We start from the raw sequence: 57,671 nt of genomic DNA, 5'->3' as shown, positions 1-57,671 counted from the left end.
GTTGGAGATGGTGACAAGGGTGTCAACATGTTCCCGCATTTGGGCAATCCCTTCGGCCGCAAAGCGCCCACGTTTTGGTCCTTCAAAAGTGAACGGCCGGGTAATAACGCCTACAGTTAAAGCCCCTTGTTCTTTGGCAATGCGGGCAATAATGCCTGCCCCACCAGTACCAGTACCGCCACCCATACCAGCAGTAACGAAGACCATGTCAGCTCCTTCAAGAGCTTCGGCAATGGTTTCTTCACTCTCTTCAGCCGACTTACGGCCAACTTCTGGATTAGCTCCGGCACCGAGTCCCCTGGTTAACTTCTCTCCGAGTTGAATTTTAGTCTCAGCTCGGTTGGCATCAAGGGCTTGGACATCTGTATTGGCTACAATAAATTCAACGCCTTCGACTCCATCTTCAATCATCCGGTTAACGGCATTGCCACCAGCACCGCCAACACCAATAACCTTAATCTTTGCGCCACCTGAAACTGTATTATCTAAGTTGAAATCCATTATGAGTATTCCTCCTGAAATCCTTATTTAATCGAAAAATGTAGTAAAGAAATGCTTGATTCTGTCTGTAAAATTGCCTTCTTCTGGACTATCCGACTGACTAGCTTGGTCTCCTGCTAGCTCATCTTGCGTTTTTTGGTCCAGACTTTGGACTGAATCATCCTGGTCAACTATCCGGTTGGCGGGCTGGCTATCTGGATTAATACCGATATTTTGCAAGATGGACTGGTTAATGGCCCGCTCTATATCAGAAGTCTGGGCTTGGTAGAGAGTCAAGCCCACTGCCACAGTGAAGGCGGGAGTTCGGATACCCATGTAGTCGGGAATGTAGAGCTCTGACCGAACCTTGAAGATGTCTTCAGCCAAGCTGTCAATACCTGGTATGGCAGCTGAACCGCCGGAAATAACGGCACCACCTGGCAATTGGAAGGCGTTAATTGGGTCAAGGTCAGCCTTCACTTTTTCAAAGATTTGGCTAATCCGGGCTTCAATAATTTCACCGACATAGGATTCTTTAATCTTCACAGGTTCATTTTGACCTACAACGTCTACTTGAACAGTTGAATCAGACTGACTTTTAATGGCCCCAACTTCTCTTTTGAGCTTTTCTGCATTTTGCTGTGAGGTGTTGATGACAATGGAAATGTCTTTTGTAATATATTCTCCGGCTTCTTGGACCACATTGGCATACTTCACTTGCTCATCGTGAATGGCTGATAGGGTCGTTTGACCTCCGCCTATATCCACCATAACTGTACCAAAATTCCGCTCATCCTCAGACAAGGCTACCTTGGCCATGGCTTGGGGCTGGAGAATTAAGGCAGCAATTTGATAGCCCGCTTTTTCAACACAACGTCGAATGTTATGTAAAATTGTTTTAGGCACTGAAATTGCTGTCCCGTAAAGTTCTAACCGCTGGCCCACCATGCCTCTCGGATCATGAATTTCATCAAAACCATCTACAATAAATTCTTCTAAACTGACGGATAATAAGTCTCTATCTGGCGGAACGATATTAGCAATGGACTGGTTGACTACCCGGTTGACTTCCTGGCTGTCTATTTCCTTGGACCGGTCATCTACAGTAATGACCCCGTGACAGGGTTCAATACTAACACCATTAGCAGGAACTCCAACAATGAGCTGGTTGATCATAACACCAGTCTTATCAGCAGCCTGCTTCACTGCGGTATGAATGGCCTGGACGGTAGCATCTATATCGACAACCATGCCCCTTTTTAAACCTTTTGATTGAGCTTTTCCTACTCCAATAACTTTGAGCTGATTATTATCAACTTCACTGACAACTACTTTTATTGAAGTGGTTCCAATATCAAGGCTTGTATAAACCCCACTTTTCATATTCATTGAAACCTCCATATCTAAAACATTCTATTATCTGTTTAATTTTACCATAAACACTAGCATTTGTTTAATAATCTTCCTGGATCTTTACAGGATTGTCACAAAAACAAAAGAGGCTTAATGATTGACCAATAAGGGAGTCTAACTCCCTTCAAAAGCTATTAGCTTATAAGTCCTATTCTGTTTGTGAGTCAGCTTGGGGCGGGTCAACTAAATTAGCCGGGGCTCTTTCTTGGTCCTCAGGATTTGCTGGATTCACTTCTTGGTCCTGAGCGTCCTCTTGCTTTTCTTGGCCTCCACTATCTTGCTCATGGTCACTCTCCCCTGCTTCTTCCTGGCCAAAGGGTCTAAAGAAGCTACCGGCTTCTAAGTCAAAGATTCCTGGCACATTGTCTACGGCTGCAGTGAGTTGTGGATAGTAGTTAATCCGACGGGCAAAGTAAGGAACATTGATTAAGACCTGGTTGCCGTCTGTCATATTTAATTTTAGTAACTTAGGATTGCGGTCCAAGTCCAGCCATTCAATTTCGGAAATCTGGCTTAAGACCGAATCGTTGGTCTCCTTTAACTCTCCTAAAAGCTGGTCGAACAAGTCACTTTCAGGCTCAAAGTTTAAAAGCAAGGGGACAGAATTTCTTGGATCTTGGGCTGGTGTTAAATCCTTGTTTTCTAAGATATCATAGAGGTCTTCTGACCCCTCTTCAGCATCCACATGAATTTGGCCTAAGAGGTCATATTCTTCAACCTTCACGCCAAGGGTCTGGTAGTCTTCCATCCTTATTGTAACGGCTTGGATATAGTCTTCTCGGTCTAGCAAGGCCTTGCCAAAATAGCTTCGGTCTAGCCAAGTTTCCACCATGGGGCTGGCTGGCTGCAAGCCACTGGATTGGATAACTTCTTCATCAGATACTTTTTCATTGCCTTCAACTTGGATGGTTTCAATCTTGTTCAAGGGCGAAAGGAGGTAGAAGCTTGCAAGAAAAACGAGGGAAAAGGCCAGGATCAAAGAAGTCGCCTTTATCCGACTTATTTTTTTACTTTGAGGACCGAACTTGCCCTTAGTTTTCACCATTCATCCGCCTCCCTTCCATTAATTGAGATCTGACTTAATGTCTTCCTTAACTATGGACAAGATGAGAGCGATCAACTTGTCTGAAGCCTGGGGCTGGCCCATTTCCTTAGCTTGTTGGGCCATCTTGTTTCTTTTAACGTCATCATGCATGAGGCCATCTAAGTGGTCCAAGAGGCTTTGGCCATTTAAATCATTTTCTTTAATCATGAAGGCAGCTTGCTGGTTAACCAAACTCATGGCATTTTTGGTTTGGTGGTCAGCCGTCACATTAGGACTTGGAATTAAAATGCTGGCCAAGCCCAAGGACATGATTTCAGCTAGGGTGGTAGCCCCACTGCGGCAAACCACCAAGTCAATCGCCTTAAACACTTGGGGCATGTTATCAATATAAGATTCAATAAAAATGTTTGGCGCCTTAAGATAGCCATAGCGGGTATCAATTTCCTGTTTTATCCGACTATAATTGGCTGACCCTGGCACAAACAAGACCTGGTAGTCCCGCTCAGCCAGTTGACTGTATGCCTCAACAAAGGCCTTGTTAATAGCATAAGCCCCCCTGGATCCACCAAAAATAATGACAGCAGGCCGGGACATGTCCATGCCATACTTGTGGAGGCTAAGACCACCCTTGACTTGGCTGACTTCCTGACCTCTTGGGTTGCCAGTTAAAACCAGCTTATCCTTATACTTGACAAAGGATTTTTCCGCTTCCTGGAAACTGAGGGCAATCTTGTCTACATACCGGGCCAAAAACTTATTGGTCACCCCGGCGACACTATTTTGTTCGTGAATCAGGCTTGGAATGCCTAATTTAGCTGCCTGGTATAAGACTGGGGCACACACATAACCACCTGTCCCAACCACCACATCAGGCTTAAATTCCTTGATAATTTGCTTGGACTTGCTCAAGGCTTTTAAAAAATAAACCAGGCTCTTCGCATTATATTTCAGGCTTTTGAAGTTAAACTTCCGACTAAAGCCTTCTACCTTGATTGGGATAAAGTCAAGGCCTGCTTGAGGAACCAATTTACTTTCCAGTCCCCTTTGAGTTCCTACATACAAAAACTCGACATCTGAGTGTAAACTGGCTAAGTGCTTAGCAAGGGCCAGGGCTGGATAGATATGGCCCCCTGTCCCCCCGCCTGACAATAAAACTTTTAATGCTTGTTTTTTAGTTTCCATACTTGCTCCTTTGCTCTAGTCTTTCAACCAGTTGCTGGATAGCTTCGACATAATCTTGTCCTCTCTCTTCAAAGTTAGCATATTGGTCCCAACTTGCACAAGCAGGAGAGAACAAAATGACTTGTCCTGGCTTACTCAAGTCATAAGCCACTTCAACTGCTTCTTGAACGGTCTGGACAAGCTCAACATCTTCAATGTGACGGTCTTTGAAATACTGGGCTAGCTTGCCTTGGGTCTGGCCAAAGCAAACGACCCCCTTAACCTTGTCTAAGGCATGGTCAAGCTTGGTGAAATCATCTTGACGGTCTAAGCCCCCCACTAATAAGATGGTATCTTGGTCATAAGCTTCTAAAGCCTTTTGGGTAGCCAAGCTATTGGTTGCCTTAGAGTCATTGACAAAAAGTCGGTCCTCATACCGCCCAACCACCTGGCTACGGTGGGCAACCCCCTTGAAGTGGTTGACAGCTTGGGCAATGGTTTGGTTAGAGAGGCCTTTTATTTTAGCCACACAAACAGCCGCTAAAATATTTTGGAAGTTGTGGCTACCGGATACTTTGACTTGGTCTAAGGCCATGATAGGCTCTTGCTGATAGATAAGGTAACCATCCTTGATATAGGCTCCCTTATCCACTTGACCCTTGTCCGTGTAGGGGACCAGTTGGGCTTTAGAGTATTTTTTGACCAGGCTAGCCAATTCTTCCTGACCCTGGTAGTAGACTAGGTAATCATCCGGACCTTGAGCCTGGGTAATCCTTAGCTTAGCCCTAACATATTCCTCCCGACTCTTATGATAGTCCAGGTGGGCGGAGTAAATATTGGTAATAACTGCTATATGAGGGGTGAAATAGGTCAGTGACTGTAGTTGGAAACTAGAGAGTTCGACAACCAGGTTAGATTCAGCTTTAATTTCTAAGGCCAAGTCACTAACCGGTTGGCCAATATTGCCTAGCTTGTAGACTGGTTTAGGTTCAGGGCTTTCCGCTTGATCTTGGGCTAAAATATCATAAATTAAAGATACGGTAGTTGTCTTGCCATTGGTACCGGTAACAGCGATGGGCTTGGCTTTTAAGATGCTTCCTGCCACGTCCACTTCAGTTAAAATGGGAATAGCCAGTTTTTCAGCCTGGCCTACCACTGGATTGGTGTAAGGAATGCCCGGATTCTTGACGACAAAGTCAAAGCTTGCATCAAGTAAGTCCTCTGGGTGGTAGCCGGTGATAACTTGGAAGCCCTCTTCAATTAAGGCCTGGGCTTCCGTATTATTTTCTAGGGCCAACTTGTCATTGACGATAACCTTGGCCCCTAGTTTTTTTAACAAATGGGCCGCACTGAGCCCACTTTTTGCCAAGCCTAAAACTAAAACCTTCTTATTGCAAAATACCGAATCAACCATCTTGCCAAACCTTTCTAAGTAACGTTAAAGATGCAAAAAAACTGGAGCCCTCACCCCAGTTTACTTAATTAATTATACCACCATCCAAATCGTGACTAAAGAAGTAATGATGGTAACAACTGAAAAAATAATGACTATTTTCCATTCACTATAGCCATTCATTTCAAAGTGGTGGTGGATGGGGGTCATCTTAAAGATCCGCTTGCCCCTTGTTTTATATGAAGCCACTTGTAAGATCACGCTGGCTGTTTCTACAACAAAGACTAGGCCAATGAATAACAAGGTCCATTCTTGGTTTAAGATAATGGATAAGCTAGCAAAGACGCCACCGATGGCCAAAGATCCCACATCTCCCATAAAAATCTTGGCTGGTTTAATGTTAAAGGCCAAAAAACCTAGCAAGCCACCCACTAAACTTAAGATGAACAAGAGGACATCATACTGTTCCTGCCAGACAGCTATGAAACTATAAGCTAGCAAGGCCAGGATACTAGTAGTCCCTAACAGGCCATCGATACCATCTGTTAAATTGGTCGCATTGGAAAAACCAACCAACCAAAAAACGACAAATAAGGGGTAGAGGAAGCCCAAGTCAATGGAAAGGGAGAAGGGCAGGTTGACGATAGTCGAAACATCGGCGATAAAATAAAATACCAAGGCAGCTAGGATTTGACCCAGTAATTTTTGTAGGGAGGTGAGCCCCAAGTTCCGTTTCATCACTAGCTTGATATAATCATCTAAAAAGCCAATCAAGCCGTAAACCAAAAAGACCATTAAGAGCAAAGCGATATCTTTGGTTCCCGTCCCGATTAAAAAGGCCAAAGCGATGGTCACCGTAACCGATAAGATAAAGGCTAGGCCACCCATGGTTGGGGTTCCACTCTTACTTTGGTGCCAACTTGGGCCAATTTCCCGGGTGATTTGGCCTAATTGTTTACGCCTAAAGTATTTAATCACTAGGGGCATAAGGATAAGGGACAAAACCAGGCCACTTAAGAAGGGCCAGACGAGTTGTAAATTAATCATAAATATCTCCTATTGCGATAATAATGGGTCTATGGCTAATAGCCATGGACCCATATATTTTGATGTCGTTATCGTGTTTAAAAGCACATCCAAGATTATTTTAGCGATAATCCCCCTAGCAAGCAATCACTTTAATAAAGATTTTAAAATTGCTATTCAGCAAAAGTTGACTCATCCCAAGCCTGGTCTGGATGGTCAGGAGTGTTGGACTCTTGACTAGTTTGACTGGATTCACCTGATGGATCAGACATGGTCACTTTAACTGGGTCGCCAGATTCAATGGTGGTTTGGGCCGGACTATCTTGACTGGTCACATAACCTTCCCCTTCAATTTCCAAGTTTATCCCAGTCAAGTCACTTAAACGTACCAAATCACTCTTAGACCAGCCTCTTAAGTCTGGTAGGGTCATGGCCCCATTAGTCACTAAGATGACCTTCTGGCCACTGGCAACTTGACCAGCTTGGCCGGGGGATTGCTGGACAATTTTATCACCTTGACCAACTAGACTGTATTCCAAATCAGCTTCTTCAACTAGGTCAAGGGCTTCTTCCTTATCTTTTTCGATCAAGTTAGGTACTTCTTGTAAGTCATCTTGGAAATCTTCCCCACCATGGTCAACCCCTTCTTCGAGTAGAAACCGTTGACTCAAGGGGTCAAAAATTTGCTTGACCACCTGGCCACCATAATTTACTTCTTCAGTCAATTGAGGCTGTTGAACCGTAATATAAAGGATATATTCCGGTTCATCAGCTGGCAACATGGTGACAACTGAGTAAATATAGTCCCCGTTAGAAGAATAATATTGACCAGTTTCTGGGTTAACGATTTGGGCAGTCCCTGTCTTAGCAGCAACTGGAATTCCCTCAATTTGATAGCCATTAGTGGTACCTATATCACTTTCCACCCCCATTCGTAGGTAGTCTAAGGTTTTTTGGGCAGTTTCTTGAGAAATGGGCTGGCCCACCACCTGACCGTCCTGGTTTTCAGTTTCAACTTCGGATTGGTCTTCTTCACCTTCCTGGTCAATGTCTTTGATAATATTTGGCCGAACCATTTCCCCTTGGTTGCTAATGGCGGTAAAGGCTTGGAGCATCTGGATAGGAGTAACGGTAATTCCCTGACCAAAAGCTGTGTTGACTTTTTGCAGGTTCCAAAGGTAGGGATTTTGGCCAGGTCTTTCATTTGGTAATTCAATACCAGTCACTTGACCAAAACCAAAGGCATCCAAGTAAGACTTCCAGGTTTCAAGTCCCATAGCCTCGACCAATTTGACAAAGGCCACATTACTAGATCGGAAAAGTCCTTCCAGGTAGCTAATGGTTCCCCAGCCTCCTGGTTTGACGTCCCTAACCCGGCCTCCTGCCACTTCATAAGTACCTGACTCGAAATAGGCATTTGGGTCAAAGACCCCCTCTTCAATGGCTGCTGCCAGAGTAATAACCTTTAGTGTTGAGCCCGGTTCTATTTCATAATCGACTAGGAGGTTCTGCCAGGATTGGTCAATTCCCTCCAGGGTGGTGGCATTAAAGCTAGGCCGCTGACTGGAAGCTAAGATAGCACCATTTTTTGCATCCATTACTGTTGCAGTCATTGTTTTGGGCTTATGGTCAGCCTGGACTTGGTCTAGAATATTTTCTAGATAAGTTTGCAAGCGACGGTCCAAGGTTAAATGGAGGTCGTCCCCGTCAACAGACTCTTGGGCCTGGACTTTCTGGTTGGGCAAAATATAACCATACCGGTCCTGTTGGTAATTAATGACCCCGTTTTCCCCCGTTAATTGGTCATTAAACTCCTCTTCCAGGCCCATGACCCCTTGAATTTGGTCATTTTCATCACGGTCTTGGTCATCTACCTGGTCCGACTCGCTAGTATCCTGGGCTAGTCCAATAATATTTGAAGCAAAAGTCCCATTCGGGTACAGACGAGACTGGTTTTCTTCAAAAGTAATGCCTGTTAAGCCTTGGTCTTCCAAATCGCTCTGTATTTGGCCAACCGTATCATAGGATAACTTGTTGCCAACTGTTCCAAACTCCACCTGGCTGGCATCAGACTCTAATTTTTCCAGAGCTTGGTCATAGCTAATGGCCAGGTGGTTAGACAAGACCCTGGCAACTTGGTCAGGGTCTTGGACATGGATGGGCCGAGAATCTGGGGCCCATTGGTCAGTTAAAATGGCCGTCATTTTATAAGTCTTGGCGTCCACGGCTATGGGGTTATTGTTCTGGTCATAGATGGTCCCTCTCTCGGCTAAGAGAAGGTCACCCCCCTTGTACAACTGGCTAACCCGGTCTTCTAGGTCTTGCCCCCCAGCCCGACCCAGCAACATGATTCCGGCCAGTCTGACCACCACAAAAGCCATAAGGAAGAAGCTAACCGCAATCATGACATAACCAAACCGTCTCTTATTTCTTTGTCCACGACTTTTGGGCTGGCTATTCGGTTTCATTATTCAACCTTCCTTACTCGGTCATTTTGGTTTTCTAAGCCCTGGTCACGGGCTTGGCCATAAACGCGGTCGTAGCGTGACAATTCTTGGATATTTTGCTCTAAATTTGTATTCATTTCAGAAGTTTCTTCGATTTCTTGTTGCAAGTCTTGAACTTCTTGACTGACAGCAGTCAAGCTTGAGGTCATGGAAATGCTGAAGAGGCTCAAGCCCATAAAGGCCACTGCGAAAAGGGTCATGACTAGCTTTTCCAATTTGGTTAAGCCAGGTCTAACTAGGCTATGTTTCATGTCTGAAGCTTCATGACCCTGTTTGACATCAATCTTAGGCCGGTCAGGGAGTTTTGAATAGTTCTCTTGATATTGTCTGGCTAAGTTATCGTTTGTAGGCATCAGACTCACTCCTCAATTCGTTGTTTCTCTGCAACCCTCAGCTTGGCCGACCGCGACCGATTGTTGGTCTCTATTTCTCCTTGGCTAGGACTGATAGGCTTCTTGTTGACTAACTTCAAAATTGGTTCTGCAAAATCAGGTAGGATAGGAAGGCCCCTAGGTATATCGGGCGGGCTTGAATATTGCCGTAATTTTTGCTTGACGATCCGGTCTTCTAAAGAATGGAAAGAAATCACACTGAGCCGTCCCTTTAAGTTTAGTAGGTCAATGGCCTGGTCTAGTGAATCTTCCAAGGCCCCTAATTCATCGTTGACGGCAATCCGGATGGCTTGGAAGGTCCGCTTGGCAGGGTGGCCTCCCTTTCTGCGAGCAGGTGCTGGTATGGCATCCTTGATAATCTCCACCAGTTCTTTTGTCCTTTCAATGGGTTGGTCTTTGCGTCTAGCTTCAATTTTACGGGCAATTTGCTTGGAAAATTTTTCTTCCCCGTATTTAAACAAGATAGCAACCAAGTCCTTATAAGGCCATTCATTGACAATGGTATAAGCTGACAGGGGCTGACTCTTGTCCATCCGCATGTCTAAGTGGGCATCCTGGTGGTAGCTAAAGCCTCTTGCTGCTTGGTCCAATTGAGGGGAGGAGACTCCTAGGTCATACAAGATCCCGTCCACCCCTTTGACAGCAATGTTTGACAATTCCTGTTTGACATTGCGAAAGTTAGCATGTACCAAGCTTAACTTGCCTGATGCAATGGCCTCTTGGAAACTGTCTTGAGCATGACTAATGGCTTCTTGGTCCTGGTCGAAAGCAAAAAGACTCCCTTGGTCACCTAACTGGTCCAAGATTAAACTGGTGTGACCACCTCCACCAAGGGTCATATCCACATAAAGACCGTCTTCTTTAATCTTTAAGGATTCAACCGATTCTTCTAAAAGTACTGTTTCATGGTCAAAGGTCGCCACTTGCTTCCCTCCTTAAAAGCCAAAATCAATCATATCTTCAGCAAGTTCTTCAAAAGATGCTCCGGCTGAGGCACTAACTTCTTTCCAGCGGTCTTCACTCCAAATCTCGATCCGTTCAGAGACGCCAATTAAGTAGCAGGATTTTTCAAGCTTGGCATAATCAATCAAGGTCTTGGGTAGGTTGATCCGCCCCTGTTTATCCAAGCTACATTCTACGGCTCCTGAATAAAAAAACCGGGTAAATTGCCGGGATTCCTTCTTAGCTAAAGGGAGTTGTTTTAGTTTTTCTTCTAATTCTGACCAAGCTTCTTGAGGATAGCCAAATAAACAGCCATCCAAACCGCGGGTGACAATGAAGCTTTCGCCCAAGCTTTCACGAAATTTAGACGGCACAATCAGCCGACCTTTTGCATCAATATTATGCTGGAATTCTCCCATTAGCACTTTGTCACCACTTCCTCCCCTTAATCATTCACATTTTACCACAAGTCCCCACTTTCCTCCACATTAATGTCAAATATTAAATAAATCGTCAAAGCTTGATCATATGCTCTAGTCTAAGGTAGGTCAGGTCTTTTTAAGGAAACCTTGTCCAAAAGAATTGGACACAAAAAGAGCTGTGCCTAAGATAAAGTCTTTGACACAGCTCTTTTAACTTCAGTATTCAAATGCACTTGCAGGATGCAAGTATCCTTTTATCCTGCCAAAACTTGGTACAAGGCGGCTAAACCACTGATAAGGTAAAGGACAAATGTGACCAAAAAAGTTAGCCGCCACCAAATTCGGAAGAAACGACCATAATAGATAGCAATATCCTTAGACAAGTAATAGACCACCATGCCTAAACCAGCAATGGCTAAAAGGAGGGCCAAAAAAACTAGCCAAGTCCGACCAAAGGCGATCTGGCTAAACCAGTGAATGGCAAAAATTTGGTAAATAGTCAAAATATCCGGTGTTTTAATGGGAAGGTTAACTTGTTTAAACTGCCGGTTGATATATTGGTTAAAGCAAATAACCACAAAGGGAATAATAAAGAGTAACAATAAGGCTATAAAATAGGCTACAGTATTCATAAACTCTTCCTCTCACAATACAAACTTAGCCTAAGTTTACCATAAAAGCAATCAGACCAATATCCCAAATTCGACTTTCATATCGCCTAGCCACCAAGCTAAGGTTAAGCCAACCCCAATAAAAGGCAAGATTTGACTATCTTTTAATTTTGCTATGGATTAGCACTGCTTGTAATGCTAGAGTCTTGGTCATGACTTGGCGAGATTTTAAATTATAGTATAATGCTTGTTATTTTAGAAAACACTGGAAAAATTTCACATAATATCTGTTGTTCGAGAATAACACCAGACTGAATCCCCTTCAACCGGTAAACTAATCCTTTGCAATTCAAAACATGAAAGATCTAAAAATGATGAAACACAAAAAAGCGTTAGAAGCAAGTTCTGTGCTTACCCCTAACGCTCAATTACTTTTATTCGCCCATCACTTTTTCGCCGCCGTAGTAACCACATTCTGGGCAAATGTGGTGGTTACGTTTCATTTCACCGCAATTTGGACATTCAGTCATATTTGGTGCGATCAGTTTTTTGTGAGTTCGACGTTTGTTCTTTTTAGAACTAGATGTTTTTCGCTTTGGTACTGCCATTGGGACACACCTCCTTAAGTGTTATCAGTAAGGGCTTCATTCGTCTTCATCGGGAAACAGGTCTTTTAAAGCAGCAAAGGGAGAATCTTCTTGGGCTTGGTCTTTTCTTTGTTGTTTTAAGCCTTCTTCAGTCATAACCTCCCAGTCATCACCTTTAGGGAAAATCCCTTTCTCTTCTTCTTCCTCAGTTAATACCTTGGTCGGGATGGCTAAGATAATGCTATCCTCGATTGGCTTCTGCAAGTCAAGCTCTTGGCTTGCCAATTGGATAACCAATTCATCTTGGTCCAAGTCTTCCTGGCTAGCCTCTCGCCCAGGAGCCAGGTAGGTCTCCTGTAATTTAGCCTTGCAGTCAATATCAACCGGGGTCAAAGACCGGGTCGATGGAACGGTTAGGGCAACCGTTAAAGTGCAATCAACAATAAAGGCATCCTCGCCTTCTGTAATAATCCAACCATCTATGGTGACGGGTCCTGCTGCAAGAATGGACTTGCTCCGCTTGGTCAAACTTGACTCCAGGTCAACTTGACCCTGGATCCGAGTTGGTTCATTGTCTTGCTTCCGCAATTCATTCAATGCCCATTTAATTTTCATTTTATCACCTCTATGTCTTTGACTGATAAGGTTTTAATAGACATAGGCAACAGCATTAAGTATACTTTCTGTCACCATATTTGTCAATACTCATATAGGGTTTTCGTGTGAAGTCTTGCTTGGGTAAGTCCCCCACCCTGGCTAGCCGGTATAATTCCCCAGCCTTGATGTCCAAGGCTAATTCATCGGCCGAATCCTGGTTCAGCCGAGTTACCAGGGGCAGGGCCAGAGACGACTTGATTTGACCTAGATAGGCCTGGCCTAGTGAGTTAAAGGCAAGGGGGCGGATATATCTTGGCCCAATACGGTTTAATTCCGCCACTTGGTCTTGGTATAGGTCCAAGAGGCAATACAGAGCTAGGCGGTTGATTCGGTTGTGACTCAGCTGGCGGCTGGCGGTCAAGCTGATAAAATCTTTCAGGCTTTTAGCTTGTAAGACTGCTTTTTTAAAGCGTTGGCTTAGGCCTGGCTTCATGTCATAGATTTTATCCATCTCCGCTTCAGCCATATTCCAGACTTTATACTGAATAAAGGGCCAGAAATCTTCCGGCTTAACCGGACTAAGGTCAGTGATAGCTTGGTGGACAGGCTTGGGAAGGTAGTTCTGGACAGCTTGACCCTGGTAAATTTTTTTGCGGATTGCTGTTGCCGAAGCGATCTGACCACCTGGTTGGACCTTGTCGTCGTGGTAGTTGGCCCCAATACGTTTAATGGGGAAAAAACGAAAATCAAGCCCTGCTTGGTAGGCCGCCTTTATATATGTAAAGGCCAAGATATTATTGGGCTGGCTTAAATCGGGTAGCCGGGTTGTGTCACTGGAAGCCAACCAGTCCATGACAAGTTCATGATAGGACTTTTCCCTTGGAGACTGGCTCAAGAAAAATTCAAAGTCTTCAGCATGGTCCACCAAGAACCTAGCCCCCACTTGAAAGTCTTCCAGCTGGCCAGACTCTACCCCAAAAGCGAGCTGGTCGACACCAAACTGGTCTAAAAGCCTTACACCAGCCTGGGCAAAGTAGTCAGCTGATTGGATGGAAAAGGGAAGGGGTAGTTCTAGGACAAGGTCAGCCCCAGACTGGACAGCCCATTTTGCCCTATGCCACTTGTCGTAAATGGCCGGCTCCCCCCTTTGCAAGAAGTTGCCAGACTGACAAACCACAACAAGGTCGGCCTGGCTAACTTCCCTAGCCCGGTTTAGTTGGTAAAGGTGGCCATTGTGGAAAGGATTGTATTCAGCTATAATACCCAAGGCTTTCACCTAGGTCACCTTCCTTTCGTGTCATACTATTTTCTTAGCTTGGAAAAACCACCGCTTGCCTTCCGGGTTAAATTTCTCTTCAAAGTCACTGGTCACCTGGACCGAGCGAAAACCGGCTTGATGCAATAATTGCTCATAAAAGCTTGCTTCATAGGTTCTCTCAAAGTGCCTTTCATCATAACGGTGGTAACTGCCGTCAGCTTGGGCTAAAAAAATAGACAAATCATGTTCCACTGAATAGGGCTGGTCACCTGGATAAGAATCCCATACCAGCAAGCCTTGGTCGCTTTCCCCATGGTAGGAAAACCCATTAAAGTCATTCATTTGCTTAATGGAGTGAACATCAAAAAGAAAATGACCACCAGGAGCCAAGTGCTTGTAAACCGATTGAAAACAAGTCAAGAGAACTTGGGGATTTTCCAAATAGCAAAGAGTATCATTAAAAGCAATAATATGGTCATAGACGGGTAAATCCGCTAGTTCGGTCATGTCAGCTTGGATCAAGGAGTAAGGCTTAGTCTGGCGGTCTCGAGCTAAAGTCAGCATGTCAGCAGACCGGTCAAGGCCGGTCACTTCATAATTTTGAAGCAATTTATTAGCTAAACGGCCGGTCCCACAACCCAACTCCAGGATAGACTGACCCTTGGGGAGGCGGTTTTGGACCCAGTCTGCCCACTGGTCATACAGGGTCTGGTCCATTAAGTCATCATAAAGCTGGGCAAAAGCTTGATAGTCAACCATTAGCTAACCCACTCTGCAATATCCACACTTGGGGCTTCCGTCCATAAGCTTTCCAATTGGTAAAAATCTCTTTCCTCTTCACTAAAGACATGGACCACAACTTGGCCTAAGTCAATTAAGACCCAACTGGTTGACCCCTTGCCTTCTATCCGGTTGACCTCAAAACCCGCCTGACTGGCCGCATCCAAGACAGCCTGGGCCAGAGCGTTAATCTGACGGGAACTAGACCCATGTGTTATAACATTGTAGTCTGTTATAATTGATAGACCAGCCATATCCAAGGCTACAATATCCTTGGCCCGCTTATCATCTAAAGCCTTGATTACTACTGCTAGTAAATTTTCCTTATCTTGATTCAACCTATCCACTCCTTATGCAATTAAGCTATTATACGTATCTAAAGCTCCAGGGTAAACTAACTTGTCATCTTTGATTAACTTGAGCAGGGTTTCTTTGACAATATAAGTCACGGCTTTGTCTAAGTCATCCTGGGCCAAGTCTCTCGCCTCATCAGCTTGAGAGAAGTCACGATGGGGTTCAGTATAATCAGCTACAAAAATGACTTTTTCAACCAAGGACATGTTTTTACGACCAATGGTATGATAGTAAATGGCATTTAAAATTTCCTTGTCGGTCACACCAAATTCATCATAGGCACAAACCGAACCAACTGGGCCATGTAAAATGCTGTTGCCGTAATCGAGTAATTCCAAGTCCAAGTTTTCATTGATAACAATATTCCTCAGTTCATCCATATTAACTTCCTTGGCATAGTCGTGAAGCAAGGCCGCAATGCTAACTTTTTCCGAGTCAGCCTGGAAGCGGTCGGCTAATTCCAAAGCCGTTGCCTCAACCCGCAGAATATGGTTGAACCGGTCCTGGCTCAGCTTATCTTCTACGCGCTTGATTAAGTCTCCTCTACTAATCTCAATATAATTTTCTGTGTATTTCATTTCCTTATTCTTCACCCTTATACAAGCCTTTGTCTTCAATATAGTCTCTTACCCTATCGGGGGTCAAATATTTAATGGATTGACCTTCTGACACCCTTTGTCTGATGTCACTGGAACTAATATCTAATTCTGGTGTGTCCACCCAGATAATAGGAAAGTTTACTTCTGCCTGGTAGCCTGGTCGCTTCACACCAACAAATTGAACTAAATCCAGTAATTGTTCAATGTTCTTCCACTCGGCCAAGTCCATAACTGAATCTTCACCAATAATAAAGTAATAATCCGTCTCAGGGCTAGCCTCTTTCAATTCTTTAATGGTATCGATGGTGTAAGTCGTCCCTCCCCGGTTCACTTCAGTCAAGTTAAGAGAAAAGTGGGGGTTATCTTCGATGGCATAATCGACCATGTCAACGCGGTAAGAGGCGTCAATGGTTTCCTTACCAGCGGCATGGCCCGGCTTTGCAGTGGGCATAAAGTGGATATTATCCAAGCCCAAGGCCTCATAAACTTGTTCAGCTACCAGTAAATGACCCAAATGGGGCGGATTAAAGGTCCCCCCCATGAGGCCAATTTTCCGACGGGTTCCTTGTCTTTCTTCTGCTTCTGTTTGGGTCTGGTTGACCGCTGTCGCTTGAGTTTTTTGCTTCATACTAGTCTACTCCACGAACCTTGTCTGAAATCAAGCGGTTGTTCTCATAGGAAGAGGACTTGTACAAGACTAAAACCCTCCCGATAGAATCAATGACTTTAATATCAGAATTGTCTTCAATAAAGGTTGCAATTTCTTTGTTGGTCATAGCAGAATTTTGCAAGACTGAGACCTTGATCAGTTCTCTTTTTTCAATCGCATCATGCAGTTCAGCCAAAATTTGATCGGTTATCCCCTGCTTGCCAATTTGAAAAATGGGGTCAACCGTGTGGGATTTTTTCTTTAAAAATTTAACTTGTTTTTTACTTAAAGACAATTATTGTCCTCCTTTTCTTGTCAAACTATTTTAGATCATGGGTTTACGGATAAAAATATCGGCTCCTTGAATAATATGGCCTTCTACTTCAACGCCAGAAGCATTGATCTTAACCCAGCCCAGACCAGAGTAGACCAAATCAGATGCTTGGTCGACCTTGAAAGTTCGCTTGGTTAGAGTTTTTTTATCCTTGCTGTCAAATGGTGGGGTCAAGTCTTTTCCTAACTGGCTTTGGTATAAGTCGTCAGCTTTTTCCCTTTTTGTCCGGTGGATGGACAGAGAAGGAGCTGCATAGACCACAATAGAAGCCTTACCTGGACCCTGGACATAATCAAACCGGCCTAAGCCACCAATAAAGAGGGACTGTCCTGGGTTCAGCTGGTAGGTCCGGGGTTTCAACTCCTTGCGGGGAATGACCGTCTTAACTTCTTGAGGATTGAGTTGGTGGACCACCTGGCCTGGCCGGAAGATTCCTGGTGTATCCACCAGTTTATGCCCATCATCAAGAGGGATTTCAATTTTTCCTAAAGTGGTTCCTGGGAAGTAGGAAGTCGTGACAACATCTTCTTCTTGGCTGGCCAAGTTGATAATCTGGTTGATTAAGGTGGACTTGCCAACATTGGTGGTCCCTACTATATAGACATCCCGGTCCCCACGGTATTCATTAATCAAGTCGAGCAAGTGTGCTACTGATCCTTGGCGGACTGCAGAAATCAGGTCAACTGCTAGAGGCTTAACCCCCATGTCATAGCTAACTTCTTCTAACCATTGTCTTAGCTTTCCCCGTTTAAGTGACTTAGGTAAGAGGTCAAATTTGTTCCCAACAATGATCAAGGGGTTGTTACCGGTCAAGCGACCAATGCCAGGCACAAAGCTTCCGTTAACATCTAAAATGTCAACCACATTAACAACTAGGGCCTCTTCTTGGGAAATCTCCCCAAGCATGTTCAAAAAATCGTCAGAGGTCACTTGAACATCCGCTAGTTCATTATAATGCCTCAGTCTAAAACACCGCTTACAATAGAGGTCATCCTCAGACCGCCCTTCTAGGGCTGATTGAGGGAGGTAACCAGGTTGGTTTGGATCTTGGCTTTGGAGTTGGGCCCCACAACCAATGCAGTAAATTACTTCATCTGGGTTTTCATGGTTCACTGTATCTTGGCCTTTCTTCATCATACTAAACTTCGCATCTTATTTCTTCAAATGGTCATCTAAAGAATCTTTCCATTCCATATCAGGGTTATACTTGACTACTAGCTTGAGGATATTGTATTCAATTAACCGGTTGAACTTGGTATTCCAAGCGTCTGAAGCCAGGATGGGTTTGACTAAGACACTGTCTATCTTAAATCGATTAGCTCCAACAATATCAGTAATGACCTGGTCGCCAACCATAATAATATTTTCTTTTGGCTGGTTGACCAAGGAAAAGGCCTTCTCAAAACCCTTTTTACAAGGTTTAAAGGCTGATGGAATGTGGGTTACGCCAGTGTGGGCCACTGCTTTTTCCACCCGGTCTTTATTATTATTTGATAAGACTATAACCTGGATGCCAAAATCATTGAGCTGGTCCAGCCAGTTAATTAACTCCTGAGTTGCCTTGGGGTGGTTCCAAGCAATCAAGGTATTATCCAAGTCAGCGAAGACCACCTTCTTACCCCGTTTAATAAACTCAGAGGGTTCAATATTATAAACTGATTCTACCATATAAGTAGGCTTAAATAGACTTAACATAGCTGGTCCTTTTTCACTCGTTCTTTTTAAAATGCCTAGGCTGCAAACGTTCAAAAATTTCAACAGCTAGGTGGTCAATATCGTCAAATTCATATACATTATTTTTTTCAGACAGGGGGTCGATCAGTTTAAAATTCCCTGTAAAGCCATCAAACAAAACCACACACCGCTCTTGACCGTCAACATCAAAGTGTCTAACTTGTCTGACGCTTGTTTTATCTTCACGCATGGCATTCAACCGTTTAACTATTGACACCAAGTCTGAAGAATAAACCATGCAAATAAAACTCCCTTCTACAGTATACACACTAAGTTAATTTTATCAAAAACAAGTTCAGTCTTCACCTGCTTTGGCTGGCCTTATCTTTGGGGCAACGAAATCAGTTTAAAGAAGTTAAAAACACACCCACTCCCTCAGCCTGGCTGACTAGGCTAAGTTAGGGTGTGTTTATTTAAGCCCTGTTGAACTTCCTTATTTTGTATATTCTTCGACTAGTTTAACAACTTCATCTTGGGTTGTGCACTCAGTCAAAGCCTTGTTAGCTAATTCTGCCATTTCTTTTGAGTCAAGGCGAGAGATCAAGGACCGAGTCTTCAAGACACTGGTAGCAGACATGGAAAATTCATCCAAGCCCATTCCTAAGAGGAGGGGAACTGCCAACTGGTCTCCAGCCATTTCCCCACACATGCCAGCCCATTTGCCTTCTTTGTGAGCCGCTTGGATTACATTATGAATCAAGCGTAGGATAGAAGGGTTATAAGGTTGGTAGAGGTAGGAAACCCGCTCATTCAAACGGTCAGCTGCCATGGTATATTGGATCAAGTCATTGGTCCCAACTGAGAAGAAGTCGACTTCCTTAGCAAACTGGTCGGCCAACATAGCAGCTGCTGGGATTTCAATCATAATCCCAATTTGCAAGGAATCAGAGATCGTTTGACCTTGGTCTTCTAGCTTGTCTTTTTCTTCTTGGACGATAGCCTTAGCTGCCCGCAATTCATCCAAGTTGGACACCATTGGGAACATGATCCGCAACTGGCCATAAGTTGAAGCTCGAAGCAAGGCTCGAATTTGGGTTCTAAAGATTTCATCCCGGTCTAAACTAATTCGCAAGGCCCGGTAGCCCAAGAAGGGGTTCATTTCGTCTGGCAGGTCAAGGTAAGGTAATTCCTTATCGCCACCAATATCCATGGTCCGGACCACAACTGGTTTGCCGTCGACCCCTTCTAAGACTTCCTTGTAGGCTTGAAACTGATCTTCCTCACTTGGCAATTCAGAGGAATCCATGTAGAGAAATTCAGTACGGTAGAGACCTATGCCTTCTGCCCCATTATTACTGACCCCTTCAAGGTCTTTGGGCGTCCCTATATTAGCTGCTAGCTCGACTTGAACCCCATCCTTACTAATGCTGGGTTCATCTTTGAGCTTGTTCCATTCAGCCTTCATGCTTTCGTATTCACTAGCTTTTTCCTCATTTGCTTCAATCTCTTGGTCAGACGGGTCGATGATGACTTCACCGGCCACCCCATCGACCACAAGCTCTTGGCCTTTTTTGACCGTGCTAGTGATTTGACCTGCCCCCACCACAGCAGGGATTTCCAGTGACCGAGCCATGATGGCTGAGTGAGAAGTCCGCCCCCCTACATCAGTGACAAAAGCCTTGACGTATTTTTTGTTTAACTGAGCCGTGTCACTCGGGGTTAAATCCTCGGCAATCACCACTACTTCTTCATCAATAGCTGACGGGTCGGGTAAGTCAACACCTAGCAAGTGGGCAATCACACGTTTTTTGATATCCTTAATATCAGAAGCCCGCTCTTGCATGTAGGGGTTGTCTTCCATGCCTTCAAAAATAGTGATAAAATTGTCTGCCACTGCTTCAAAGGCATAAGCCGCATTGACCTGGTCTTCTTTAATTTTAGTGGTGGTCTGGTCACTTAAGTCCGGATCAGCCAGAACCATGATGTGGGCATCAAAGACTTGGGCCTCTTCTTCGCCCACACTTTCAGCCGCCTTTTGCCGAATTGTCTGCAATTCTTCCGTCGCTTGGTCGATTGCTGCTTTAAATCTTTCAACTTCAGCTTCTGTATCTTCTACTGATTGTTTTGAAACAGTTAAATCAGGTTGAACTAATGGGTAAGCCTTAGCGTGGGCAAAACCATCACTAGCAGCAATTCCTGTTAATTTGTTTCCCATTTTATTCAGCCATTCCCTCATTTTTGATAGTTTCTTCGATTGCTTCAATTGCTTCTTTTTCATCTGACCCGTCGGCACTGATGGTCACATCTGAGCCTTGGCCAGCACCTAGGGACATAACCCCCATGATGGATTTAAGATTGACTGACTTGCCTTGGTATTCCAAGTTAATGTCAGAAGAAAATTTACTTGCAGTTTGAACCAGTAAGGTAGCAGGTCGAGCGTGGATACCAGTTTCAGCAGTAATGTGGTAGTCTCGTTTTTCCATATTTCATTTCTCCTTTATATCGATCCAATTTTATAAAAGACAATTAAGCAAGGCACTAATCGACTTTCAACAATAAGATTACCATTTTTTTGGGGCTTGGACAACTATTATTATATAGATCACAAGCATATTGCTTGTCATACCAGACTTTTTAAGGGGTTGAAATAATTTAATAAACTTGATAAAAAAGGTTGAAAGTCAAACAAGGTCAGAGTATAATAGACTCATGAAAGGTCAAAGATAGTCAAACACCTTTCAAACACTCCACTATCACGAAATTTAGTATAAAGAAAGGAAGGCCGTTTATGCTATGCCAAAGATGTAACCAAAGACAAGCTAGCATTCATTTGACAACTGCTATTAATGGTCAAAAAAGAGAAATCGACTTATGTAAAGAATGCTACCGCGAAATTAAAGAACAAGAACAACGGGGTCGGATGAACCAGAGACGTAATGACCCATTTGGAGACTTCAACAACCTAGATGACCTCTTTGGATCCATGTTGGGTGGCTACGGCGCAAACCGACAAGGCATTAATCCAGAGTCTGCTATGGGTGGCGGAAACGCTGGCCCAGGCCAAGGTCAAGCTGGTGGCGGTGGACTCTTAGATGAATATGGTATTAACCTAACCCAGATGGCTAGAGAGGGCAAAATCGACCCGATTATTGGCCGAGACAAAGAAACTGAACGGGTTATTGAAATCCTAAACCGACGAACCAAAAACAACCCAGTCCTTATTGGGGAAGCGGGTGTTGGTAAAACTGCTGTCGTTGAAGGCTTAGCCAACAAGATTGCCCAATCCGATGTCCCTCAAAAATTGCAAGACCGGGAAGTTATCCGCTTAGACGTTGCTTCTTTGGTTCAAGGAACTGGAATCCGGGGACAATTTGAAGAACGAATGCAACAATTAATCAATGAATTGAAGGAAAGACAAAACATTATCCTCTTTATTGATGAAGTCCACGAAATTGTCGGTGCCGGAACTGCAGATGGCAGTAACATGGATGCTGGTAACATCTTAAAACCAGCCTTAGCTAGAGGCGAACTCCAAATGGTTGGGGCGACAACCTTAAATGAATACCGTAAAATCGAAAAAGACTCTGCCCTAGAGCGACGTTTGCAACCCGTTAAAGTAGAAGAGCCAAGTCCCGAACAAACCTTAACCATCCTCAAAGGTATCCAAGGTAAATACGAAGAATTCCACAAGGTTAAATACGACCCTAAAGCCTTAAAAGCTGCAACCGACTTGTCCAACCGCTATATTATGGACCGGTTCTTACCCGACAAGGCCATCGACCTAATTGACGAAGCCGGTTCTAAGAAAAACTTGACCATCAAGGTCTCTAACCCTGATGAGCTCAAAGAAAAAATTGCCCAAGCTGAAAAAGCTAAACAAGAGGCCTTGGATGTCGAAGACTACGAGAAAGCAGCCCACTACCGGGATCAAATTTCCAAATTCGAAGGGATGCTAGACCAGCAAAACCCTGAATCAACCACCCCTACTGTTACCGAACAAGATATTATCAATATCATTGAGATTAAAACCGGTATTCCTGTCGGTGAGTTGAAAGAAAAAGAACAAACCCAGCTTAAAAACTTGGAGCAAGCCTTGGAAGAACAAGTTATTGGCCAAGACAAGGCTGTCGAAAAAGTTTCCAAAGCTATACGTCGTAACCGAATTGGTCTCCGTAAGAAAAACCGCCCAATTGGCTCCTTCCTCTTCCTAGGCCCAACTGGTGTCGGTAAAACCGAACTAGCGAAAAGTCTGGCTAAGGAACTATTCGGTAGCAAGGAAGCCATGATCCGACTCGATATGAGTGAATACATGGAAAAACACTCCACCAGTCGTTTGATCGGTTCCCCTCCTGGATATGTTGGTTACGATGAAGCTGGCCAGCTTACTGAGCAAGTCAGACGGAAACCTTACAGCCTTATCCTGGTAGACGAGGTTGAAAAAGCCCATCCTGACGTCTTGAACATGTTCCTTCAAATATTGGATGACGGCCACTTAACCGACTCCCAAGGACGACGAGTCAACTTTAAAGAAACCATTATTATCATGACCAGTAATGCTGGCTCAACCGATGAGATTGGAACTAATATTGGTTTTGGCAAAGATGAAGATACAAATGATGAACTACTCAACCGCTTGACCAATTACTTCAGACCAGAGTTCTTAAACCGTCTCGATGGCATTGTAGAGTTTGATTCTCTCTCTAAAGAAAGTCTCATTTCCATTGTGGACATCATGCTCAATGAAATCCAAGAAGCGATTGCTGAAAGAGACTTAACCATTGAAGTCAGCCGTCCAGCTAAAGAAAAATTAGTGGACCTAGGCTACAACCCTAAAATGGGAGCCCGCCCTCTCCGCCGTGTCGTCGAAGAAGAAGTGGAAGACCAAATTGCCCAATTCTACTTGGACAACCCAGGTGTCCACAACTTACTCGTTGACCTAAACGACGATGGTGTGATCAAAGTCAGCGAAAACAAGGCTGAAGCTAGTCAAGCTAAGAGCTCAGAAAGCGACCAAAACTAAGGAATAAGCAACAAACCAGCCTCAATCAATCAGAAAAGCGACCCAAATTTGGGTCGCTTTTTTTGTCTTGGTCAATGTCCCACTATAAGAGGGATCTCAACTCAACATCCGGATACTTATCGCTAAACCAACGCATGGCAAATTCATTTTCGAATAAGAAGAGGGGGTGGTCGAACCGGTCTTTCACCAACATATTTCGCGAGGAACTCATCTTCTCATCCAATTGGTCGGGATCAATCCAGCGGGCAATTCGGCTTCCAATGGGCTGCATTTCAATGTCAGAATTATATTCATGTTTCATCCGGTGCTCTAATACTTCAAATTGAAGTTGGCCCACTGCCCCTACAATATAATCATTGCCCAGGTAGGTCTTATAGAGTTGGATGGCTCCTTCTTGAACCAATTGTTCTAATCCCTTGTGGAAGGACTTTTGCTTCATCACATTCTTGGGGTCAACCTTCATGAATATTTCCGGTGTAAACTGGGGCAGGTCCTTAAATTCTACCCCTTCCTTGCCAGAGTAAATGGTGTCCCCAATTTGAAAGGTCCCAGTATCATAAAGACCTATAATATCGCCAGCAACCGCCTTGGTCACGGTCTCCCGGTCTTCAGCCATAAAGGAGGTGGAATTGGTCAGTTTCATGGCCTTGTCCTCCCGGGCTAGGGTGACATCCATCCCCCGTTCAAATTGGCCTGAACAGATCCGCAAGAAGGCGATCCGGTCCCGGTGTCGGGGATCCATATTGGCTTGGATTTTAAAAACAAAACCAGAAAAGTTAGGATCACTGGGTTGGATGACCCGGCGGTTTTTATCTGCTTGGGCTGAAGGCTTTGGGGCAAATTCCAAAAAGGCGTCTAGGAAGTTTTGGACCCCAAAGTTGGTTAAGGCAGACCCAAAAAAGACTGGGGTCAAGTCACCCGCCATGATCTTTTCCCGGTCAAAGTCATTGCCTGCCTCTTTCAAAAGAAGGGCTTCTTCCAGGGTTTGTCCGTACTGGGCGTCAGTTTTGATGGGGTGGTCGCCCAAAATTTCACCCTCTTCATCTAGATCAAGCGAATCCCTACCATCCTCATACTGGTCGGGGTCATGAACTTGAACCCGGTTGTTGTAAATATCATAAAGACCTAACAAGTTTCGACCAGACCCCATTGGCCAGTTCATGGCATAGGCATCAATACCCAGTACTTCTTCTAATTCTTCCACTAGATCCAAGGGGTCCCTACCGTCTCGGTCTAATTTGTTAAAAAAGGTAAAGATGGGAATCCCCCGCATGCGGCAGACCTTAAAGAGTTTTTCCGTTTGGGATTCAATTCCCTTGCTGGAATCCACCACCATAACAGCTGCATCAACGGCCATCAAGGTTCGGTAGGTATCTTCCGAAAAATCCTCGTGACCAGGGGTGTCCAAGATATTAATCCGCTTGCCCTGGTAGTCAAATTGCATGACCGAACTAGTAACAGAAATCCCTCTCTGCTTTTCGATTTCCATCCAGTCAGAGGTGGCAAATTTCCCCGTTTTTTTGGCCTTAACCGTCCCCGCCTGGCGGATAGCTCCTCCAAATAGAAGCATTTGTTCAGTGATGGTTGTCTTCCCAGCATCCGGGTGGGAAATAATAGCAAAAGTTCGCCTTTTATCTACTTCTTGACTGATACTTGTTTGTGACATAAGGACTCCTTCTATCAATTCATTAGCCTAACTATGATACCAATTTCTCCCTGAGACGACAAGGCTTGTAAGCAAAAAAGCCTGCGCCCCTGTCTGTTTTAGGGTCACAGCTATATCCTTGTATTTTAAACTCCACCGAGCTTCAATCGTTGGGACAAAACTAGCAAATCCTCTGGCAAGGGGGCCTGCAAGTGAACTCTTTGACCAGTCAAGGGGTGGGCAAAGTCCACCTGTTGGCAGTGGAGGGCCTGGCGGTCAATTATACCTGCTTGACCTCCATAAAGACTATCCCCAAGTAAGGGGTGGCCCAGGTGAGAAAAATGGACCCTGATCTGATGGGTCCGGCCCGTTAAAAGGTCAATAGTTAGCAAGGAAGCCTGGTTGGACTGGTCAAGGACCCGGTAGCTTGTTTGGGCAGGTTTACCCCCTTGCTTAACTTGGCGTTTGATAATTGAATCCTCCGTCCGGCCGATTGCTAGGTCAATGACCCCTTCTGTTGGAGTGACTTGACCTTGGACCAAGGCCAAGTATTTTTTGGTCAAGTGTGACCGAGTCGTCATTAAATGGTGGATATACTGGTGCTTGGCAAAGAGGATGATGCCACTAGTGTCCTTATCGAGCCGGGTAACTGGATGGATCTTAAGGTTTTCGGCTCCTTCTTTTATGTAATAAGCTAGGACCTTATTGGCTAAACTGGAGCTTCGGTTTTGGGGTGAAGGCAGGCAAGTTTGACCTGCAGACTTGTTTAAGGCCAGTAAGTAGTCATCTTCGTAAAGAATGTCCAAGCCCCCTTCATTAGGAGCTAGGTGGGGGTTGGCCTCCTCCTTGGGCAGGTCAAGTTCAACCTGGTCCCCTTTGACCAGTTCCCAGGTCACCCGGACGGGCTGATGATTAACCCGGATAGCTCCCTTGACTTGCTTCAGTTTGGTTAAAAAACGTCTGGACAGACCCTTTTCCTTGAGGAAGTCACTTAAGATCAGTTGGTCTTCTTGGTTAGTCCAAGTCACTTGCATTCTGTTTTTTCACTCCCAAAAAAGCATTCTCCACCCGGTCCCAAAAGTGAGTGTGGTCATAACGGGCAAAACTGACCCGCTCCTTAGCTATCTTCAGTTTCACTTCAGCCACATTCTCTTCTTCTGAGACTAATTGGTCCACCATTAAAGTGATCGAAGAGGTATTGATCGGCTTTAGGGTAATCCACTCATTGGGGGAAATAACAATGGGGGACGACAAGGTCCGAAAAACCCGGTTGTTTAAACTGGCTATTTCCGTAATTTGCAAGGCTTCTAAACTAGGGTGGAGGACGGCCCCGCCCACTGATTTATTGTAGCCAGTAGACCCAGTCGGCGTCGACACACACAAGCCATCTCCCCTAAAGCGTTCAAAGAATTCATCTCGGATAAAAAGGTCACAAACCAAGGTTTTGTCCATTAATTTTAAAATGGATTCGTTCAAGGCTAGGTAGTGTTTGGCTTCTTGACCATTTTGGTAGGAAATTCGGACATCTAAGAGGGGATATTCTTCAGCTTCTTGCTTGTCATTTTTGATCTGATCAACCAAGTCAGCGAGGTTAAATTCTCGCCAATCTGTATAAAAACCCAAGTGCCCTGTGTGGACTCCAATAAAGCGGACCTGGTCTAAAATATGGGCATAGCGGTGAAAGGCAGACAAGAGGGTCCCGTCTCCTCCCACAGAAATCACAATATCAGGGGCCAGGCCATCGATGACGACCCCTTCTTCCTGGAGCAAGTCTTCCAGGCTTTTGGATACTTGCTTTGACTTTTCACTTTGGTTGCTGATAATTGTCACTCGCATAGACACTGCTCCTTAAGTGCTTGCATCGTCTGGGTTTTCTGTTTTTTCTTCCTGGCTGATCTTCTTGCGGATGGCCGACATCTCCTCATCCAACTGAAAGACCCGGTCTGCCGTTTCCTGCAAGCCTTTCTTGATTTCAGCCGGGTAGTCACCTTGATGCTTGTAGTTCAAGGAGTGTTCAATCGAAGCCCAGAAATTCATGGCCAGGGTCCGGACTTGGATCTCAACTAAAAGGGGGTAGACTTGGTCAATAATGTAGACTGGATAGCGACAGATCAAATGATATGACCGGTAGCCACTTTCCTTGGTATTGGAGATATAGTCCTTTTCTCTGATAACTTCCATATCCTGTCGCTTCCTCACCATGGCAACAACTTGGTAAACGTCCTCAATAAAGGGGCACATGATCCGCAAACCTGCTATATCTTCCATCTCTTCTAGCTGGTCAAGGGGAAGCTGGACTTGCTCTGCCTTGGACAAGATGCTATCCACGGGCTTTAAGCGACCAGTCACAAATTCAATGGGACTTGCTTGGTTTTTATGCCGAAACATGGCTCGCTGCCCTTTTAATTTGACTTTAAGCTCTTCAAGGGCCAGTTCATATGGGTATAAAAATTGGTCCCAGTCTTTCGTCATAATCATAACCTCTTTATTTCTTTTTCTTTTCCTCCATCCATTGTATCATAGATGGGAGTAAAAAATAGAAAGGCTGGTTAAGTTGAGCCAAGAATTAGAAATTGAATTCAAGAACCTTTTAAGCAAAGACGAATACCAGGATTTATTTGACAGCTATCACTTTAGTGAAGTAAAGCCCATCATCCAGGAAAATTATTACTTTGACACTGAGGACCTAGTCTTAAAAGAACAATCTTGTTCTGTCCGCATTAGAATTGTAAAGGAGCAAGACCAGGCTGAAATCACCCTGAAATCCCCCTCTCACAACCATGACCAACTGGTTGAAACCACTGAAAACATTCCTTTAGCCCAAGCCCAACAAATAATGAAAGCAGGCCAAGTCATCCTGCCCCAATCCATTGCGGACCAGTTAAGCCAAGAAGGCCTAAAAGTAAGCCAGTTAAGCCTCATAACCTGGTTAAAAACTAAACGTTTTGAAAAAAACTACCAAGACTGCCTCTTAGTCCTGGACCATAGTTGGTATGGCCAGACCAGTGACTATGAGTTGGAATTAGAAGCCCCCAGTCATGACAAAGGACTGGATTTATTCTATACTATACTTCTTGAACATAATATTCCCCAACGTGATAAAGTCAACAAAGTCGCCCGGGCCTTCTCTCAACTTTAAACAGTTTAAGGCAAATTGTTAGCCGGCCTAAGCATTATTTGATACCATACAAGTATAGATAAGTCACACGATAATAGAAGGTGGATTGCTTTGAATTCTAAAGATATGATCGAGATTTTCCTATTTGTAAATCCGCTAGATAAGAATAGCTTGGAAATTGCTCGGTCTGTATTTCATTTCCCGGATACCCGTCATGAAAAGGTCAGTGTTCGTTTCGTCACCATTAAAGCCAATGACGACTCCTACCCAAATGCCCCACACAAGGGCAAATCTTTAGACTTCAACCCTAGTTTTATCCCTTGCCTTGCCTTCCAGGCTGCTTCCATGCAAGGGAAAAAACGGGGCATCCAATTTTTTATAAAATTACAAAGCCTCCTCTTTGAAGAAGGCTATGAACTTAACGAAGAAACCATTTTAGAAGCAGCTCAAGCAGGACAGATTGACTTGCAGATGTTTAAAGAAGACCTCTATTCAGACTTGGCTAAAAAATCCTACCAAAGGGACAAGCACTTAGCCAAGGAAATGGAGGTCAACAAGGTGCCCACTTGTATCATCTACTATCACACGGACCATATGAACAAGGCAAGGATGGAGCTCATGATCAATGAATACACCCTCCACTACGCCTGTAATACTTGCTCTAGAGCATCCAAACTGACCAATGCCCTCCTCCCCCTTAATCCCATCTGGCCTAACCATATTTAAACGATCGCAAGCAGTTGCCCTCTTGGAGGTAACTGTTTTTTTCAGTTAAAAAATATATACAGGATTTTTGAACTTAATGGCTTCCTGATACTCTTACATTATTCATTAAGGGTCTGTATAGAGAGTTGGATCACTTGATCAAAGCTTGCTTCTGAAGACTATAATTTGTGGGTAACCATGATAAGGGTGACTTCAGTTAGTGATAGCAGTAAATTTTTAATTAAGATGGAGCTTTCATTATCCAGAGAAGAGGTTGCCTCGTCACAGATCAATAAGACTGGTTCCTTTATCAAGGCCCTAGCCAAGGTAACTTTTGCCCGCCCGATAGACTATATTAGCAGCTACATTTACTAATAATGCTGGATTAATCCTACCTTGTTTAGACATCCGACAATTGACCCATGGTAAAAGAATCTCCAAGCTCCTATTTTCTTTTACCATTCCTTGGAAAAGATAGGTTTCCTGGGCTAAGTAAACAACTTCTTGGGTGGGTGTAGGTCCATACGACTAATAAAAACTTGTCTTAAACAAATTTATTTAGTAAAGTTAGACTAAATATATGTTGGAGGTTCTTTTGCATGAGTGGTTTTTTAAATGGTAAAACCGACCAGGAAATTATTGACCGGATCACTGATGGCATCGTTGCAACATATGACCAAGTTCTTATTAAGATAGACGGTACAAACGCCGTTAAGAAATCCATAATCCCAAACAACAAGGTAGTCCTCATTTCTGGAGGAGGCAGTGGCCACGAACCTGGCCACTATGGTTATATAGGGGAAAATATGTTGGATGCAGCTATAATGGGCCCCATTTTTGAGCCACCAAGTCCTAGCCAAATATTCAAAGTTATTCAAGAGACCTACAATAACCAGGGTAGCTTGCTTATTATTAAAAATTTCGAAAAAGATGTTAACAACTTCCTTGAAGCCGAAAAACGAGCGGTTGCTACTGGTATGAAGGTAGATCATGTCATTGTCAACGACGACTGCTCGATCGAGTCCTCTAGTTATAAACAAAGAAAACGGGGGGTAGCAGGAAGTGTCCTTGTTCATAAAATCCTTGGTGGAGCTGCTAGCAAGGGCTTATCCCTAGCTCAACTAGTTAAGCTGGGTAAGCAAGTTGTTGACCAAACTCGGACACTTGGCGTATCATTTTCAAATGCTAGTACCATTAGCAATAAATCAGCCCAATATAAGCTGGCCGAAGATGAAATGTTTTTTGGTATTGGTATACATGGTGAGCCTGGTTATCGCAAGGAAACAATGCAGTCATCAGAGAGAATAGCCCTTGAACTCACCAATAAACTCATCCAGCAATATAAGAAGAATAATATCAAAAAGCTAGCCATTATGGTCAATGGCCTAGGCAGTACCCCCCTACTAGAACTTTCTATTTTTATGTCTGAAGTCATGGACTTTCTAGATATTAATCATTTAGGAGTAGATTTTAAACTGATGGGGAATTTTTTGACCGCTTATGACACTGCTGGTTTATCCTTAACCTTTGTAAACCTTAAAGATGAAAAGTGGCTAGCTTACTTAAATGAACCAACAGATGCTTTCGGTTGGAACCATTAATCACATTGCCTTACCAGTAACATTAGGGTCAAAGATGGGGAATGCAATATGAGTGGATCCATTATTACCCAAAAGAAAATAGCTGATGCCTTCAAGCAAGTCTTATACCAGTCTGACTTAGAAAGTATTACAGTATCTCAACTGATGAAACAAGCTAAAATGAGACGGCAAACTTTCTATGATTATTTTTTGGATAAGTATGACTTAGTTAACTGGATTTTCCAACAAGAGCTAACAGAGATCATTAACGATAACATCGGTTACCGAAATTGGAAAGATATCTTAGGCCTCCTAGTTGAATATTTTGAAAGCAATTGTCACTTCTACCTCAAAGTTTTAAGCTATGATGGCCAAAATGCTTTTAAATTCTTTTTAAAAGAAGAGATTGACCAACTCCTTCAATCCCTATTAATATCGGCCTATAAGTCAAAGGATAAAAATATTGTCTTTAAAAGTCATGAGAATGGTTTATATTGTAGAATTTTAACCAATGGATTAGTCGAAACAGTAACTGAATGGATATTAAGTGAGTGCCCAATAGATAGTCGTGACTTATCCAGATACTTCATTGATTACTTGAATCATTTTATAAGTTCATAAGACTACAAAACATGTACAAGAGCCCGCTGCTTCCCTCCCCCACTGAAAGCAGACCGGACAATACTTTTATTTTGTCCGTTGTAAACGTTGCCATTATCTCTTATTATAAAAGTAAATAAAGGAGAAAGGGTGTAGACTTGTGAAAAAGATTATTAACGACCCGAGTCAAATTATTGACGAGATGGCCAATGGTATCGTTAGGGAAAATGCCGACCGACTGGACCGTGTCGCAGGAACGAGTGTTGTGGTGCAAAAAGAAATAGGTGACCAAGTAGCCTTAGTCAGTGGGGGTGGAAGTGGCCATGAACCAGCCCATGCCGGCTTCGTGGGCCAAGGCATGCTCCAAGCAGCTGTTTGTGGCCAGGTCTTTACTTCACCTACATCAGACCAGGTACTGGAAGCAATCAAGGCTGCTGACCAAGGAAAGGGGGTCCTCTTAATTATCAAGAACTATTCGGGTGACGTCATGAATTTTGAAATGGCTATGGAATTGGCAGAAATGGAAGACATCCAAGTTGAAAAAATTATAGTCGATGACGATATAGCTGTTGAAGACTCCTCCGATACTCAAGGAAAACGTGGAGTTGCTGGTACCGTGCTCCTTCATAAATTGCTGGGTGCGGCTGCAATAAATGGGGCCAGCCTAACAGAACTCAAAGAGCTTGGTGACAAGGCTGTTGCCAATATCAATACTTTAGGCGTAGCCCTAACTGGTGCAACTGTCCCAGAAGTTGGCAAACCAGGTTTTGTTTTAGACGAAAATGAAATCGAGTTCGGGGTGGGCATCCACGGTGAACCAGGCTTGCAAAAGACGGAACTGAAACCATCAGCTGAGATTGCCCAAGAGATTGTGGGCCACTTGAAGGAAGCCTTCTCCTGGTCTGCTGAAGATAAATATGGCGTTCTAGTCAATGGGCTAGGTGGGACACCTTTAATGGAACAATATATTTTCCTAAATGATATCTTAGGCTTACTAGACCAAAACGATCTCCAACTTCCTTTCATTAAAGTCGGTAATCTGATGACATCACTAGAAATGCAAGGTGTTTCCCTGACCTTAATCAAACTAGAAGATAATTGGTTAGACTTATTGCAAGAAGACACACAAGCTGCAGCCTGGTGAGGAGAGAAAATGTTTAGCAAAGATAATGTAGTTGAAAGTTTAGAAATTTTCACCAACAAAATTCATGATCAAAGAGGTTATCTCAGTGAATTAGATACCCCAATTGGTGATGGTGACCATGGTAATAATATGAACCGTGGGGCAACCGCACTAAAACAAGAATTATCCAATAAAGAAGCAGATAATTTGGCCGATGTATTTAAAGTGGCTGCCCTGACTTTTATGTCAAAAATTGGAGGTGCCTCAGGTCCACTTTACGGCTCAGCCTTTTTAGAGATGAGTAAGGCAGCCCAAGATGCATCTGATCCTGAATCTATTTTATCCGCCGGTTTATCTGGTATTCAAAAACGAGGCAAGGCTGAAGTTGGGGACAAGACAATGGTTGACTTATGGTCAGGAGCTTTAGACCTCATTAAGGAGGGACAGCTAACTTATCAAAAACTAGATCAGATTGTCGAAAAAACCAAAGAAATGAAAGCCCACAAGGGGCGTGCTTCTTACTTGGGTGACCGATCGATTGGCCATATCGACCCTGGAGCTATGTCAAGCAAGTACCTATTTGAGGCATTTATTAAAGGGGGTGTTTTTGATTAGCAGAGGAATTGTCATGGTATCCCATGTTGAAGCAATTGCTCAAGGTCTAAAGCAATTAATTGAACAAGTAGCAGGGGATGTCCCCGTAACGTTTGCTGGGGGAAGTGAAGATGATGGAGTAGGTACGTCGTTTGAGGCTGTCAATCAAGCCATTATAGACAATGAGGCAGATGAAATTTTAGCCTTCTATGACTTAGGTAGTGCTAAGATGAACTTAGAGTTGGCCATTGAAAGCAGCGACAAATCGATTGACCTGTTTGATGTTGCTTTTATCGAAGGAGTCTACACCGCTGCATCCCTCCTTCAAGCAGATGCGCCCACAAGTGCCATCAAAGAAGAACTGGACCAACTCATTGTGAAGTAAGCGAAAATTGAAAATCATTAAACTGTTAATGTCGTTTAAAATAAAGACAAAACAGAGAAAACAAAAGATTTATAAGGCCTTCAAAATAAGAAAGGAGCGGCTAACATGAGAAAAGCCTTCATCAGTCCAACAAAATATGTCCAGGGTGAAGAAGAACTCAACAATTTAGGATATTATATTGCCCAGTTTGGTAAAAAGTCTCTAATTGTCGGTAAAGACGAAGACATTCAACGGGTAAGTGACCAACTCGCTTATACTGAAGACAAATTTGAGCTAGAATTTGTCAATGCAAACTTTCAAGGTGAAGCTAGCCGTGGTGAAATTGACCGCTTGCAACAATTATTTAAGGAAAATAATTGTGATTCCGTTGTCGGTCTGGGTGGCGGTAAGGCCATTGATACTGCTAAGTGCGTAGCTGAAGGTAAAAATGTGGTGATTGTGCCAACCATTGTAGCTCAAGATGCGCCAACTAGTCACTCAGCCGTTCTTTACCACGAAGATGGAACTTTTGATGACTATGCTTACTTTGAGACTAGCCCATCGGTCATCCTCATTGATAGCTCTGTCATAGCCAAGGCACCTACCCGTTTCCTACTAGCAGGAATGGGAGACGCTTTAGCAACGTATTTTGAAGCACGAGCTACCCGTCGGTCATACTCAAACGTTAATGCCGGCCTGCCCAACGGTGTCCGTGAAGGAGTTGCCCAAGATGCCAAGGGAACTAATGCAGCATTTGCTTTAGCCAAGCTAGCCTATGAAATGCTTTTAGAACATGGCCAAGCAGCTAAACTTGCCTCAGACTTGAACCAGGTCACCCCAGCTTTAGAAGACATTATTGAAACGAATGTCTTACTATCTGGCTTAGGCTTCGAAAGCGGGGGTTTAGCAGCTATTCACGCTATTTACAACGGCTTTTCTATCCTGCACGAAAAATTTGATGCCCTGCATGGTGAAATTGTCAGTTTTGGTACCATCTGCCAATTAGTCCTTGAAAATGCACCTAAAGCAGAAGTTGAAGAAGTCCTTGCCTTCCAAAAAGCTATCGGTCTTCCAATGACCTTAGCTGACATTGGACTCGATAACATCACTTATGAGGAACTGCAAGCAGTAGCAGAAAAAGCCTTGATCCCTGAAGAGTCGATCCACTCCATGCCTTTCGATGTTACGGTCCAAGCTGTTAAATCAGCTATCATAACAGCTGATAAATTAGGCCAGGCTTACAAAGAAAGATAAAAATCTTCAAATAAAGCTTCCCATCAACCAGTCCATGTCTAAGGCATGGGCTGGTTGATCTTTAGTATTAAAGCCTATCTCAAGTCTTCCTCAACCCCCCTTTAACCACCACTAAAGAAGTCTCCTTGTTTATTTTGTTTTAGCCGGCCGTAACCTAGTCTTTTAAGTCATCCAAGACTTCTTCTAACTGTCCAGTCTTTCTTCGGAACAGATCTAGCTTATCATTGACGACTTCAATTTGGGTCTCAGATACTAGTTCTGGAAATTATTATTCGATAAGACCTTGTGTCTAGCAAGAAGATAAGTTATAAAGAACCGACTCATCATGAATTCTAGTCCCATTAAACCTGCCTCTTAACCACCAACCATGTTGGGAAGCGCCCATTATTCCTTTAGTTTCTTTTAACAATAATTGCTTGACTGTATTAGCTTCGATCCCTTTCATGAAAGCTATTCCCCCGGTCAGAGAGGCTTGGCTTTCGACCTTGCACGATAACCTGGATTCAGTGTTTTACCACTATGCAAATTTAGGCCAGAGCCTAAACTGAAGACCGTCCGTCCTCCCTAGTGAACAATTTACATACTATTTTTGGACTAGACACTTAAGAAAGGAAGACTTGTGTTAGGTCCTTGGAAAAAATCATCAGCCAGCACAAATGATAAAGTAACCCCCGTAAAGTTAGCCTTTAACTCTAACTTTCGAGGGTTATTTGGCCTTTTGACTTTTTTAATTAGTTCAGCCTCTTTCAGCATTATTCTTGACCAGAGACAAGAGTAATTTATTCCAAAACACTTATCTTACTTCTTTTCTTCTAAAAATTTCCATTCTAAGGCCAATCCTGTCAGTTACTGAAATCTTCTTCATGAGCAAAAATAGAGTGAAGGATGTCCTCTACCCCTATGCGGTAAAGGGCATTTTTATGGGGTGAGTGGGTCAGGCAATTCCACACAGCTTGCCGGTCAAAAACAACTCCTTCTAACTCTTTTTCCATGCCTTCGATTGTCCCTTCATTGGAATTGTGGAAGAAGTCACCTGAAAAATGGCAAGACTGGATGATATCGTGGTTCACATCAATCCTAGCCTGGATCAACCCACCATCCGACAAGTAAGTGTTTGAAAGGGTGTAGGCTGGGTTCTTGCCCCTCACCCAAGAAAAGCTTTCAAATTTTTCTTGGGCCAGGTTATGGACAGCCTGGTAGTCTTCCTCAGTTAATTGCCCCAGTTTTACCTGCTCGCCTAGGAAAACTTCAAGGAAGGCACTTTTGAATTCTTCCTCCGACCAGTCCATCTGGGTCATATTCCTTATATTAGCCGTCCGGTCTTTGACTGACTGTGTTCCCTTTGACTTAATCTTATATTTTGGTGCGTTGAGATAGAGAGGAAGTTTAGATAAATCGGTATTATAAAGGAGCGAGCCGTGGTGGACGGTATACCCCTCTATCCCACACTGGGCATTACCCGAAATCTTTTTCCCATACAAGGAAAGGTCATTACGGCTATTGTACTCGGCAGGAATCCCAAGTGCTCGCAGACTGGCTAATACCTGGTCCATATAAGGTTTAAAGTCAATCTCTTGACTCTTGCCTGGAATAATGAAGGAATATTGAAAACCACCCATATCGGTGTATATCGTTCCGCCCCCCGTATTTCGCCGGGTAATCTTTACCCTGTCTTTGGCTAAATTAGCCTGATTCAGTTCTACCATCAAGTTTTGGAACTTGCCTAACATGACTGTGGGCTGGGTCCGCCAAAATAGAAAAACTGTATCATCAAAGTAATGCTCTTTCATCAAATATTCTTCTAAAGCAAAGTGAAAATTTGCATCCCTAGACTGGGTATCGATGTAAATCATAAGCCACAAGCTCCCTATGAATGAAGGGCTTCGTGAGCCTTGTAAGAACTACGGACTTGGGGACCAGAAGCGACAAATTTGAAGCCTTTTTGTCTCCCTATTCGGTTGTATTCACCAAATTTTTGACGGCTAACATACTCTGAAAGTGGATAGTGTTTAGGAGAAGGTTGGAGGTATTGACCAATTGTAAAGAAGTCAACCCCAACAGCCAGACAATCGTCCATGGTTTGGTAAATTTCTTCCTCAGTCTCACCGAGTCCCAGCATAATCCCAGTCTTAGTGAAAATTTCAGGGTCTTGTTCTTTAACGTATTCTAAGACCCCAAGAGACCGTTCATATGTTGCCCGGTGACGAATCATTGGGGAAATACGTTCGACTGTTTCAACATTGTGGTTGATAATATCGGGCTTAGCCTGAATAACTTTATCAATACTATCGTGGTCACCTTGAAGGTCGGAAATCAAGACCTCAACCGTTACGTCTGGGCATTCTTGGTGGATGAGTTCAATACATTTAGCAAATTGTCCAGCCCCACCATCTGGCAAGTCGTCTCGGGCCACACAAGTTATCACAACGTGGTTAAGTTTTAATTGCTTAACGCCATCCGCCAAGTGCTCTGGTTCCATAGGGTCAACAGGCTCCATACCACCAGTCGCTACATCGCAAAAGCGGCAGTTCCGAGAACAATGTTTACCCAAAATCATAAAGGAAGCCGTACCGCTTGCGAAACACTCCCCTATATTCGGGCAAGTCGCCTCTGTACAGACGGTGTTTAATTTTAAGTCTTTAAACATGGTGTCAACTTGACCAACATCATTTGGATTAAAGCGGACACGTGGTTTGACACTAGTTGGTGTTGCTGCAGAATTGTTTTTGTTAGTTTTTGCATCCATTTTTATCCACCCCATCTTCATCAATAGTTCCAATGACATCGCCAACAGTGACTGTGTCCCCTTCTTCTACCTTAAACTCAAGGACAGTTCCACAGTCAGTTGACTCTATTTCATGAACAGCCTTGTCCGTTTCCACCTCATAGAGGACTTCACCCTTGTGAATTTCCTCTCCTATTTCTTTTCTCAGACTAATGACGACACCGTTTTCAATCTTCTCACTCAATTTAGGAAATAAAACTTCTTTTTGCATATAGGTGTTCCTTTCCAATTTTTTTGCCCAAAGGCTTTCTTTCTTTTGACTGATTCCATTCTAAAATAGCCCCCTCTTATATACAAGCTTTATGGAAAAATCAAATGAATTTTTGAACATAATAAGGGTAAAAAAATAAAGACCCTATAATGACAGTGTTTATAGCCCGTACTATTTGATAAAAGTATAATATAAATACAATTTTGTGTCTAAAAGATCACTTTTCAAGCATTTTTTGACCAGCTTTATTTTTTAATAATATATTTTTTATTTATAATTTTCTAGTTTATTTTGCCTGTTAAGTAAGCAATTTATAACAATTATAAATTACTCCATAAATAAAAATCGGGTTTTTATAGTCCAATCAAGCATAAAAATAATGATTGCTACAAGTGAAGACTATATCAATGTCATCAGTCCCTGGCTAAATTTCAAAATCCTAGTCTAGCTGACCATGACAATTGCGAGTCAGGACAAGCAAAAGGGATTTGCGGTATGATAAGCCAAGTAATCCATAAAAGATGGATTTTGTAAGAAAACACGGTAAGAAGTGGCTTCGACCGGGTAGATAGCCACCCTGGGAAAAGGAATGTAATGGTTTTATTTAACTATTTGTCAAATATGTACTAAAATAGATATAAGGAAATTTTTCTATATCGAAAGGAGTTTTAACAATGGGAAAAGTGATTGATAAGGACCAGTCCATTAAGATCTTACAAGATATTATTCAAATTAAGTCAGAAAACGGCCATGAAGAAGAAGTTGCGAAATACTTCCAATCCTTGTTAGCAGACCACGATATTGAATCTAAATTGGTTCAATATGATGACGACCGGGCTAGCTTGGTTGCCGAAATTTCGAACGGTGAAGGGCCAGTCCTAGGTATTACCGGACACTTGGATGTTGTGGGTGCTGGTGATGAAGACGATTGGGAATATCCTCCTTTTTCAGCCCATATTGATGACGATAATGTCCTCTGGGGACGTGGGGCATCTGACATGAAGCCAGGTATTGCAGCTATGGTGATTAACTTTATTGAATTTAAAGAAAGCCAAAACTTTAAAGGTACCCTAAGACTCCTAGCGACAGTTGGTGAAGAGGTTGGCCAGTATGGGTCTAATCAGTTAACCCGTGAAGGCTATGTGGATGATTTGGATGCCATTTTAATTGGAGAACCATGTAATGTAGGGATTGTCTACACCCACATGGGATCACTAAACTATACCTTGACCTCTAAAGGGGAGGCTGCCCACTCATCTGCCCCTCAATTAGGTGTGAATGCAGTAGAAAACTTGACTGAAGCTGTCTCTCAAATTTCAAAAGCTGTTGAAGATAAGGCTGAAGAATTTAATAATGAAGAACTGGGCAAGACTTTCCACAATGTAACCATTATCAAAGGAGGAAGTCAGGTAAACTCTCTCCCGGAATACGCTGAATATGAAGCCAATGCCCGGACTATTCCGGAATTTGATAACAATGGTGTCATGGATATCGTAAGAAGTGTTATTGATGACCTCAACAAAAAAGATGGCTTTGACCTAGCTGTTGAAGTAACAGCCGACCAACCACCAGTGAATTCCCCTAAAGATTCTAAATTAATCCAAACTATTCGGGAAGTCACTAAAGACCATGAAAGATTAGGCTTCCAATACCTATTAAAACAAATGGGTCAAGTTCTTGGCACCGACCTGGTTAAAGACCAACCTGAACTAGGGAAAGTGGATGAAATCCTCCCCATAGCTATTGCAGGGACAACAGATGCCGCCCAGTTTACCCAAGGAAATTCAACCATGGATATTGCTGTATACGGCCCTGGTGTGCCACAGCTTAACCACAAGCTGAATGAAAGAATACCTGTCCAACAATACTTGGACTTTATCGATGTCTACAACGATATCATCAAGTCTTACTTGTCATAAGTCCTGGTGGTTGAATGAAAATAACATACTTCTTACAACAAAAGTGTTGGTAGCCACCAACACTTTTTGTTTTTTCCCAGCTTAAAGCTTGCAGAGGATTTCTGACTGTTGCCCCTAACTCCCCTAACCTATCCATCAAGGGGCTGGTTAGAGAGTTGGATCACTTGGTCAAAGCTTACTTCAGATGAGTACAGTTCATAGGGTATCATAATAAGGGTGATTTCCGTTAAGGGCTGAGCCTCACTCTTGCAAACTAATTGGCTGGCCTTAATTTTTTGCTAACAATTGTGTCTTGTTCGTTGTAAACGTTACCGTATTCTACTATTATAAAAGTAAGTCAAAGAAGAAAGGGTGTAGACTTGTGAAGAAGATTATCAATGACCCAGGCCAAGTAATTGACCAAATGGTAAAAGGGATTGTGAGAGAAAATGCTGACCGACTAGACCGTCTAGACGGAACAGACTAATACAGGAGGAATAAAATGAGAAAAGCCTTTATCAGTCCATCAAAATATGTCCAGGGTGAAAAAGAGCTCAATAATTTAGGCTACTACATTGCCCAATTGGGTAAAAAAGCTCTAATAGTTGGTAAAGAAGAAGATATTGACCGGGTAAGTGACCAACTGGCTTATACTGAAGACAAATTTGAAGTAGAATTTGTCAATGCAGACTTCCAAGGTGAAGTGACCCGTGGTGAGATTACTCGCTTACAAAAAATCTTCAAAGAAAACCATTGCGATTGCCTGGTCGGTTTAGGTGGTGGTAAGGCTATTGATACTGCCAAATGTGTAGCTGAAGGTAAAAATGTAATAATTGTCCCAACCATTGTGGCTCAAGATGCCCCAACGAGTCACTTAGCCGACATCTACCATGAAGATGGTTCATTTGATGCCAGTGCCCACTTTCAAGATAGCCCCTCTGTCGTCCTGGTTGATACAGCTGTTATCGCCAAGGCCCCTAGCCGCTACCTCCTAGCTGGGATGGGGGACGCTTTGGCTACTTACTTTGAAGCACGGGCTACCCGCCGGTCCAACTCAAACGTGAATGCTGGCCAGCCCAATGGAATCCAAGATGGCATTGCCCAAGAAGCCAAGGGAACTAATGCGGCCTATGCCTTAGCTAGGCTAGCCTATGACATGCTCTTAGAACATGGCCAGGCAGCTAAACTTGCCTCTGATTTGAACCAAGTCACCCCTGCTTTAGAAGACATAATCGAAACCAATGTCCTACTATCTGGCCTAGGCTTTGAGAGCGGAGGATTAGCAGCAGTTCACGCCATTTATAGCGGCTTTTCCCTCTTACACGAAAAAAGTGATGCCCTGCATGGTGAAATTGTCAGTTTTGGGACCATTTGCCAGTTGCTAATGGAAAATGCTCCAAAAGCAGAAGTTGAACAAGTCCTGGCCTTCCAAGAGGCTGTCGGCCTGCCCATGACCCTATCTGACATCGGTTTTGATGATATGACTGATGAGGAACTAGAAGCTGTAGCAGAAAAGGCAATGAATCCCAAGGGGTCGATCCAGTCCATGCCTTTCGATGTGACGGTCCAAGCTGTTAAATCAGCTATCCTAACCGCCGATAGATTGGGTCAAGCTTACAAGAAAGGATAAAATTTTCAAATCAGCTCTGCCTTCAACCAAGCCATGGCTTGCTTTTCCTTTTTAAAATTATCTCATTTTACTCAAAAAGCCCTCCCTTAGTTACCACTAAAGGAGGGCTTAGCTGTCTATTTGGTTGTACTGGGCCTAGTCTTTTAATTCAGCCAAGGCATCTTCTAACTGGCCTAGTCTTTCTTCAAAGACCTTCATGGCCCGCTCGATATAAGCCTTGTTGGTCATGTCTACCCCAGCTTTTTTCATAATTTCAATTGGGTAGTCACTGTCACCGGATTTCAAGTAACCTAGGTAGGCTCCTAAAGCACCATCTTCTTCCTTAACTAGCTTGTCAGCCAAGGCGGTAGCAGCACAGAAGCCGGTGGAGTATTGGTAAACATAATAGTTCATATAGAAGTGGGGAATACGAGACCATTCAAAGAAAATTTGGTCATCATTGACGACACTATCACCATAATAGCGGTCATTTAATTCCCCGTAGGTTTGGTTGAGGTAGTGGCCGGTTAAGGGTTGTCCCTCTGCAGCTGCCTGGTGAATATGGTGTTCAAATTCAGCAAATTGAGTTTGTCTAAAAACAGTCCCCTTAAAGCCATCAAGATAGTGGTTCAAGACATGAACCCGAGTGAGGGGGTCTTGAGCATTTTCTAAAAGATAGTGGGTCAACAAGTTTTCATTGGTCGTAGAGGCAATCTCAGCCAAGAAAATTGGGTAATCCCCATAAATATAGGGTTGACTATTGCGGGTAAAGTAACTGTGGACACTGTGGCCGAGTTCATGGACTAGGGTATAGAGGTTGTCCAAGGAGTCGTGCCAGTTGAGCAAGACATAAGGGTTGGTATCGTAACCACCTGAAGAATAAGCTCCACTTCTTTTTCCTTTGTTTTCAACCACATCAATCCACCGGTCCTGGAAGGCTCGGTCTAAAACAGCCTTATAGTCTGGACCCAGTTTGGCTAAACTCTTGTAGGTTTCTTCCCTAGCTTCTTCAAAGGTATATTTCAAGGAAGACTCCCCAGCAATCGGAGTGTAGAGGTCATACATGTGGAGTTCATCCAAGCCCAAGACTTTTTTGCGTAAGGCCAAGTAGCGGTGGAAAAGAGGCAAATTGTCATTAACAACTTCAATCAAGGTCTCATGGACTGATTCTGGGATATTGTTATTAGAGAGGGCCTGGTGTCGGGCAGAGTTATAGTTATGGACCCGGGCTAGGTAGTTGTTTTTCTTCACTTCGGTCTGGAGGGTGGAAGCTAGGGTGTTGTTGAAGGATTGGTAAACTTCATACAACTTTTCAAAAGCTTGTCGGCGGACATTGCGGTCAGTACTCTCCAATAATTGACCGTATAAACCGTGGGAGAGCCGGACCTGGTCGCCCTCTTCATTTTGAACCAAGGGGAAGGTTAAGTCTGCATTGTTTAAAATATTAAAGGTTTGGCTACCGCTTGAAAAGATTTCAGAGGCCCCTGCTAAAAGACCTTCCTTGTCCGCATCTAGGACATGGTCTTTTTTGGCTAGTTGCTGGTTGAGTTCATGACGGTATACTTCCAAGTCAGGGTTTTGGTCTAAGTAAGAAGCCACCTTGCCTTCTTCCAAGGCCAGTAATTCAGGTTGGAACCAAGCTGTAGCAGTAGCAGCTTGGGCTAGCAAGCCCCGAGCTCGGTCTTCTAAGGCTTGGTAGTCCCCATTACTGGTGTCTTGGTCATGTTTTAAGTGGGAGTAAACATAGACACTTTCAAGCTTGCGGCTAAGGTCTAAGTTAGCTTCCAAGGCTTGTTGGAAGGCCTTGGGTCCCTGGTCTAAAGTGCCTTGGTACTGGGCCACTTCTTTAATTTGGTCTTTCACTTCTTCAAAGGCTTCTTCCCAAGCCTGGTCACTAGCAAAAATTGGGGTCAAGTCCCAGGTCAGCTTAGGGTCGACTTCCTGGCGGCTAGGTAATTCATTTTGACTCATAAGTGTATTCGCTCCATTCTAATCATAAGCTCATGACTTAATAGGCCTATTGTAACATAAATCATTTTAGCTTGCCTTAAAAGTGTTTGTTTTCCATATGGGCTAATCAATGATGTCAGCTGCTTCGTCTTCTGCTAGGAATTCTTCATAGGTCAAGTCGTTTTCAAAGAGATAGCTAGCAAGTTCCGGGCCAAAATACCGGTAATGCCAAGGCTCAAACTGGTAGCCGGTAATGTCTTCCTTGCCTTGTGGATACCGCATAATGAAGCCAAAGCGGTGGGCATTATTAGCCAGCCATTGGCCCGGTTCTGTATCAATGTAAGATTCGGTTAAGGCATAGTCAACTTCTGGCGAGGTAATATCCATGGCTAAACCCGTTTGGTGTTCACTGGTTCCGGCTTGGGCTGAAAAGGTCTGGGCTGCTTCCAAGCCATTTGCTTGGACATAGTTGGCAAATAGGTCTGCCTGGGTCGCGTAAGACCGGTAGCCTGACCGGGCAAAAAGTTTAAAACCCTGTTCAGAGGCTTCCTGGAAAAGTTCCACTAGTTGGTCAGCTGCCTCTTGTCGCAATTGGTTGGCCTCCGAATTATCAAAGACAGTGGGTACTTGAACCTGGACAAGGTCACTAGGAGCATAGTCTTCTGGCAAGGAATGGTCTTTGTTAACCAAGGCTGTGACATGGCTGGGGTTATGAGGATGGACTTGGATGGAAGGAGTTTGGTCTTCTTCAAGCTCTTTGTCGTCCCCAGCTTGATCTGCTCCTGGCCCTTCTTCCACTTGGGCTTGGTCTAATTGGTTAACCGGCCCTTCTTTTGGGCCACAGGCTACTAATAGGCTTAGACTGGCTAGGATAGTCATAAGATTCATTATTTTTTTCATTGCTATCACCTCTTCTATTATGCCAGAGCCTAAGCCTAAACACAAAATTACTTATCCCTACCAGGTCAAACTTTCTGCCAACTGACTAGCTTGTTTTGGACTAAGATTTTTTGGTCAGTTAAAATTCCCAGATAAAAAGTCAAATTTTGAAATACCAACTTTTCTGCCAGACCGTCTGTCTCATAAATCTGCAAATGCCCATCCTGAACCAGAGTCCTCAGTAAGTCTGCCAAGTCTTTTAGCCTGATGGACTTGGCCTGGGGTAGAGATTCGACCCATTTGAAGACCCGGTACTTCCATTCATAAGCCGGCGTCACGATCAACCAGTCATAAGGGCAAGGGTAGAAGATCCAATCTGGCAAGGCTAGTAAGTGGTCATGGTGGCTGTAAAGCAGTTGGAAAAATGGTCGGGCAGACTTGGCCTTGTGGTAGTGGAGCCGTTTAACTTGTCTTCTTTGTTGACTTAAGTACAGCTGGCTGGGCGCTTTTCTGCTAGCCTGGGCTAATGGATCTGCCAGCTGCTTTTGCTTGGGAAAGTCTTTTAAGACCTGGTTTTGCCAGGTTAAACTCTCCCCAGTCAAAAAATTATAGTGGACATGCAAACTCTTTTGCTTTAAGTCTAAACTTAAAAGGCTGGGGCTAGTAAAGAGGTGGGAGTTCATCATGGCCCGGTGGAGGGTTAGTAACTTAGTTCGTAAATGAAGGGGCGGCCCCAGGATCCAGAGGACTGGATAGCCAATTCTTGTATAGCCTGCCGTCCGGTCTAGGATTTGTTGGACAGAAATGGGGCTACACTGGAATTCGATGGCCAATTTTATCCTCCCTCCCTCTTGGGAGAGGAGGAGGTCTGGCCTTTGGTTAATTTCCTGAATGGGGGCTTCTAGGTCAACCTGGGCAAAAAAGCCCTTGAAATAATTGGCTAAAAACCGCTTCCCTGCTAGGTGGTCCCTCGTTTCTCCTTCCGAAAAACCCTGGCAGGTGGTCTCTTGAAAGTGGCAAAAGTGGGCCATCCGCTTGGTCCCCTTCTTTAAAAAGACCCGGCCTCGGCAAGCTGGACAGTAATAGTCAGACCCTTGCCCTGGATCTAATTGACCAGCATCGATTAACTTCCCCTGACGGTTGATGGCTAGTAACATAAGAAAAACCTCCTCCCTATACAATACGCATTTTTCTGGAAATTTCATTTTATAAGAGAGGAAAATATGCTAAAAACCCCGGTTAAAACCAGGCTTGCTGCTTAGTTGTTATTATACTTGGATAGGCTTGCAAGCTTTTACATGGAATAACACTATCCCAATCCATTTATTAGTTGAAGATTTTAGTTTATACTTTTTTTATTGAATATAAGAATCGACATGACAAGCATTAGGACACTGGCTAAGATAGTAATCCAAAGACTAGGATAAAAATAACTTAGTTCTAGCACACCCTTAATGATATCCATATTTTTGCTAGCTAGGGTTATTGGGTTATATTTTTGAACTTTATCAAATACATTTACAATAAGACCAAAAATGATAACTAGAGCCGTCAATAGCAAATGCCCGTAACTTGATTTTGTCAGTAAAGAAGCTAAAATCAAGAGGATTAGTAAAAATAGACCAAATAACCAAATACAAAAGACCGAAAATAAAACATAGTTATGGTCTTGGTCAGGGAAAATGTTAATCGTGTAGACCCAGGTTATAGTAAAGGAGACTAAGATAGCTATTGTCCAAACCAAGCTTATGATACTAATTTTGGACAATATAACGGCCCTTCTTTTGAGGCCTTTCGTTAGCATATTAATTAGACTTCCGCTAGTTAGCTCATTTTTGATTATCCCGTTAAAAGTTATGATAAAAACAAGTAAACCCATCTGTTGGGTATTCTTAAAAAATTGCTCTAGAGAGTCATAGGAGCTGGGTTCAGCTAGGTTTATTTCAATGTTGGTTTGGCTAAGATTTTCGATCAGGTCTGGCATTATTTTGGCAGTAAAGGGACTCGAGATACCAATTATTGCAAAAACGAATAGGATGACCAAGAGCTTTTTGGTTCGAACACTTTCAACAAATTCCTTTTTGGAAAATACCCAATACTGTTTCATCCAACCACCTCTTCAAACAAGTCTTCTAAAGAAATTTCTAGTTTTTCAAATTTCAAGGGGACTAGACCTGTCTGATTAAATGAATCAAGGAGGTAGGTCCCCCCAACTTGCTTGTTAGCAAAATTTATCATAAGTGAGGTTTTGTCTCTTTCAATCGATACTTTTTCTTTGCCAGATCTTAGGAAGTCATCCAAACGATTGCAGTCTTTTGGGCTTGAAAATTGAACCAAATACTTGTTCTGGCTTGTCCTAGACAAAAGGTCTCCTATACCCCCTTGGACCTGGATACATCCCTTATCTAAAAAGGCAACTCGGTCACATACTCTTTCAATATCACTTAGAATATGGCTTGAAAACAAAACTGTTGTTTTTCCCTTTATGGATAGTAAGATATCCAGTATTTTTTTACGTCCAATTGGATCAAGGGCTGAACTAGGCTCGTCACAGATCAAAAGTTTTGGTTCATTGATTAAAGCCTGAGCCAAACCCAATCTTTGCTTCATCCCCCTCGAAAAAGTCATTATTTTTCCATGTTCATCGTTTAAACCGACTAGATCCAATAGTTCTTCTGACTTTTCAACCCTTTTTGTCTTATGAAGGCCAGAGATTTCACCACAAAGTCGTAAATACTCCTTAGCCGTCATATAACCATAAAAGGCTGGAACGTCTGGTAAATAACCGATATGACGATTGGTCTTGGTTTCACCATACTTCACTTTTTCGCCACAAACAAAGACCTCCCCTCCACTAGCTTCTAATAAGCCAAGAATGATATTCATGGTCGTTGTTTTACCTGACCCGTTTTTCCCCACAAAACCAAATATGGACTTTTCTGGCACTCGTAAATTAACTTGGTCTAAAACTTTCTTTTCTCCAAAAATCTTGGATATTTCTTTCATTTCTAAGATAGCAGTCAACTCTGTTTCCCCCCTCCAAAAGCAAAATAGACGATCGGACCTATCATTTGAAATAGCAAAATAACTAATGTCCACACCAACTTGCTAGCAGGAGTGTAGTGACTATGTTTAAACAAGTGTATTAATGCAGTTATTTGAAGAATAACTTGAATGATGATAAGAGGCAGTATAAACATCCAATATTCTGACAAAATTGTTTGTAATTCATCCATTAGAAAGTCTCCTTGTATACTATTTATTCTTGTAATTATCTTTCAATTTATTTAGTATGGATTGATAGTCATCCCGATCTTTCAAACCCGAAAACAAAGGATTATCTGCAAGAGCTTCATAATTACTTTTTCGAATCACACGGCTATCCCTGGGGGCTGCTCTTCCAATTGGAAAGTCTTGCAACCATTCTTCTATCTTGGTAAAAAATTCATCACCTTTGAGTTCAAGTGGGTATATGTTGCCCGTAACGATATGGGTGTAGTCTTTTAAATAAGCTAAACTTTCTCTTGTCATCCCTATTTTCATGTATTCTTGACCTAGTAACAGATAAAAATTGGCAAGCATGTCAGGTCTTAATTCTTTTATTTTGAAAGCCCTTGCGATATCTAGGTATTTTTCGGTCATATCTTTCAAATCCGATCTATCCCCTTCCAATAAGGGGATATAAGATAATAATAGCTGTAAAAAGTTAATTAAAAATTGGTAGATTTCAATTTGCAGACTTTGCATGGCTTTTTCATTCGCCCCAACCATCTCATATGCCCGAGAAAGGAGGGGAGCTGGAGAGACAAGTTCCCTAGTGATCTCTTTTAATAAGGCAATAGCTTGCTGTGGTTCATTGAGTGTGAGCTGGCACAGGGCTTCCGATAAAGTTGCTTGGTTAATTAAATTGAGTTCATCACATTCAAGTCTTACCCGTTGAAACAAGTCTTTTGCTCGTGAAAGAACTTGCAACTGTTTTTCTTTACTACCTGCTAAATTACTATTATTCAAATATAAGTTGGCCATTTGAAATAAGAGAGGGTAACAAGAATAGTATTTTTTGATGACCGTCTCACAATAGCTGAATACATCCTGGAAAGGAAGTTCAGTAAAGTCCTTAGCACATTTTAGGTATAATGTCCTAATATTTTCCTTGGACATTTGCGGCTCATAGCCCATTAATTCATCAATCGTAATATCAAAATAGCTTGCCAAAAGGGGAAGAAAAGTAATTTCAGGAAAACTGTGTCCTCTTTCCCACTTAGAGACAGATGCTTTGGATACGCCAATAAAATTAGCCAACTCTTCTTGGTTAATTCCTTTCTTCTGCCGACACTCCACGATTTTTCTTGATATATTAAAGTTATCCATATTCTTCCTCCTTTTCTTAATTTTATAAGGAGCTTATAGGACTCTCAAGCGATTTATAGTTAACTACCCCATAATAAAAAACCCCGGCCAAAACCGGGGTTTGCTTGCTAAGTGGTTACTTAGTCTTCAAAATACTTGGAAAGGGTCCCAAGAGCATCTTGTTCGATAATGCATTTGCAATGCTCTTGGATAACATCTTTAGTTACTTGACTTTCCTCACCATATTCCAAGGCTTTGGCAAAGAGAAGTTCACGGTAGCTTTCATTGGTATCCTCTTCTTCTCCTTCAAAGGCCAAGTAGAGGTAATAGGTCTGGTCTTGGTAGTAAAGGGAGGAAGAAATCCAGAAACTATCAATATCATGAGCTAGTAGGATAACTTTTTCGATGTCATCAAAAGAAATAATTCGCTGTAGGTCTGGGGCCACTTGCTTACTGCCTTCTTCATGATGGTCAAGGTCATAGTGGTAGTCGCCTTCCCCCGTCAGATAGTCGTCAAAGGAAAGATTAGCCTGGTCATTAAAATGGTTGATAATGTCGTCATCAACATTGGCCCCCTTGCTAATAAAGAGTTCAAGGCCATTGTTTTTGGGCATGACCTGGAAGGTAACCGCATTAGAGTCTTTAAACTCGTCATCTAAGTCGACCTCTTCTAAAATTGAGTAGAAGAACCGCTCAATTTGCTTTTGGTTGCTGAGTAAATCAAGGAAGGTCACACCACGTTCAATGAGATCTGAGTTTTCTATTTTAACACGGATGGTATCCTCATTTATATGTTCGATTTCCATATCTCAAGCACCTCATTTATTCTTTTACACCAAATATGTGGTCCTAAGTAGATTACATTATACTAAAAATATTGCCATTAAACAAGCAAGTCAGCCCAGTTAATATTGCTTTAAAGTTTGTTTTTTGCCATAAAAAAGAGTGATAGGTTATTCCTACCACCCTCTCAAAAAAGGTCACTTGAACCCAGCTGCTTGTAACAAGTTTAAATCATGTCACCAAGCAAGCCATTAATATTCAACTGTTAATTTGGCTGGGGAAGTCAGGAAACTATTTAAGAAATTTTCGTCGTAGCCAACCAATAGGCGTTTTTCATCAAATAACATGGGCAACTTAATAAGTTTGGGTTCTTGTCTGATATAATCGTACAATTCTTTTATCGAAATATCATCGGCTAAGACCACATGTTTGACGACTGAAAAATATTCATCCGCGATAATATCCTGAGCCCCTAATTCAGTTAGGGAGGTAATCTGCTTTAATTCTTCAATGGTCATCAATTGGTCAAATAAATTTTTCTCAGTGTAGGCCAGTTGGTGGTCCTCCAACCAAGATTTCAGCTTGTTGCTTTCAATTGATCCTGGATAGGTAAAAAGTTTAAGCATGGCAATTCCCCCAGCAAATATTTTTAAAGAAATAATTAGTAGATCAAATCAACCAGTTCAGAAAGCTCAACATCTCCAAAGTATTTATCAATATCCACCTGGTTCAAAGCCTCTTCAATGGCTTTAGCCTGGTATTGGACCCCTCTTAACTTGTCTTCCACATCAGAAATTTCACCCATGCCGAAAAAGTCCCCGTAAATTTTGATGTCTTGGATTTTACCAGCATCAACATTTAATTTAACTTCGACAGAGCCAATAGACAAGCGTTCACTTCTTTCAAGGTCAAAGTCTGGTGATTCCCCGTAGTTCCAGTCCCAATTACCAGTATACTCGTCTCTAAATTCTTCAATTTGTTCCCAGTCTTCATCAGTCAACTTGTATTCTTTCACATCTTCGGTTGAGTCAACACCAAAGATATTCAGTAGGATTTTTTCGCGGAAGCTTTTAGTATTCAAGTTTTGGTATTCATCACTCAAGTAAGGTTTGATGTTGGTGACCCGACTTTTAATGGATTTAACGCCCTTAGATTCCAACTTGTGCTTTTTGGGCTTCAAGGCACCGACAACTGCATCAATTTGGGAGTTAAATAACATGGTACCGTGTGCTGTCATCCGGCCATCTTTTGAGTACATGGCATTGCCTGAGAATTTTTTATCCCCAATGACTAAGTCGTTGCGGCCGCGGAGTTCAGCTCCGGAAACACCCATTTTTTGTAGGGCATCAATCACAGGATCGGTAAATTTTTTAAAGTTACGGAAGGAGTCCCCGTCATCATCCGTCAAAAAGCAAAAGTTCAAGACACCCAAGTCGTGGTAAACTGCCCCGCCACCACTTAACCGGCGAACCACATTGACCCCGTGTTCTTCTACATAGGAAGTATTCACTTCTTCATAAGTGTTTTGGTTTTTCCCGACAATAATAGCATTATCATTGATGTAAAAAAGCAAGATCGGTTCGTCCAAGTGAACATGGTTTAACAAGTGGTATTCGATTGCTAGGTTGGTAGAAGCATCATGAATTTCTTTTCCATCGCGTTCATTTTTAACGTAATACATTTCACTTTTCCTTTCCTTTTTAGTTAACTCTAGTGTAAGACACTTTGGTCAAAAAATATAGGTTTAAAAAAGAAAAGCGAAAATTTTTACTTCCTTAAGCCAAGCCAAGTCTAAAAAGTGGTTGAAAAAACACAAAATTGTTCATCCTTTTTTTGTGACACAATTTATTTAACACAGAGGACAGTGGTTTTATTTGATACAAAAAAAGAGACTGAACAAACAGTTCAATCTCTCTCCACCAAAGCTTAGTTATTTGCAATAGCTTCTTTGGCTTGGTCGGTTAAAGAAGCAAAAGCTTCTTCATCGTTAACAGCCAAGTCTGCTAAGACTTTTCGGTTTAAGTCAATGTGGGCTAATTTCAAGCCGTGCATAAATTTAGAGTAGCTCAAGCCGTTCAAGCGAGCCGCTGCATTGATACGGGAAATCCAAAGCTTACGGAAGTTCCGCTTGTTCACTTTGCGGTCACGGTAAGCATACATGTGGGATTTCATGACCTGTTGCTTAGCAACACGGTATAATTTATGTTTTGAGCCGTAGTAGCCTTTAGCCAGTTTTAAAGTACGTTTACGGCGACGACGGGTGACAGTACCACCTTTAACTCTTGCCATCTTTTTCTTCCTCCTTTACTAGCTTACTTCATGTAAGGTACTTGTTGTTTAATACGTTTGTAGTCAGAATTGGCAACCATTGAAGCCTTACGTAGTTTACGTTTTTGTTTTTGGGTTTTATTGGCAAACAAGTGGCTAGTTTTAGCCCGGCTTCGTTTTAATTTACCTGAGCCAGTTCGTTTAAAACGTTTTTGACTTCCCTTGTGGGTTCTCATTTTAGGCATACAGTATCCTCCTCTTGTGACGCAGTCTTATTTTTCGCTTTTAGGGGCAATCATCATAAACATGGAACGACCATCCATTTTAGCTTTGGATTCGATATCGCCAACGTCCTTGGTCTCTTCAGCGAAACGCTCAAGAACCTCACGCCCGATATCTTTATGAGTGATTGCTCGGCCACGGAAACGAATAGAAACTTTAACTTTGTCTCCATCCTTGTCTAAAAACTTACGTCCTTGCTTCAACTTGGTATTGAAATCATGGTCATCAATCGTTGGACTTAAGCGGATTTCTTTAACATCCACTGTCTTTTGATTTTTACGTTGCTCACGTTCTTTTTTCTGCTGTTCATAGCGGTATTTGCCGTAGTCCATGATACGGGCAACAGAAGGTTTCGCATTTGGTGAGACAAGGACCAAGTCCATGCCTGCACGTTCTGCAGCATCTAAGGCTTGCTGGCGTGAGACAACACCGATTTGTTCTCCATCATGTCCGATTAATCGTAGCTCATTGTCGCGAATGCGATCGTTAATAATTAGCTCCTTTATGATGATCCACCTCCGAAAGTATTTGTGAAAAAACAAAGAACGGAACTCTGTAAATCCATACAGAAGTCCCGTTCAGATTAATTTCATTGTCAAAACTTGGCACAAGATATGGCCAAGTGTCGTCAATCTGATATTAGCCCATGGACAAGATCCATTAGGCGAGAAGAGGGACTTCTACTTTGTTTTCTCAACGTTTACTACTATAGCAATATCTGCTTAAACTGTCAAGGATAATTTTAGCCCTTTATGGCAAGAGTTTTTGGACTATTGGGTCAATAAAACTGGCCAGCATTTATTTGCCTAGGAACTTGCGGACCGCTTCTAAGTGGTCTGGGTGCTTGGAAGCATGGTGCATGTTTTGGGCTTCAGCTGCGTTAAAGTCATCCAGTTCTGGGTAAAAGATGCGGGCAAAGAGGTCTTTTTGTAGCATTAAGCCATTAGTCGATAGTTTAGACAGGTCGTGGGCCAAGTCCAAGGCAGCTTGGGCCAGGTCTTCCTTGTCTACAATCTTATAGGTTAAATTGTATTCCTGAGCCAGCTTAGCATCAATGGGTTTCCCCAACATAACATGTTCTTTAGCCTTAAAGGTGCCCAAGGCTTTTTGTAGGGTGTAAATTAAGCTAGTATCACCTGGTAGGGCCAGGTGGATAAAGGCACTGTGGAGGCTAGCTTCTTTGTCCATAATAATAAAGTCACTAGCCAAGGCCAAGCCAAAGCCAGCTCCAGCCGCTGCCCCGTTAACAGCTGCAATAACAGGTTTTTTGGCTGTCAAGAGACTTTTAGCCAGGCGACCGGTTTCCAAGATATCCTCTTCTTCCATGACTTGGTTATTCTCTAGCATCTTGTTAAACTCTTGAATATCGCCACCAGCACAGAAGTGTTTGCCCTTACCAGATATAATGACCACATCAACCTGGTCGTCCTGGTCTGCCAAGGCCATGGCTTCCCTAATTTCACCGTAAGTGGTGCTGGCAAAAGCATTCCCAACCTCTGGCCGGTTCAAAGTAATGTAGGCTATCTTGTCTTCAACATGGTAGTCAATAGTCGGAAATTCTTTAGTCATTGTTGGACCTCCGTTTTGTATGTAAGCGTTTTACTATTTATCTACATTATACACAGGAATGGCTTACATGGCAAGGATGATGTTAAAAAGGTTGTCAATGAGATTTTAAATTCAAGCTATTATTAGGCCATGGGGTTATAAAAACGACTTCCATTTAGAATTAACATCATGATACCTAGCAGAACAAGTAAAAAAACTATAATTATGCAGACTATATCTAATCGACTAAAGGGTTTGTATCTATACCAAGTTCGTTGTTTTCCTTTACCAAAACGACGTAATTCCATTGCATTACTAACCACTTCTATCCGATCTAGACTATTAAAAATAATGGGTAAGACTATTCCCGCTGTATGTTTTAAACGATCTAATATAGGAGCTTTGTTAGACATTTCTATTCCTCGAGCTTGCTGAGATTGTTTAATGTCATAAAACTCTTGCTGTATATCAGGAATATATCGTAGTGTTAAAGAAACGGCGTAAGAAATCCGATATGATAGACCAATTCTATTTAGACTTGAGGCAAACTCACTCGGATTGGTCGTTAAAATAAAAATAAAAGCTAATGGTATTGTGGTGAAATACTTCAAGAGAATATTAGCTTCATAAATTAATTGTTCCCAAGTCAATGTATATCTTCCTATGCCTTCCCATATAACATTTCTACTTCCAAAAATCTCAACACCTTGCTCAGGAGCAAAAAGATAAATAGTTAAAAGATTAAGACTCGCAAATACGATTACCAAGTAAACAGGAACTTTGATGGACCTCCATGATACATCAGCTTTTATAAAGAGGCACAAACTTATAATGCCAACTAAGGTCAAAAATCGTATATCATAAGAAATCATAGTAATTAAAGATAATGATAGAAATGCAATTAATTTGGTCGTGCCATTTAACTTGTGGATAAAGGTAGTACCTGGTTGAAAGCCCAAATAACTAGCTTGACTCACGATAGATCACCTTACTTTCGTAATCCATGAACTTCTGAATAAAATCTTCAGTAGTAAGACTCGTTAAGTCTTGACCTAAATAATACAAACTGGTCGGTACTAAATCTGATTTGGTCATTAGCCTATGATTACTTAAAATTACTGCGGGAGTAGTGTCAGCTAATAAATGTCCTTGGTTAAAGACTAAACTCCGTCCAGTATACTCCTGCATTAAATGCATATCATGGGTGATCATTAAAATAGTTAAATTTTGATCACGGTTTAACGAGTCAACAAAAGTCATGAATTGAGTATAATTGTAATAATCTTGCCCAGCAGTCGGTTCATCCAAAATCAATATTTGTGGTTCTAAAACAAGAATGCTTGCTATCGTTACCCTCCTCTTTTGTCCATAGGAAAGGGCTGAGATAGGCCAATTTCTCATCGGATATAGTCCACAAATACGCAAAGTTTCATGAACCCTTTTTATAATCTCATCACTAGCAATTCCTCTATTTTTGAGACCTAGAGCAACTTCATCAAAAATTAAATTCTGTGAAATCATTGAGTTAGGATTTTGCATTACGTAGCCTACTCGGTCTGCAATTTCTTTTATGGAATAGTTACTAATATCCTGTCCCATTATTGCTATTGTTCCTTTTTTAGGTCTTAGGAATCCACATATTACTTTTGCTAGGGTAGACTTCCCGGCACCATTCGAACCTACTAAGCTAACTTTATCTCCTCTACGAATTTCAAAACTGATGTTCTGGAGAACTGGTGTCGCTTGATTTGGATACTGATAGGTCAAATTTTCTGTTTTTAATATTATTTCACCACAATTATTTTCGTCATTTCTATGTATTGATTGTGCCCACTTCTCTACTTTGTTTAAATAATTTGGGTCAATTGTGGTTTTTCGGTAGTGTCCGATCGATTCAATTTCGTTGATGTCTACTCCAGCATATTTAAGTGCTTGTATATACAATGGTTGCCTTAAACCTACTTGACTTAAAAGGTCTGTCTTTAATAAGTCACTAACTGATGTGTTAGATACTAATTTACCTTCGTTAAGTAAAATTACTTGGTCAATGCCAGCTAATAAGCACTCTTCTAAACGGTGCTCGATTATAACAACCGTCACACCTAATTCTTTGTTTAAACGGTTAATTAACTCAATCGTTCCTTCCCCTGAAGCTGGATCTAAGTTGGCCAAAGGTTCATCAAATAACAATATAGGAATATCATTTACTAAAACACCACCGATTGAAACACGTTGTTTCTGTCCACCAGATAGATTATGAGGATTTTTTTCCAATAAATTTTCATATCTAAAGCTTGACTCCAGCCTTGTACTATATCCTTCATTTTAGCTTGGTCAACTCTATCATTTTCTAAAGCAAAGGCTAGGTCTTCTGCTACAGTCAAGCCAACAAATTGTCCATCTGTGTCTTGTAAAACTGTCCCTACTACTAATGACAATTCAAATAATGAAGTTGACCGAGGATCAACTCCATTTACCTGAATATTCCCTTGTAAATCCCCAGGAAAAGCGTGAGGAATTTGTCCATTAATACATTTAGCCATAGTCGATTTGCCTGATCCTGAAGGTCCAAGTATCAGAACAATTTCACCTTGTTGAATTTGAAAACTTATATCTATTAGGCTAGGTTCAGCTTGGCTATCATACTGAAAGCTAACCTGGTCAAAGGAAATGATCGGTTGAGTCATTTTAATCTTCCTTTTTCAAACTACCGGATTGACTACGTGTAGAAGCGTAGGCCTTAATAAGGATAGTCCCTAGAACAGCTACAGCTATAGAATTCATTAAAGCAGATACGGCACCTTGGATAAATACTTTATTAGCAGGCTCTGCGTAGATCAGAATGTCTAATAATGGTGCTACAAGAAGCCAAGATAAAATATTTACAATCACTTGACCAATATTAAATTTAACCATATCTTTTTTAGTAAATGTACCTTTCTCTACTTTTAATGTTTTCCCAACGATTCCATAGCCAATCCCTGTTACACCTGAGGCTAAAATCCAAGACCACCAAGCTCCATAAGTTAATAAATCTTTTATAGTGTGTCCAAGGAAACCGATTAGTGCACCAGCTAAAGGGCCAAATATGACCGACATTAAGGATAAAAATGGATAAGTAGTTTCAAAACTGGTATTAGGAATACCAACTGGAATAGATAAAAACCTACCCAATATAAAAAACACTGCTGCCCCAATACCAATGGCTACTAGGGTGGTTAAGGATGATTTATTGCTCGCTTGCATTTACTTTCCTACTTTCTCTATTAAAATGAGCCAGTCATTGCCCCGACCTATATTATAGGTTTCCGAAAAACTCTTTTGGTTGATGGCAATGCCCAAGTGAAGTAAAGAATTGATATAGGCAATTGGTTCACCGACTTGGACATCTGCAAAGCTATGACCAAACCGCATATAATTCTGATACCTTTGAACCCCATCATGTTCTATGGTCACCTTTACTTGATCACCTGATTGAATGCTAAGTTCCTTTAAAAGTCTAGCCGGAATATTAGTCCATAATGAGCCGAACCGTATGTCAAATATATCAATAACCCCCTCAATCCTAGTTTGGCCATCAGAGTTCGGGTCTAGAAGTTCAAGACTTTCAAGCGAATTTAAGGGAATGGCTTTTAACTGGTCATAATAAGTCTCGTCCTCAGCCAGTAAAGCACCATTATATACATAGATATCTCGGCCATGGAAGGTGTGACTCCCTTCCGAATGGGCCAGGCGGTTCACTGTTTCATCAATTTCTTTCAGTGATTCAAGGCCAATATATTTATGGACATGGGATAAGGTACCATTATTGGGTGTTACGATGTAGTGACCCGATTTTAATTTAGCCACCACACTTTGCCGGTCAGTGCCGACCCCTGGGTCAACTACGGAAACAAAGACTGTTCCCTCGGGCCAATAATTGACGGTTTGAATTAAACGATAGGAGCCATCAAATACATTGTAAGGATTAATCCCATGAGTTAGATTAGAGATAGTAATGTTAGGGGCTACTGAATAAGCCACACCATACATGGCGGCAACTGCCCCATCATCCAAACCAAAATCGGATTGCAAGACCAAATGTTTTCGACTCATTAACCTGCCCACTTTCATCATTATTATTCATATAATACACCTTTTTCATGAGATAAGCAAAGCAATTATTTACTAAAATCTCATTAAATAGAAGACTTGGTCTGGTAAAAGTCAATCTGCTAGTTGGTCAAATCCGTCCTTCTTGTAAACTAAAGAATTGGTCAACACAGAAGCCATCTATTTTTTAGCTTGGCAGTTTTATAAATGATAAAGTACTTTTGAAGTTGAAACCTACAAGTTGAAACTGGACAATAATTCAGAATAAGGAAGTTTTGTAGTTAAAACTGGACAATAATTCAAAATAAGGAAGTTTTGTAGTTGAAACTGGACAATAATTCAAAATAAGGAAGTTTTGGTGTCAAGTTCAAAACTCTGGCCAAGTCAGGCTAGGTCTTGGATCTGTCTAGTGATAAACGTTTTTCTCAAAGTTCTACAATTGCTCGGCGATTGTAGAATCTCCAAACCAAAATTCTACAATTACTTGGCGATTATAGAATCCCCAGTTAAGTCCATGTCAGGTCTGAAAGCTGACAATGGGCCTGTGATATAGAGCCAACATCGAGTAGGAGACTAGCCATTAATTGGCTAGTCGACCTCTCACACCACCGTGCGTACGGTTCCGTACACGGCGGTTCAATATCTTGCGTAAGCAGACTCAGCGATAGTGCTTAGTGGAACTAAGCCCCACTTGCTGAGTCTTTCTGTTGTTATTGCACGATGAAATTCATGTGTGCATGACAGTCGCCAGTACTTTTTGCGTGAATACGCAATCCGTTTGGCTGAATC

Annotated in this window: 59 protein-coding genes and 1 pseudogene (1 of these 60 only partly in view); 11 read left to right on the top strand and 49 right to left on the bottom strand. The window is 42.5% G+C overall.

Annotation, left to right across the window (positions count from 1 at the left end; genetic code table 11):
- From ftsZ to HMPREF9698_RS00545, 24 genes are all read right to left on the bottom strand, one after another.
- Positions 1–501, bottom strand: the beginning of a protein-coding gene (ftsZ, locus tag HMPREF9698_RS00660) for a cell division protein FtsZ (RefSeq protein ID WP_003776265.1). It extends 732 nt beyond the left edge of the window; 501 of the gene's 1,233 nt are visible here — the first part of the coding sequence; it begins with the start codon at positions 499–501; its stop codon lies beyond the left edge, outside the window.
- A 27-nt stretch (positions 502–528) separates the two neighbouring features.
- Positions 529–1,869: a cell division protein FtsA gene (gene ftsA, locus HMPREF9698_RS00655; protein ID WP_003776263.1), complete on the bottom strand. Its 1,341-nt coding sequence runs from the start codon at positions 1,867–1,869 to the stop codon at positions 529–531.
- Between the two features lie 172 nt (positions 1,870–2,041).
- On the bottom strand, positions 2,042–2,938 hold the full coding sequence (locus HMPREF9698_RS00650) for a cell division protein FtsQ/DivIB (protein ID WP_003776260.1): 897 nt from the start codon (positions 2,936–2,938) through the stop codon (positions 2,042–2,044).
- Between the two features lie 18 nt (positions 2,939–2,956).
- Positions 2,957–4,120 (bottom strand): undecaprenyldiphospho-muramoylpentapeptide beta-N-acetylglucosaminyltransferase, encoded by a 1,164-nt coding sequence (gene murG, locus HMPREF9698_RS00645; RefSeq protein WP_003776258.1) that lies wholly within the window; start codon positions 4,118–4,120, stop codon positions 2,957–2,959.
- Positions 4,110–5,513, bottom strand: coding sequence for a UDP-N-acetylmuramoyl-L-alanine--D-glutamate ligase (murD, locus tag HMPREF9698_RS00640; protein WP_003776256.1), 1,404 nt, complete (start codon positions 5,511–5,513; stop codon positions 4,110–4,112). The genes murG and murD overlap by 11 nt, the downstream gene beginning before the upstream one ends.
- Before the next feature lie 72 nt (positions 5,514–5,585).
- The gene (gene mraY, locus HMPREF9698_RS00635; RefSeq protein WP_003776254.1) at positions 5,586–6,539 is read right to left on the bottom strand and encodes a phospho-N-acetylmuramoyl-pentapeptide-transferase; all 954 of its coding nucleotides are present in this window, start codon (positions 6,537–6,539) and stop codon (positions 5,586–5,588) included.
- Between the two features lie 152 nt (positions 6,540–6,691).
- Positions 6,692–8,986 carry a penicillin-binding transpeptidase domain-containing protein gene (locus HMPREF9698_RS00630; protein ID WP_003776251.1) on the bottom strand — a complete coding sequence of 765 codons (2,295 nt, stop codon included), beginning with the start codon at positions 8,984–8,986 and terminating at the stop codon, positions 6,692–6,694.
- Entirely contained in the window at positions 8,986–9,378 is a 393-nt protein-coding gene (gene ftsL / locus HMPREF9698_RS00625) for a cell division protein FtsL (RefSeq protein ID WP_003776249.1), read from the bottom strand. The genes HMPREF9698_RS00630 and ftsL overlap by 1 nt, the downstream gene beginning before the upstream one ends.
- A gap of 5 nt (positions 9,379–9,383) precedes the next feature.
- Positions 9,384–10,340 carry a 16S rRNA (cytosine(1402)-N(4))-methyltransferase RsmH gene (gene rsmH, locus HMPREF9698_RS00620; protein WP_003776247.1) on the bottom strand — a complete coding sequence of 319 codons (957 nt, stop codon included), beginning with the start codon at positions 10,338–10,340 and terminating at the stop codon, positions 9,384–9,386.
- A gap of 12 nt (positions 10,341–10,352) precedes the next feature.
- Positions 10,353–10,784 (bottom strand): division/cell wall cluster transcriptional repressor MraZ, encoded by a 432-nt coding sequence (mraZ, locus tag HMPREF9698_RS00615; RefSeq protein ID WP_003776245.1) that lies wholly within the window; start codon positions 10,782–10,784, stop codon positions 10,353–10,355.
- Between the two features lie 251 nt (positions 10,785–11,035).
- Positions 11,036–11,413 carry a DUF3397 family protein gene (locus HMPREF9698_RS08350; RefSeq protein ID WP_003776242.1) on the bottom strand — a complete coding sequence of 126 codons (378 nt, stop codon included), beginning with the start codon at positions 11,411–11,413 and terminating at the stop codon, positions 11,036–11,038.
- Positions 11,414–11,826: 413 nt separating this feature from the next.
- The gene (gene rpmF, locus HMPREF9698_RS00605) at positions 11,827–12,000 is read right to left on the bottom strand and encodes a 50S ribosomal protein L32 (protein ID WP_003776240.1); all 174 of its coding nucleotides are present in this window, start codon (positions 11,998–12,000) and stop codon (positions 11,827–11,829) included.
- A 36-nt stretch (positions 12,001–12,036) separates the two neighbouring features.
- Complete coding sequence (locus HMPREF9698_RS00600; RefSeq protein WP_003776237.1) at positions 12,037–12,594, bottom strand: DUF177 domain-containing protein; 558 nt, start codon at positions 12,592–12,594, stop codon at positions 12,037–12,039.
- A gap of 55 nt (positions 12,595–12,649) precedes the next feature.
- Positions 12,650–13,852: a nucleotidyltransferase gene (locus tag HMPREF9698_RS00595; protein WP_003776234.1), complete on the bottom strand. Its 1,203-nt coding sequence runs from the start codon at positions 13,850–13,852 to the stop codon at positions 12,650–12,652.
- Between the two features lie 21 nt (positions 13,853–13,873).
- On the bottom strand, positions 13,874–14,593 hold the full coding sequence (locus HMPREF9698_RS00590) for a class I SAM-dependent DNA methyltransferase (protein WP_003776232.1): 720 nt from the start codon (positions 14,591–14,593) through the stop codon (positions 13,874–13,876).
- Positions 14,593–14,961: a ribosome silencing factor gene (gene rsfS, locus HMPREF9698_RS00585; protein ID WP_040292326.1), complete on the bottom strand. Its 369-nt coding sequence runs from the start codon at positions 14,959–14,961 to the stop codon at positions 14,593–14,595. Before rsfS ends, HMPREF9698_RS00590 begins: the two co-directional genes overlap by 1 nt.
- A 3-nt stretch (positions 14,962–14,964) precedes the next feature.
- On the bottom strand, positions 14,965–15,546 hold the full coding sequence (gene yqeK / locus HMPREF9698_RS00580) for a bis(5'-nucleosyl)-tetraphosphatase (symmetrical) YqeK (RefSeq protein ID WP_003776227.1): 582 nt from the start codon (positions 15,544–15,546) through the stop codon (positions 14,965–14,967).
- 4 nt (positions 15,547–15,550) lie between these two features.
- Positions 15,551–16,195 carry a nicotinate-nucleotide adenylyltransferase gene (locus HMPREF9698_RS00575; protein ID WP_003776225.1) on the bottom strand — a complete coding sequence of 215 codons (645 nt, stop codon included), beginning with the start codon at positions 16,193–16,195 and terminating at the stop codon, positions 15,551–15,553.
- A 1-nt stretch (position 16,196) separates the two neighbouring features.
- A complete protein-coding gene (gene yhbY / locus HMPREF9698_RS00570; RefSeq protein WP_003776223.1) occupies positions 16,197–16,511 on the bottom strand; it encodes a ribosome assembly RNA-binding protein YhbY in 315 nt (104 codons plus the stop codon).
- 30 nt (positions 16,512–16,541) lie between these two features.
- On the bottom strand, positions 16,542–17,687 hold the full coding sequence (gene yqeH / locus HMPREF9698_RS00565; RefSeq protein WP_003776221.1) for a ribosome biogenesis GTPase YqeH: 1,146 nt from the start codon (positions 17,685–17,687) through the stop codon (positions 16,542–16,544).
- A gap of 15 nt (positions 17,688–17,702) precedes the next feature.
- A complete protein-coding gene (locus HMPREF9698_RS00560) occupies positions 17,703–18,245 on the bottom strand; it encodes a YqeG family HAD IIIA-type phosphatase (RefSeq protein WP_003776219.1) in 543 nt (180 codons plus the stop codon).
- A 13-nt stretch (positions 18,246–18,258) separates the two neighbouring features.
- Entirely contained in the window at positions 18,259–18,522 is a 264-nt protein-coding gene (locus HMPREF9698_RS00555; protein ID WP_003776216.1) for a DUF1797 family protein, read from the bottom strand.
- Between the two features lie 195 nt (positions 18,523–18,717).
- The gene (gene ptsP, locus HMPREF9698_RS00550) at positions 18,718–20,439 is read right to left on the bottom strand and encodes a phosphoenolpyruvate--protein phosphotransferase (RefSeq protein WP_003776215.1); all 1,722 of its coding nucleotides are present in this window, start codon (positions 20,437–20,439) and stop codon (positions 18,718–18,720) included.
- Between the two features lies 1 nt (position 20,440).
- A complete protein-coding gene (locus HMPREF9698_RS00545; protein ID WP_003776213.1) occupies positions 20,441–20,707 on the bottom strand; it encodes a phosphocarrier protein HPr in 267 nt (88 codons plus the stop codon).
- Between the two features lie 305 nt (positions 20,708–21,012).
- Here HMPREF9698_RS00545 and HMPREF9698_RS00540 point away from each other — a divergent pair, with 305 nt between their 5' ends.
- Positions 21,013–23,244 carry an ATP-dependent Clp protease ATP-binding subunit gene (locus tag HMPREF9698_RS00540; RefSeq protein WP_003776212.1) on the top strand — a complete coding sequence of 744 codons (2,232 nt, stop codon included), beginning with the start codon at positions 21,013–21,015 and terminating at the stop codon, positions 23,242–23,244.
- Between the two features lie 82 nt (positions 23,245–23,326).
- Here HMPREF9698_RS00540 and HMPREF9698_RS00535 read toward each other — a convergent pair whose 3' ends face one another.
- The 4 genes from HMPREF9698_RS00535 to HMPREF9698_RS00520 form a co-directional block, all read right to left on the bottom strand.
- Entirely contained in the window at positions 23,327–24,910 is a 1,584-nt protein-coding gene (locus tag HMPREF9698_RS00535) for a peptide chain release factor 3 (protein WP_003776210.1), read from the bottom strand.
- 125 nt (positions 24,911–25,035) lie between these two features.
- Positions 25,036–25,923, bottom strand: coding sequence for an RluA family pseudouridine synthase (locus tag HMPREF9698_RS00530; protein ID WP_003776209.1), 888 nt, complete (start codon positions 25,921–25,923; stop codon positions 25,036–25,038).
- Positions 25,904–26,725 (bottom strand): NAD kinase, encoded by an 822-nt coding sequence (locus HMPREF9698_RS00525; protein ID WP_003776208.1) that lies wholly within the window; start codon positions 26,723–26,725, stop codon positions 25,904–25,906. The genes HMPREF9698_RS00530 and HMPREF9698_RS00525 overlap by 20 nt, the downstream gene beginning before the upstream one ends.
- A 12-nt stretch (positions 26,726–26,737) precedes the next feature.
- Positions 26,738–27,361 (bottom strand): GTP pyrophosphokinase, encoded by a 624-nt coding sequence (locus HMPREF9698_RS00520; protein ID WP_003776206.1) that lies wholly within the window; start codon positions 27,359–27,361, stop codon positions 26,738–26,740.
- Between the two features lie 82 nt (positions 27,362–27,443).
- Between HMPREF9698_RS00520 and HMPREF9698_RS00515 the strand changes: the two genes are divergently transcribed.
- The 8 genes from HMPREF9698_RS00515 to HMPREF9698_RS00480 all read left to right on the top strand — a co-directional run bounded on the left by HMPREF9698_RS00515 (position 27,444) and on the right by HMPREF9698_RS00480 (position 34,227).
- Entirely contained in the window at positions 27,444–28,028 is a 585-nt protein-coding gene (locus HMPREF9698_RS00515; RefSeq protein WP_003776204.1) for a CYTH domain-containing protein, read from the top strand.
- 90 nt (positions 28,029–28,118) lie between these two features.
- Positions 28,119–28,733, top strand: coding sequence for a DsbA family protein (locus HMPREF9698_RS00510; RefSeq protein WP_003776202.1), 615 nt, complete (start codon positions 28,119–28,121; stop codon positions 28,731–28,733).
- Between the two features lie 578 nt (positions 28,734–29,311).
- Positions 29,312–30,313 carry a dihydroxyacetone kinase subunit DhaK gene (locus tag HMPREF9698_RS00505; RefSeq protein ID WP_003776200.1) on the top strand — a complete coding sequence of 334 codons (1,002 nt, stop codon included), beginning with the start codon at positions 29,312–29,314 and terminating at the stop codon, positions 30,311–30,313.
- A 48-nt stretch (positions 30,314–30,361) separates the two neighbouring features.
- On the top strand, positions 30,362–30,913 hold the full coding sequence (gene dhaS, locus HMPREF9698_RS00500) for a dihydroxyacetone kinase transcriptional activator DhaS (protein WP_003776198.1): 552 nt from the start codon (positions 30,362–30,364) through the stop codon (positions 30,911–30,913).
- Positions 30,914–31,052: 139 nt separating this feature from the next.
- Positions 31,053–32,036: a dihydroxyacetone kinase subunit DhaK gene (gene dhaK, locus HMPREF9698_RS00495; RefSeq protein WP_003776196.1), complete on the top strand. Its 984-nt coding sequence runs from the start codon at positions 31,053–31,055 to the stop codon at positions 32,034–32,036.
- 9 nt (positions 32,037–32,045) lie between these two features.
- On the top strand, positions 32,046–32,630 hold the full coding sequence (gene dhaL / locus HMPREF9698_RS00490; protein WP_003776194.1) for a dihydroxyacetone kinase subunit DhaL: 585 nt from the start codon (positions 32,046–32,048) through the stop codon (positions 32,628–32,630).
- Complete coding sequence (dhaM, locus tag HMPREF9698_RS00485; protein WP_040292354.1) at positions 32,626–32,994, top strand: dihydroxyacetone kinase phosphoryl donor subunit DhaM; 369 nt, start codon at positions 32,626–32,628, stop codon at positions 32,992–32,994. The genes dhaL and dhaM overlap by 5 nt, the downstream gene beginning before the upstream one ends.
- A gap of 105 nt (positions 32,995–33,099) precedes the next feature.
- Complete coding sequence (locus HMPREF9698_RS00480; protein WP_003776191.1) at positions 33,100–34,227, top strand: glycerol dehydrogenase; 1,128 nt, start codon at positions 33,100–33,102, stop codon at positions 34,225–34,227.
- An 842-nt stretch (positions 34,228–35,069) separates the two neighbouring features.
- Here HMPREF9698_RS00480 and lplA (HMPREF9698_RS00475) read toward each other — a convergent pair.
- Genes lplA (HMPREF9698_RS00475) through HMPREF9698_RS00465 form a run of 3 tightly spaced genes read right to left on the bottom strand, consistent with a single transcriptional unit; the run spans position 35,070 to position 37,223 of the window.
- Entirely contained in the window at positions 35,070–36,080 is a 1,011-nt protein-coding gene (lplA, locus tag HMPREF9698_RS00475; RefSeq protein ID WP_003776190.1) for a lipoate--protein ligase, read from the bottom strand.
- Positions 36,081–36,094: 14 nt separating this feature from the next.
- Entirely contained in the window at positions 36,095–36,973 is an 879-nt protein-coding gene (lipA, locus tag HMPREF9698_RS00470) for a lipoyl synthase (RefSeq protein ID WP_003776186.1), read from the bottom strand.
- Positions 36,957–37,223: a biotin/lipoyl-containing protein gene (locus tag HMPREF9698_RS00465; RefSeq protein WP_003776184.1), complete on the bottom strand. Its 267-nt coding sequence runs from the start codon at positions 37,221–37,223 to the stop codon at positions 36,957–36,959. The genes lipA and HMPREF9698_RS00465 overlap by 17 nt, the downstream gene beginning before the upstream one ends.
- Positions 37,224–37,897: 674 nt before the next feature.
- Here HMPREF9698_RS00465 and HMPREF9698_RS00460 point away from each other — a divergent pair.
- Together HMPREF9698_RS00460 and HMPREF9698_RS00455 are read left to right on the top strand one after the other, a co-directional pair.
- Positions 37,898–39,142 carry an ArgE/DapE family deacylase gene (locus HMPREF9698_RS00460; RefSeq protein WP_003776182.1) on the top strand — a complete coding sequence of 415 codons (1,245 nt, stop codon included), beginning with the start codon at positions 37,898–37,900 and terminating at the stop codon, positions 39,140–39,142.
- Positions 39,143–39,623: 481 nt separating this feature from the next.
- Positions 39,624–40,751 (top strand): glycerol dehydrogenase, encoded by a 1,128-nt coding sequence (locus tag HMPREF9698_RS00455; protein ID WP_003776180.1) that lies wholly within the window; start codon positions 39,624–39,626, stop codon positions 40,749–40,751.
- A 135-nt stretch (positions 40,752–40,886) separates the two neighbouring features.
- On the opposite strand, the gene pepF is transcribed toward HMPREF9698_RS00455, so the two are convergent.
- The 18 genes and pseudogenes from pepF to HMPREF9698_RS00360 all read right to left on the bottom strand — a co-directional run bounded on the left by pepF (position 40,887) and on the right by HMPREF9698_RS00360 (position 56,885).
- On the bottom strand, positions 40,887–42,701 hold the full coding sequence (gene pepF, locus HMPREF9698_RS00450) for an oligoendopeptidase F (RefSeq protein WP_003776179.1): 1,815 nt from the start codon (positions 42,699–42,701) through the stop codon (positions 40,887–40,889).
- Positions 42,702–42,803: 102 nt separating this feature from the next.
- Positions 42,804–43,580 (bottom strand): M15 family metallopeptidase, encoded by a 777-nt coding sequence (locus HMPREF9698_RS00445; RefSeq protein ID WP_003776177.1) that lies wholly within the window; start codon positions 43,578–43,580, stop codon positions 42,804–42,806.
- A gap of 65 nt (positions 43,581–43,645) precedes the next feature.
- Positions 43,646–44,716 carry a competence protein CoiA gene (locus HMPREF9698_RS08345; protein ID WP_003776175.1) on the bottom strand — a complete coding sequence of 357 codons (1,071 nt, stop codon included), beginning with the start codon at positions 44,714–44,716 and terminating at the stop codon, positions 43,646–43,648.
- A 182-nt stretch (positions 44,717–44,898) separates the two neighbouring features.
- On the bottom strand, positions 44,899–45,666 hold the full coding sequence (locus HMPREF9698_RS09265) for an ABC transporter permease subunit (RefSeq protein WP_003776173.1): 768 nt from the start codon (positions 45,664–45,666) through the stop codon (positions 44,899–44,901).
- Positions 45,663–46,583 carry an ABC transporter ATP-binding protein gene (locus tag HMPREF9698_RS00430; protein WP_003776171.1) on the bottom strand — a complete coding sequence of 307 codons (921 nt, stop codon included), beginning with the start codon at positions 46,581–46,583 and terminating at the stop codon, positions 45,663–45,665. The genes HMPREF9698_RS09265 and HMPREF9698_RS00430 overlap by 4 nt, the downstream gene beginning before the upstream one ends.
- Positions 46,580–46,795, bottom strand: a complete 216-nt coding sequence (locus HMPREF9698_RS00425; protein WP_003776167.1) for a PLD nuclease N-terminal domain-containing protein — start codon at positions 46,793–46,795, stop codon at positions 46,580–46,582. Before HMPREF9698_RS00425 ends, HMPREF9698_RS00430 begins: the two co-directional genes overlap by 4 nt.
- A 19-nt stretch (positions 46,796–46,814) precedes the next feature.
- Positions 46,815–47,930, bottom strand: coding sequence for a helix-turn-helix domain-containing protein (locus HMPREF9698_RS00420; RefSeq protein ID WP_003776165.1), 1,116 nt, complete (start codon positions 47,928–47,930; stop codon positions 46,815–46,817).
- A 119-nt stretch (positions 47,931–48,049) separates the two neighbouring features.
- Positions 48,050–48,715, bottom strand: coding sequence for an adaptor protein MecA (locus HMPREF9698_RS00415; protein WP_003776164.1), 666 nt, complete (start codon positions 48,713–48,715; stop codon positions 48,050–48,052).
- Positions 48,716–48,943: 228 nt separating this feature from the next.
- Positions 48,944–49,318: an ArsC/Spx/MgsR family protein gene (locus HMPREF9698_RS00410; protein ID WP_003776161.1), complete on the bottom strand. Its 375-nt coding sequence runs from the start codon at positions 49,316–49,318 to the stop codon at positions 48,944–48,946.
- Positions 49,319–49,353: 35 nt separating this feature from the next.
- On the bottom strand, positions 49,354–50,373 hold the full coding sequence (gene lplA, locus HMPREF9698_RS00405; protein ID WP_003776160.1) for a lipoate--protein ligase: 1,020 nt from the start codon (positions 50,371–50,373) through the stop codon (positions 49,354–49,356).
- A 245-nt stretch (positions 50,374–50,618) separates the two neighbouring features.
- Positions 50,619–50,981 carry a 50S ribosomal protein L20 gene (gene rplT / locus HMPREF9698_RS00400; protein ID WP_003776156.1) on the bottom strand — a complete coding sequence of 121 codons (363 nt, stop codon included), beginning with the start codon at positions 50,979–50,981 and terminating at the stop codon, positions 50,619–50,621.
- A gap of 23 nt (positions 50,982–51,004) precedes the next feature.
- Positions 51,005–51,205: a 50S ribosomal protein L35 gene (gene rpmI, locus HMPREF9698_RS00395; protein WP_003776154.1), complete on the bottom strand. Its 201-nt coding sequence runs from the start codon at positions 51,203–51,205 to the stop codon at positions 51,005–51,007.
- Positions 51,206–51,232: 27 nt separating this feature from the next.
- On the bottom strand, positions 51,233–51,754 hold the full coding sequence (infC, locus tag HMPREF9698_RS00390; protein ID WP_040292350.1) for a translation initiation factor IF-3: 522 nt from the start codon (positions 51,752–51,754) through the stop codon (positions 51,233–51,235).
- A gap of 286 nt (positions 51,755–52,040) precedes the next feature.
- Complete coding sequence (locus tag HMPREF9698_RS00385) at positions 52,041–52,811, bottom strand: enoyl-CoA hydratase/isomerase family protein (RefSeq protein WP_003776149.1); 771 nt, start codon at positions 52,809–52,811, stop codon at positions 52,041–52,043.
- A 122-nt stretch (positions 52,812–52,933) separates the two neighbouring features.
- The gene (locus tag HMPREF9698_RS00380) at positions 52,934–53,767 is read right to left on the bottom strand and encodes an energy-coupling factor transporter transmembrane component T family protein (RefSeq protein ID WP_003776148.1); all 834 of its coding nucleotides are present in this window, start codon (positions 53,765–53,767) and stop codon (positions 52,934–52,936) included.
- Positions 53,754–55,477, bottom strand: a pseudogene (locus tag HMPREF9698_RS00375) (ABC transporter ATP-binding protein). The gene HMPREF9698_RS00380 and the pseudogene HMPREF9698_RS00375 overlap by 14 nt, the downstream one beginning before the upstream one ends.
- Position 55,478: 1 nt before the next feature.
- Positions 55,479–56,036 (bottom strand): ECF-type riboflavin transporter substrate-binding protein, encoded by a 558-nt coding sequence (locus tag HMPREF9698_RS00365; protein WP_003776141.1) that lies wholly within the window; start codon positions 56,034–56,036, stop codon positions 55,479–55,481.
- A complete protein-coding gene (locus HMPREF9698_RS00360) occupies positions 56,037–56,885 on the bottom strand; it encodes an SAM hydrolase/SAM-dependent halogenase family protein (protein ID WP_003776139.1) in 849 nt (282 codons plus the stop codon).
- Positions 56,886–57,671 lie beyond the last annotated feature (786 nt).

This window comes from Alloiococcus otitis ATCC 51267 (assembly GCF_000315445.1).
Taxonomy (GTDB): domain Bacteria; phylum Bacillota; class Bacilli; order Lactobacillales; family Carnobacteriaceae_A; genus Alloiococcus; species Alloiococcus otitis.
The sequence above is the reverse complement of the archived record's forward strand: the minus strand, read 5'-3'. Positions and strand labels throughout refer to the sequence as shown.

Coding starts and splice junctions, on each gene's coding strand:
- HMPREF9698_RS09265 (WP_003776173.1), bottom strand. CDS start 45,666: ATGAAACAGTATTGGGTATTTTCCAAAAAGGAATTTGTTGAAAGTGTT.
- HMPREF9698_RS00505 (WP_003776200.1), top strand. CDS start 29,312: ATGAGTGGTTTTTTAAATGGTAAAACCGACCAGGAAATTATTGACCGG.
- HMPREF9698_RS00385 (WP_003776149.1), bottom strand. CDS start 52,811: ATGACTAAAGAATTTCCGACTATTGACTACCATGTTGAAGACAAGATA.
- dhaS (WP_003776198.1), top strand. CDS start 30,362: ATGAGTGGATCCATTATTACCCAAAAGAAAATAGCTGATGCCTTCAAG.
- HMPREF9698_RS00560 (WP_003776219.1), bottom strand. CDS start 18,245: ATGTTAAGTCTATTTAAGCCTACTTATATGGTAGAATCAGTTTATAAT.
- ptsP (WP_003776215.1), bottom strand. CDS start 20,439: ATGGGAAACAAATTAACAGGAATTGCTGCTAGTGATGGTTTTGCCCAC.
- HMPREF9698_RS00530 (WP_003776209.1), bottom strand. CDS start 25,923: ATGCAAGTGACTTGGACTAACCAAGAAGACCAACTGATCTTAAGTGAC.
- rpmI (WP_003776154.1), bottom strand. CDS start 51,205: ATGCCTAAAATGAGAACCCACAAGGGAAGTCAAAAACGTTTTAAACGA.
- HMPREF9698_RS00650 (WP_003776260.1), bottom strand. CDS start 2,938: ATGGTGAAAACTAAGGGCAAGTTCGGTCCTCAAAGTAAAAAAATAAGT.
- lplA (WP_003776190.1), bottom strand. CDS start 36,080: ATGATTTACATCGATACCCAGTCTAGGGATGCAAATTTTCACTTTGCT.
- HMPREF9698_RS00575 (WP_003776225.1), bottom strand. CDS start 16,195: ATGAAGCAAAAAACTCAAGCGACAGCGGTCAACCAGACCCAAACAGAA.
- rplT (WP_003776156.1), bottom strand. CDS start 50,981: ATGGCAAGAGTTAAAGGTGGTACTGTCACCCGTCGTCGCCGTAAACGT.
- HMPREF9698_RS00425 (WP_003776167.1), bottom strand. CDS start 46,795: ATGGATGAATTACAAACAATTTTGTCAGAATATTGGATGTTTATACTG.
- HMPREF9698_RS00420 (WP_003776165.1), bottom strand. CDS start 47,930: ATGGATAACTTTAATATATCAAGAAAAATCGTGGAGTGTCGGCAGAAG.
- HMPREF9698_RS08345 (WP_003776175.1), bottom strand. CDS start 44,716: ATGTTACTAGCCATCAACCGTCAGGGGAAGTTAATCGATGCTGGTCAA.
- HMPREF9698_RS00525 (WP_003776208.1), bottom strand. CDS start 26,725: ATGCGAGTGACAATTATCAGCAACCAAAGTGAAAAGTCAAAGCAAGTA.
- HMPREF9698_RS00520 (WP_003776206.1), bottom strand. CDS start 27,361: ATGACGAAAGACTGGGACCAATTTTTATACCCATATGAACTGGCCCTT.
- lipA (WP_003776186.1), bottom strand. CDS start 36,973: ATGGATGCAAAAACTAACAAAAACAATTCTGCAGCAACACCAACTAGT.
- HMPREF9698_RS00540 (WP_003776212.1), top strand. CDS start 21,013: ATGCTATGCCAAAGATGTAACCAAAGACAAGCTAGCATTCATTTGACA.
- HMPREF9698_RS00365 (WP_003776141.1), bottom strand. CDS start 56,036: ATGCAAGCGAGCAATAAATCATCCTTAACCACCCTAGTAGCCATTGGT.
- HMPREF9698_RS08350 (WP_003776242.1), bottom strand. CDS start 11,413: ATGAATACTGTAGCCTATTTTATAGCCTTATTGTTACTCTTTATTATT.
- HMPREF9698_RS00535 (WP_003776210.1), bottom strand. CDS start 24,910: ATGTCACAAACAAGTATCAGTCAAGAAGTAGATAAAAGGCGAACTTTT.
- yqeK (WP_003776227.1), bottom strand. CDS start 15,546: ATGAAATACACAGAAAATTATATTGAGATTAGTAGAGGAGACTTAATC.
- ftsA (WP_003776263.1), bottom strand. CDS start 1,869: ATGAATATGAAAAGTGGGGTTTATACAAGCCTTGATATTGGAACCACT.
- HMPREF9698_RS00465 (WP_003776184.1), bottom strand. CDS start 37,223: ATGCAAAAAGAAGTTTTATTTCCTAAATTGAGTGAGAAGATTGAAAAC.
- HMPREF9698_RS00630 (WP_003776251.1), bottom strand. CDS start 8,986: ATGAAACCGAATAGCCAGCCCAAAAGTCGTGGACAAAGAAATAAGAGA.
- dhaL (WP_003776194.1), top strand. CDS start 32,046: ATGTTTAGCAAAGATAATGTAGTTGAAAGTTTAGAAATTTTCACCAAC.
- rpmF (WP_003776240.1), bottom strand. CDS start 12,000: ATGGCAGTACCAAAGCGAAAAACATCTAGTTCTAAAAAGAACAAACGT.
- ftsL (WP_003776249.1), bottom strand. CDS start 9,378: ATGCCTACAAACGATAACTTAGCCAGACAATATCAAGAGAACTATTCA.
- yqeH (WP_003776221.1), bottom strand. CDS start 17,687: ATGATGAAGAAAGGCCAAGATACAGTGAACCATGAAAACCCAGATGAA.
- HMPREF9698_RS00455 (WP_003776180.1), top strand. CDS start 39,624: ATGAGAAAAGCCTTTATCAGTCCATCAAAATATGTCCAGGGTGAAAAA.
- HMPREF9698_RS00555 (WP_003776216.1), bottom strand. CDS start 18,522: ATGGTTTATTCTTCAGACTTGGTGTCAATAGTTAAACGGTTGAATGCC.
- mraY (WP_003776254.1), bottom strand. CDS start 6,539: ATGATTAATTTACAACTCGTCTGGCCCTTCTTAAGTGGCCTGGTTTTG.
- HMPREF9698_RS00445 (WP_003776177.1), bottom strand. CDS start 43,580: ATGAAAAAAATAATGAATCTTATGACTATCCTAGCCAGTCTAAGCCTA.
- HMPREF9698_RS00415 (WP_003776164.1), bottom strand. CDS start 48,715: ATGGAAATCGAACATATAAATGAGGATACCATCCGTGTTAAAATAGAA.
- lplA (WP_003776160.1), bottom strand. CDS start 50,373: ATGTATTACGTTAAAAATGAACGCGATGGAAAAGAAATTCATGATGCT.
- HMPREF9698_RS00360 (WP_003776139.1), bottom strand. CDS start 56,885: ATGAGTCGAAAACATTTGGTCTTGCAATCCGATTTTGGTTTGGATGAT.
- murD (WP_003776256.1), bottom strand. CDS start 5,513: ATGGTTGATTCGGTATTTTGCAATAAGAAGGTTTTAGTTTTAGGCTTG.
- HMPREF9698_RS00545 (WP_003776213.1), bottom strand. CDS start 20,707: ATGGAAAAACGAGACTACCACATTACTGCTGAAACTGGTATCCACGCT.
- HMPREF9698_RS00600 (WP_003776237.1), bottom strand. CDS start 12,594: ATGAAAATTAAATGGGCATTGAATGAATTGCGGAAGCAAGACAATGAA.
- HMPREF9698_RS00480 (WP_003776191.1), top strand. CDS start 33,100: ATGAGAAAAGCCTTCATCAGTCCAACAAAATATGTCCAGGGTGAAGAA.
- HMPREF9698_RS00590 (WP_003776232.1), bottom strand. CDS start 14,593: ATGGTTGACTATCAAGCTTTTGCCCAGCTTTATGATGACTTAATGGAC.
- murG (WP_003776258.1), bottom strand. CDS start 4,120: ATGGAAACTAAAAAACAAGCATTAAAAGTTTTATTGTCAGGCGGGGGG.
- HMPREF9698_RS00410 (WP_003776161.1), bottom strand. CDS start 49,318: ATGCTTAAACTTTTTACCTATCCAGGATCAATTGAAAGCAACAAGCTG.
- pepF (WP_003776179.1), bottom strand. CDS start 42,701: ATGAGTCAAAATGAATTACCTAGCCGCCAGGAAGTCGACCCTAAGCTG.
- HMPREF9698_RS00460 (WP_003776182.1), top strand. CDS start 37,898: ATGGGAAAAGTGATTGATAAGGACCAGTCCATTAAGATCTTACAAGAT.